The 57,671-nt window shown below is 42.4% G+C and carries 44 protein-coding genes and 1 riboswitch (2 of these 45 only partly in view); of the genes, 12 read left to right on the top strand and 32 right to left on the bottom strand.

The annotated features are described in order from the left end of the window. The 3 genes from pcnB to mazG form a co-directional block, all read right to left on the bottom strand. Positions 1 to 1,031, bottom strand: partial view of a polynucleotide adenylyltransferase PcnB gene (gene pcnB / locus FQ084_RS09460; RefSeq protein ID WP_149490389.1) — the 5' portion only. 1,267 nt of this gene lie to the left of the window's left edge; 1,031 of the gene's 2,298 nt are visible here — the first part of the coding sequence; the start codon lies at positions 1,029 to 1,031; its stop codon lies off the left edge, out of view. A gap of 176 nt (positions 1,032 to 1,207) precedes the next feature. Continuing rightward, the gene (locus tag FQ084_RS09455; protein WP_262880721.1) at positions 1,208 to 1,510 is read right to left on the bottom strand and encodes a ComEA family DNA-binding protein; all 303 of its coding nucleotides are present in this window, start codon (positions 1,508 to 1,510) and stop codon (positions 1,208 to 1,210) included. Positions 1,511 to 1,616: 106 nt separating this feature from the next. Beyond that, on the bottom strand, positions 1,617 to 2,495 hold the full coding sequence (mazG, locus tag FQ084_RS09450) for a nucleoside triphosphate pyrophosphohydrolase (RefSeq protein WP_149490387.1): 879 nt from the start codon (positions 2,493 to 2,495) through the stop codon (positions 1,617 to 1,619). Between the two features lie 172 nt (positions 2,496 to 2,667). Between mazG and FQ084_RS09445 the strand changes: the two genes are divergently transcribed. Beyond that, positions 2,668 to 4,149 (top strand): phosphomannomutase CpsG, encoded by a 1,482-nt coding sequence (locus FQ084_RS09445; protein ID WP_149490386.1) that lies wholly within the window; start codon positions 2,668 to 2,670, stop codon positions 4,147 to 4,149. Between the two features lie 150 nt (positions 4,150 to 4,299). Here the strand turns inward: FQ084_RS09445 and FQ084_RS09440 are convergent, their stop codons facing one another. The 4 genes from FQ084_RS09440 to galE all read right to left on the bottom strand — a co-directional run bounded on the left by FQ084_RS09440 (position 4,300) and on the right by galE (position 9,418). Further along, positions 4,300 to 5,679 (bottom strand): UDP-glucose/GDP-mannose dehydrogenase family protein, encoded by a 1,380-nt coding sequence (locus FQ084_RS09440; RefSeq protein WP_149490385.1) that lies wholly within the window; start codon positions 5,677 to 5,679, stop codon positions 4,300 to 4,302. Positions 5,680 to 5,733: 54 nt separating this feature from the next. Further along, entirely contained in the window at positions 5,734 to 7,404 is a 1,671-nt protein-coding gene (gene pgi / locus FQ084_RS09435; protein ID WP_149490384.1) for a glucose-6-phosphate isomerase, read from the bottom strand. A 3-nt stretch (positions 7,405 to 7,407) separates the two neighbouring features. Next, positions 7,408 to 8,292 carry a UTP--glucose-1-phosphate uridylyltransferase gene (locus FQ084_RS09430; RefSeq protein WP_149490383.1) on the bottom strand — a complete coding sequence of 295 codons (885 nt, stop codon included), beginning with the start codon at positions 8,290 to 8,292 and terminating at the stop codon, positions 7,408 to 7,410. Positions 8,293 to 8,356: 64 nt separating this feature from the next. Continuing rightward, on the bottom strand, positions 8,357 to 9,418 hold the full coding sequence (gene galE, locus FQ084_RS09425; protein ID WP_149490382.1) for a UDP-glucose 4-epimerase GalE: 1,062 nt from the start codon (positions 9,416 to 9,418) through the stop codon (positions 8,357 to 8,359). 158 nt (positions 9,419 to 9,576) lie between these two features. Between galE and FQ084_RS09420 the strand changes: the two genes are divergently transcribed. Further along, entirely contained in the window at positions 9,577 to 10,533 is a 957-nt protein-coding gene (locus FQ084_RS09420) for a capsular polysaccharide biosynthesis protein (protein WP_149490381.1), read from the top strand. Positions 10,534 to 10,537: 4 nt separating this feature from the next. On the opposite strand, the gene FQ084_RS09415 is transcribed toward FQ084_RS09420, so the two are convergent. The 12 genes from FQ084_RS09415 to sdhC all read right to left on the bottom strand — a co-directional run bounded on the left by FQ084_RS09415 (position 10,538) and on the right by sdhC (position 29,304). Beyond that, a complete protein-coding gene (locus FQ084_RS09415) occupies positions 10,538 to 11,665 on the bottom strand; it encodes a Stealth CR1 domain-containing protein (RefSeq protein WP_149490380.1) in 1,128 nt (375 codons plus the stop codon). 68 nt (positions 11,666 to 11,733) lie between these two features. Further along, a complete protein-coding gene (locus tag FQ084_RS09410; RefSeq protein ID WP_188032944.1) occupies positions 11,734 to 14,772 on the bottom strand; it encodes a CDP-glycerol glycerophosphotransferase family protein in 3,039 nt (1,012 codons plus the stop codon). 71 nt (positions 14,773 to 14,843) lie between these two features. After that, on the bottom strand, positions 14,844 to 15,722 hold the full coding sequence (locus tag FQ084_RS09405; RefSeq protein WP_223144870.1) for a hypothetical protein: 879 nt from the start codon (positions 15,720 to 15,722) through the stop codon (positions 14,844 to 14,846). A 514-nt stretch (positions 15,723 to 16,236) separates the two neighbouring features. Further along, on the bottom strand, positions 16,237 to 17,112 hold the full coding sequence (gene sucD, locus FQ084_RS09400) for a succinate--CoA ligase subunit alpha (RefSeq protein WP_149490377.1): 876 nt from the start codon (positions 17,110 to 17,112) through the stop codon (positions 16,237 to 16,239). A gap of 179 nt (positions 17,113 to 17,291) precedes the next feature. Continuing rightward, positions 17,292 to 18,458 carry an ADP-forming succinate--CoA ligase subunit beta gene (gene sucC, locus FQ084_RS09395; RefSeq protein ID WP_149490376.1) on the bottom strand — a complete coding sequence of 389 codons (1,167 nt, stop codon included), beginning with the start codon at positions 18,456 to 18,458 and terminating at the stop codon, positions 17,292 to 17,294. Positions 18,459 to 18,650: 192 nt separating this feature from the next. Continuing rightward, entirely contained in the window at positions 18,651 to 20,102 is a 1,452-nt protein-coding gene (gene lpdA / locus FQ084_RS09390; RefSeq protein ID WP_149490375.1) for a dihydrolipoyl dehydrogenase, read from the bottom strand. A gap of 193 nt (positions 20,103 to 20,295) precedes the next feature. Beyond that, positions 20,296 to 21,522, bottom strand: coding sequence for a 2-oxoglutarate dehydrogenase complex dihydrolipoyllysine-residue succinyltransferase (gene odhB / locus FQ084_RS09385; protein ID WP_149490374.1), 1,227 nt, complete (start codon positions 21,520 to 21,522; stop codon positions 20,296 to 20,298). A gap of 155 nt (positions 21,523 to 21,677) precedes the next feature. Continuing rightward, positions 21,678 to 24,563: a 2-oxoglutarate dehydrogenase E1 component gene (locus tag FQ084_RS09380; RefSeq protein WP_149490373.1), complete on the bottom strand. Its 2,886-nt coding sequence runs from the start codon at positions 24,561 to 24,563 to the stop codon at positions 21,678 to 21,680. Positions 24,564 to 25,319: 756 nt separating this feature from the next. Further along, complete coding sequence (locus FQ084_RS09375; protein ID WP_149490372.1) at positions 25,320 to 26,030, bottom strand: succinate dehydrogenase iron-sulfur subunit; 711 nt, start codon at positions 26,028 to 26,030, stop codon at positions 25,320 to 25,322. A gap of 193 nt (positions 26,031 to 26,223) precedes the next feature. Beyond that, positions 26,224 to 28,074, bottom strand: coding sequence for a succinate dehydrogenase flavoprotein subunit (gene sdhA / locus FQ084_RS09370; protein WP_149490371.1), 1,851 nt, complete (start codon positions 28,072 to 28,074; stop codon positions 26,224 to 26,226). Positions 28,075 to 28,510: 436 nt separating this feature from the next. Continuing rightward, a complete protein-coding gene (sdhD, locus tag FQ084_RS09365) occupies positions 28,511 to 28,897 on the bottom strand; it encodes a succinate dehydrogenase, hydrophobic membrane anchor protein (protein WP_262880744.1) in 387 nt (128 codons plus the stop codon). 20 nt (positions 28,898 to 28,917) lie between these two features. Continuing rightward, positions 28,918 to 29,304: a succinate dehydrogenase, cytochrome b556 subunit gene (gene sdhC, locus FQ084_RS09360; RefSeq protein ID WP_079690599.1), complete on the bottom strand. Its 387-nt coding sequence runs from the start codon at positions 29,302 to 29,304 to the stop codon at positions 28,918 to 28,920. A 1,039-nt stretch (positions 29,305 to 30,343) separates the two neighbouring features. On the opposite strand from sdhC, the gene gltA reads away from it, so the two are divergent. Next, positions 30,344 to 31,624 (top strand): citrate synthase, encoded by a 1,281-nt coding sequence (gene gltA, locus FQ084_RS09355; RefSeq protein ID WP_149490370.1) that lies wholly within the window; start codon positions 30,344 to 30,346, stop codon positions 31,622 to 31,624. A gap of 123 nt (positions 31,625 to 31,747) precedes the next feature. Here the strand turns inward: gltA and FQ084_RS09350 are convergent, their stop codons facing one another. Together FQ084_RS09350 and FQ084_RS09345 are read right to left on the bottom strand one after the other, a co-directional pair. Further along, positions 31,748 to 32,728, bottom strand: a complete 981-nt coding sequence (locus FQ084_RS09350; RefSeq protein WP_262880720.1) for a hypothetical protein — start codon at positions 32,726 to 32,728, stop codon at positions 31,748 to 31,750. Between the two features lie 272 nt (positions 32,729 to 33,000). Beyond that, positions 33,001 to 33,537, bottom strand: coding sequence for a type IV secretion protein Rhs (locus FQ084_RS09345; RefSeq protein WP_149490369.1), 537 nt, complete (start codon positions 33,535 to 33,537; stop codon positions 33,001 to 33,003). 269 nt (positions 33,538 to 33,806) lie between these two features. On the opposite strand from FQ084_RS09345, the gene FQ084_RS09340 reads away from it, so the two are divergent. Continuing rightward, positions 33,807 to 35,096, top strand: coding sequence for a replication-associated recombination protein A (locus tag FQ084_RS09340; protein ID WP_149490368.1), 1,290 nt, complete (start codon positions 33,807 to 33,809; stop codon positions 35,094 to 35,096). A gap of 285 nt (positions 35,097 to 35,381) precedes the next feature. Further along, positions 35,382 to 36,494: a bifunctional 3,4-dihydroxy-2-butanone-4-phosphate synthase/GTP cyclohydrolase II gene (ribBA, locus tag FQ084_RS09335; protein ID WP_149490367.1), complete on the top strand. Its 1,113-nt coding sequence runs from the start codon at positions 35,382 to 35,384 to the stop codon at positions 36,492 to 36,494. Between the two features lie 154 nt (positions 36,495 to 36,648). Here ribBA and FQ084_RS09330 read toward each other — a convergent pair whose 3' ends face one another. The 6 genes from FQ084_RS09330 to FQ084_RS09305 all read right to left on the bottom strand — a co-directional run bounded on the left by FQ084_RS09330 (position 36,649) and on the right by FQ084_RS09305 (position 42,722). After that, the gene (locus FQ084_RS09330; RefSeq protein WP_149490366.1) at positions 36,649 to 37,140 is read right to left on the bottom strand and encodes an acyl-CoA thioesterase; all 492 of its coding nucleotides are present in this window, start codon (positions 37,138 to 37,140) and stop codon (positions 36,649 to 36,651) included. Positions 37,141 to 37,195: 55 nt separating this feature from the next. Further along, a complete protein-coding gene (locus FQ084_RS09325; protein WP_149490365.1) occupies positions 37,196 to 38,146 on the bottom strand; it encodes a hypothetical protein in 951 nt (316 codons plus the stop codon). 73 nt (positions 38,147 to 38,219) lie between these two features. Beyond that, positions 38,220 to 39,209 (bottom strand): uroporphyrinogen-III synthase, encoded by a 990-nt coding sequence (locus FQ084_RS09320; protein ID WP_149490364.1) that lies wholly within the window; start codon positions 39,207 to 39,209, stop codon positions 38,220 to 38,222. Between the two features lie 158 nt (positions 39,210 to 39,367). Then, complete coding sequence (gene hemC / locus FQ084_RS09315) at positions 39,368 to 40,420, bottom strand: hydroxymethylbilane synthase (protein ID WP_149490363.1); 1,053 nt, start codon at positions 40,418 to 40,420, stop codon at positions 39,368 to 39,370. Between the two features lie 183 nt (positions 40,421 to 40,603). Then, positions 40,604 to 41,341, bottom strand: coding sequence for a LytR/AlgR family response regulator transcription factor (locus tag FQ084_RS09310; RefSeq protein ID WP_149490362.1), 738 nt, complete (start codon positions 41,339 to 41,341; stop codon positions 40,604 to 40,606). A gap of 334 nt (positions 41,342 to 41,675) precedes the next feature. Then, a complete protein-coding gene (locus FQ084_RS09305; protein WP_262880719.1) occupies positions 41,676 to 42,722 on the bottom strand; it encodes a sensor histidine kinase in 1,047 nt (348 codons plus the stop codon). 218 nt (positions 42,723 to 42,940) lie between these two features. On the opposite strand from FQ084_RS09305, the gene argH reads away from it, so the two are divergent. The 3 genes from argH (at position 42,941) to thiC (ending at position 47,502) form a co-directional block, all read left to right on the top strand. Next, positions 42,941 to 44,314 (top strand): argininosuccinate lyase, encoded by a 1,374-nt coding sequence (gene argH, locus FQ084_RS09300; protein WP_149490699.1) that lies wholly within the window; start codon positions 42,941 to 42,943, stop codon positions 44,312 to 44,314. A gap of 255 nt (positions 44,315 to 44,569) precedes the next feature. Next, entirely contained in the window at positions 44,570 to 44,860 is a 291-nt protein-coding gene (locus FQ084_RS09295; protein ID WP_149490360.1) for an oxidative damage protection protein, read from the top strand. A 172-nt stretch (positions 44,861 to 45,032) separates the two neighbouring features. Next, positions 45,033 to 45,157: riboswitch (TPP riboswitch) on the top strand. Positions 45,158 to 45,423: 266 nt separating this feature from the next. Next, a complete protein-coding gene (gene thiC / locus FQ084_RS09290) occupies positions 45,424 to 47,502 on the top strand; it encodes a phosphomethylpyrimidine synthase ThiC (protein ID WP_149490359.1) in 2,079 nt (692 codons plus the stop codon). 114 nt (positions 47,503 to 47,616) lie between these two features. On the opposite strand, the gene FQ084_RS09285 is transcribed toward thiC, so the two are convergent. Further along, on the bottom strand, positions 47,617 to 48,507 hold the full coding sequence (locus FQ084_RS09285) for a fructose bisphosphate aldolase (RefSeq protein ID WP_149490358.1): 891 nt from the start codon (positions 48,505 to 48,507) through the stop codon (positions 47,617 to 47,619). Between the two features lie 160 nt (positions 48,508 to 48,667). Continuing rightward, a complete protein-coding gene (locus FQ084_RS09280; protein ID WP_149490357.1) occupies positions 48,668 to 49,516 on the bottom strand; it encodes an EamA/RhaT family transporter in 849 nt (282 codons plus the stop codon). Between the two features lie 430 nt (positions 49,517 to 49,946). Between FQ084_RS09280 and FQ084_RS09275 the strand changes: the two genes are divergently transcribed. From FQ084_RS09275 to FQ084_RS09265, 3 genes are read left to right on the top strand one after another with little or no spacing between them, the layout of a single operon-like run. After that, positions 49,947 to 51,884, top strand: a complete 1,938-nt coding sequence (locus FQ084_RS09275) for an ABC transporter ATP-binding protein (RefSeq protein ID WP_149490356.1) — start codon at positions 49,947 to 49,949, stop codon at positions 51,882 to 51,884. A gap of 53 nt (positions 51,885 to 51,937) precedes the next feature. Next, positions 51,938 to 52,828: an alpha/beta fold hydrolase gene (locus FQ084_RS09270; RefSeq protein WP_149490355.1), complete on the top strand. Its 891-nt coding sequence runs from the start codon at positions 51,938 to 51,940 to the stop codon at positions 52,826 to 52,828. 24 nt (positions 52,829 to 52,852) lie between these two features. Next, a complete protein-coding gene (locus FQ084_RS09265) occupies positions 52,853 to 53,470 on the top strand; it encodes an alpha-ketoglutarate-dependent dioxygenase AlkB family protein (protein WP_149490354.1) in 618 nt (205 codons plus the stop codon). Positions 53,471 to 53,481: 11 nt separating this feature from the next. On the opposite strand, the gene FQ084_RS09260 is transcribed toward FQ084_RS09265, so the two are convergent. From FQ084_RS09260 to FQ084_RS09250, 3 genes are all read right to left on the bottom strand, one after another. Then, positions 53,482 to 54,477 carry an NADP-dependent oxidoreductase gene (locus FQ084_RS09260; RefSeq protein WP_149490353.1) on the bottom strand — a complete coding sequence of 332 codons (996 nt, stop codon included), beginning with the start codon at positions 54,475 to 54,477 and terminating at the stop codon, positions 53,482 to 53,484. Between the two features lie 84 nt (positions 54,478 to 54,561). Then, positions 54,562 to 55,320, bottom strand: a complete 759-nt coding sequence (locus FQ084_RS09255; RefSeq protein WP_149490352.1) for an endonuclease/exonuclease/phosphatase family protein — start codon at positions 55,318 to 55,320, stop codon at positions 54,562 to 54,564. Between the two features lie 201 nt (positions 55,321 to 55,521). Next, positions 55,522 to 56,634, bottom strand: a complete 1,113-nt coding sequence (locus FQ084_RS09250; RefSeq protein WP_149490351.1) for a hypothetical protein — start codon at positions 56,632 to 56,634, stop codon at positions 55,522 to 55,524. A 414-nt stretch (positions 56,635 to 57,048) separates the two neighbouring features. On the opposite strand from FQ084_RS09250, the gene FQ084_RS09245 reads away from it, so the two are divergent. Then, positions 57,049 to 57,671, top strand: the 5' portion of a protein-coding gene (locus FQ084_RS09245) for a M3 family metallopeptidase (protein ID WP_149490350.1). 1,561 nt of this gene lie beyond the right edge of the window; only the first 623 of its 2,184 coding nucleotides appear in the window; its start codon is at positions 57,049 to 57,051; its stop codon lies off the right edge, out of view.

The raw sequence follows: 57,671 nt of genomic DNA, 5'->3' as shown, positions 1-57,671 counted from the left end.
CTACGCGGCGCAGCCAATTTTGGCTGTAATATCCAAATATCACGAATAAACTGTTCAGCAAATTTTGGGATAGCAGTTTTAATACGCTGACGGTCAATGACTTTGCTTGCTGCATGCATCTGCGCATCCGCAAAAGGCATATTACGTTTTTTGGCTTTTTCTAATTGATGTAGGTAATTTTCCCACAGCAACGCTGCATAAAAGAAAGCAGGGTTAATACTTTTGCCAGCAGCAATACGTTTGTCGGTATTAATAGCGACTTGTTTAACTAAGGCACTCGGCTCAGCAGGTGGATAAACAATAAGACTATCAATCGCGCCCGACTCAAACAATAACGGCAATAACGGCACCAAATAACCACCGGTAAACATCTTTTGCGTTTCATCATACAGACGATGCGGAGAGATTTGTTCAAGTAATGACCAGTTACCATCATGAAACTGTGCGGCCAATTCGCTATCAAAATCAAAGCCCAATTTGGCTTTAAAACGTAGGGCACGCAGCAATCTGACCGGATCCTCTTCGATACGAGTCGGCGCATTACCTAATAGGCGAATGATTTTATTATCGATATCTTCAAGCGCACCGCAAAAATCATGTACCACGCCTTTGAGTGGCTGATAATAAAGGGCGTTGATAGAAAAGTCGCGACGGGCAAAATCTTGTTTGATATCGCCCCAGACATTGTCGCGCAGAATCATGCCGTCTTGATTGGTATTAGAATCATTAAGCGGTGGTCCACGGAAAGTGGCCACTTCGATCAGCTCACGCCCGGAGTACACATGCGCCAATTGAAAGCGGCGGCCGATAATACGGCAGCGCTTACCAAAGACGTCTTTAATCTCATGGGGCTTGGCATCAGTGACCGCATCAAAGTCTTTTGGACGCAGGCCTAGCAATGTGTCGCGCACGCCGCCACCGACGATATAGGCATCAAACCCAGCTCGGGTTAGGGTTGCAATCACTTCGGTAATGGAATTTGGTAATTCAGATTTATTCAGTTCTAACTGCTTGGCGGCACGCTCGGCCATGCATCTACTCCTCGCCTTTATTCTTAACCACCCTGACGAACACAGCGTCTATCAGGCGGATGTACCTGCTAGTTTAACAAATTTTGACCATGGTGGGTGTGTTATGACATTTACTTACATGCTATTTTGTCAATATTGGGGTTAATTAATACAAAATATCGTGATTAATACCGTGATTAATCCTGTACGCTTAAACGCCTGCGATTCTTCTCAATGGTTTTTGCACCGATGCCTTTTACCTTGGTCAACTCATCAACCGTCTTAAAGCCACCAAACATGTCACGATATAACATAATCGCCTGTGCTTTACTGCTGCCAATGCCATTTAATGATACCAGCTCAGCTTCTGTCGCTCGATTGATGTTAATGCTACTCTGATCACGTGCTTGGGTTTGCGCTGTTTCTTGCGTCAATAGATAGTTATAAGCACTTTGCGGATTATCAAAACAAGGCGCTGCAAAGACAGAATGAGATAGCATAAAAAATATGCCTACTAAAAAAATAGTCAAATGTTTAAACAAGCTATCATATGACCGTTTAATGAATGAGCATTTAGTAAGCGAGTATTTGGTAAGTAAGCATCTATTAATCGCGTTCATGCTGTTTCGCCGCTTCCCATAACGTATCCATCTCATGAATATCACTATCCTCTAAACGCTTGCCAGCAGCAGCTAATTGGTCTTCAATATAGCCAAAGCGTGATTTAAATTTATGCACACAGGTCAGGGTTGCTGTTTCGGCATCGAGGTTTAATTTACGCGCGACATTGACCAGCGCAAACATGCAATCGCCAAGCTCTTTTTCAATGTCTCTGATATTGACTTTGCTTATGTTATATTTAGCAGCATCTTTTGGCTCATCTAAAATCTCGGCCTTTAGCTCGGCAATTTCCTCATCGAGTTTATCAAACGCACCGCTCACGCCTTCCCAATCAAAACCCAATTTTGACGCCTGTTTTTGTACATCCTGCGCCTGCATCAAGGCGCTGCCTGCTTTGGTATTGTCCAAACGGCGCTGTGGTTTGCCACGTGCGGCGCGTTCTTGTTGTTCCTCCGCCTTAATCTCATCCCAGCGTATTTTTACCGCTGCTTCATCTTTTAAAATTTCTGCTTCAAAGACATGCGGATGACGACGAATGAGTTTTTCTTGTAAAGTGGTAATCACATCGCTCATATCAAAGCGCCCTTGCTCAGCATACATTTGGCAATGAAAAACCACTTGTAGCAGCACATCACCAAGCTCACCTTTGATGTCTTCGTCATCATCACTTTGTACCGCTTCCCCTAGCTCGTAAGCTTCTTCAATCGCATAAGGAATGAGACTATGATTGCTTTGTTTTTTATCCCACGGACAATCAGCACGCAGCCGTGCCATTAAGGCCAATAAATCATCTAACTCACCACTAGCAACTGGCGTTCCTTGTACAGGCTCAGGTGTTAAGATCTGATTTTCTAAAATGCTCATAAAAATGCTCTTATATTTTTTGTTAATCATTGAGTCGGATAGTCGCCTAATAGAGCAACAGACATGAGTACGACTCATTTAGCAGTTAGTGTATCATTGAACGCTTATTGACTTATAATCCTGATATGACTAAATCATTTTTCACTGCTCACGCCTAAGGAACTTTATCATTATGTCCACTTCTGCGACTACTGGCTATCAATCAACCACTGAATTTAATCCTATTATTATCAATTCATTTAAGGCTTATGATATCCGCGGTGAGCTTGGAGTCAATCTAGACGAGAATATTGCTTACCGTATCGGGCGTGCCTTTGCACAGATTTTATTCCAGCGTTATAACGTAGCTGACGCCTCTACTGAATTAAAAAACTTAAAGCCAGCTGTCGTTATCGGTAGCGATATTCGTCATTCAAGTGAGCAGTTAAAACAAGCGGCTATCAAAGGTATACTAGATGCCGGCGTCGACGTGATCGATTTAGGGATGACGGGAACTGAAGAGGTGTATTTTGCCACCAGTCACTATAAGGCGCTGGGTGGTATCGAAGTGACTGCTAGTCATAATCCGATTAATTATAATGGCTTAAAGTTGGTCAAGGAACAATCAAAACCGATTAGTGCCGATGATGGTTTGGCTGAGATTCAAGTCTTGGCAGAATCTGGACAATTTGCCACTGACAATACACTAGGTAAATTGCAGCTGTTGACGGATAAAAGCGCCTATATCAATCATGTGATGACCTTCGTCGATATTGATAAATTAAAACCGCTTAAGCTGGTGATTAATTCAGGTAATGGCAGCGCCGGTCCCGTGGTTGATTTATTAATTGAGAAGTTAGCACAAGCTGGCGCGCCGATTGAAATTATTAAACTGCATCATACGCCTGATGGTAGCTTTCCGAATGGCATCCCCAATCCTATGATTGAAGCTAATAGAACCGTAACTCAGCAAGCCGTGTTAGCAAATAAAGCCGACCTTGGTATTGCTTTTGATGGGGACTTTGACCGCTGTTTCTTATTTGATGAGCATGGCGAATTTATTGATGGTAGCTATGTCGTTGGGATGCTCGCGCAAGCGTTTTTAAACAAGTATGCAGGCGAGTCGATTGTTTATGATCCACGGGTCATTTATAACACCGAAGCCGTCATTCATGAGCATAAAGGTAAAGCGGTCATCAGTAAGTCTGGACACTCATTTATCAAGCAAGTGATGCGTGATTCTGGCGCTGTATACGGCGGCGAGATGTCTGCACATCACTATTTCCGTGATTTTTTCTACTGTGACAGCGGTATGATTCCTTGGCTGCTAACCATTGAGTTATTATCCACCACAGGTAAAAAGTTATCAAAATTGGTCAGCGGTTATATTCAAGCCTATCCAAGCTCAGGTGAGCTAAATTTTCATCTCACTACTCTTGATGCGCAGGCGATTATTAAGGCAATTGAAGCAAAGTTTAGCAACGAAAATCCAACTAAATCGATGCTTGATGGTTTGAGTTTGAACTTTGGCGAATGGCGTTTTAACTTACGTGCATCAAATACAGAACCACTGATCAGATTAAATATTGAAAGTCGCGGGGATAAGGATTTACTACAAACTAAAACCCAAGAGATTCAGCAATGGCTTGCCAGCCAAGGTGCTGTACCTGCTTAAATAGCTTTGATTTGTGACTTTGATTTGTGAGTACAATATAAATCTATAAAAAAGGCGCCGGTTAATATAGAAATTAACCGGCGCCTTTTTTATAGATTTAGCCTAACAACTGTTTGTCTACTGCGTTGAATTTACACTTGATAGAAAGCCTTATTTAGCGCGACCAATACCAATATAATCCCCGACTAAAGCATCAATCTGTGTCCGTGACAAAGCATTTTGTGCATCGAATATGAGCATCGCCTGCTGATTCAGTCTGTTAATATCCAGTCGGTTTTCTGGCAACCAACTGATAATAAAGATTGCCTGCGCCTCATTAAGCTGTTGATAAGGATTGTCAATTAATTCAAGCAATGGCTGCTGCTCATAAAGCGCGGCAAGCTCCATTTGCGCTTTATCACTATAAACCAGCGTGCGGATATTATAAGACCATAATAATGCCAATAAAGGATGAATAGCCGACTCGGCCGTGCGTCCTGAGCCTGCTTTATAACTACCGCCCCAAATCATGACGGTTTTATTATCGATAAAACCATCAAAATACTGCCAAAACTTGCGGAATATCAGCTCTTTTTGGTCTTCATTAATATGGATGACCGATTGCAATAACGGCATGGCTAAGCTCTGCGCTTGACTTGACTGCTGCAGCTGAACCAATTCCGTCGGTAGCGTATTACCGCCAAACCCCCAACCTGCTTGTAAGTAGCTACTACCTACACGCTCATCGAGGCCCATGATGTGGCTGACCTGCTGGATATCGACCTGATGACTGTCGGCCAAACGCGACATCTCATTCATAAAGCTGACCCGCGTTGCAAGCATCGCCATGATACTACTACGCGCAAACTCTATCGTGGCAATATCGGCATGATACGTCGCACGCGCATGCTGTATCAATGGTTGTAGCAGATTTAGATGATGGCTACTGTTTGGCGTTTTTTCACCGAGCAACCATAACGATGGATTTAACATCGAGCTATAAGCATCACCGTCTTTTAAGAATACGAACGGTAGATAATAGACCCAAGCGCGCTGTAAACGTTTGGACAAGGCTGCAACCGCTCCTAACTGTTTAATACCGCTCATTATGATTGGTAATGCTTGCTCATGACTATGGTTAAAGGCAGTAATCCAGCTGTCTTCTAGCCATACTGAGCTAATACTATCTAAAAATAGCCAATATAGCGCAGCTGATTTTTTCTCATCATTATCACTCGCCACTTCATAACGCTGTATTAACTCATCAGCACTCTTTGGTAGCGTATAGCTCATAATCTGTTGCTGCTGGTCATACATTTGCCAAAGCGCTTGCAGATGATGCTCAAAGCCATATTGTTGTAATTGCTGCGTCAATACGTCTTTATCGGCATAAAGATGAACCACATGACTGAGACTTGCTAGAACCACGGCACTGGTAATCGCCTCGATACTATGACCGACAAGGACGCAGACGCTAGCATTTATGGCAGCATTACTAAACGGCTTGGGTGCAGGTTCATGCTTATGTTTATCTATGGCATCAGCGCTCATGATTTTACCTTTGATTATTGGTGAATTAATAGCGTTAATAAGTTAACAGCACGATTATGAAGAAAACAGCTTTATATGCTGTAACAGCTGATTGGTAGAGCTGTCGAACTGCTGATTACCCTCTTGCTGCATGGCAGTATGCACGGACTCTGCCATCTGCTTCCCCATCTCGACGCCCCACTGGTCAAACGGATTGATATCCCAAATGCTGGCCATGACATAAACTTTATGCTCATAAAGGGCGATTAACGCCCCCAAACTATGCGGGGTCAGCTCGTCAATCAGTAACGTCGTTGACGGCTGATTGCCGCGGTAATATTTATACTTGTCAGCATCAGAAGCGATTTGACCATCGGCCTCAGCGATAGCCGCATTACCAAAAGCCAGTACCCGACTTTGCGCTAGACAATTGGCTAAAGACAATTCATGCTGCTGCTGTAACGACGCATTGGTTGCTTTATCACTATAACGACGAACACAGGCGATAAAATCACAAGAGACTTGCTGCGTTCCTTGATGCAGCAGCTGATAAAAGGCATGCTGAGCGTTTGAGCCAATTTCACCCCACAAAATCGGACACGTATCATAATCAAGGCGCTCGCCATGCAGCGTTACCGATTTACCATTACTTTCCATTTCAAGCTGGGTTAAGTAGCTGGGCAAATACCCTAAACGCCCATCATACGGCAATACCGTATGAGCATTCACTTGTAAAAAGGTACTGTTCCAGACAGCAAGCAAACCCAATAATACCGGTAAGTTTTCTGCAAAATCCGCTTGCGCGAAATGCTCATCCATACTATGAGCACCTGCTAATAAAGCCTTAAACCCATCTATCCCGATACGAATGGCAATAGCAAGACCAATCGCTGACCATAAAGAAAAACGTCCACCAACCCATTCCCAAAGCTGTAGCTGATGCTCAGGATGAATACCCCACGCGCTCATTTTTTCGCTGTTAGCGGAGATGCCCATAAAGTGACGACGTAATACGCTGTCCTCCGTACCCGCACGCAGTTTTGCAGTTGCAAGGAGCCATGACAGAGCTGTCTTGGCATTGGATAGCGTATCAACGGTACCAAAAGATTTAGACGAGATAATAAATAAGGTGGTTTCAGGATTTAAGTGTTTCAGTAAATTATCAAGTTGCGTGCCGTCCATATTGGAGACGAAATGTACCTCAATGTTGGTATCTGCCCACTCATCTAGCGCCGTGGTCGCCATCAGCGGACCTAAATCAGAACCACCGACGCCGATATTAACCACATCAGTAATCGCCTTGCCGGAAAATCCGCGCCATGTACCCGTACGGACACGCTCCGATAACCTTGCTACCTGCGCCAGACTACGATGAACATCGGCGACGACATCTTGCGTACCAACTTGCAATTTCGCTGTCGCTGGTAAGCGCAGCGCCGTATGCAGCGCCGCACGCGCTTCACTAGTATTTACCATCGCGCCTTGCAATAAAGACTCGATACGGCCTGACAATTCGCAACTTTCAGCTAAGCTCAATAACCTGGCTAATACCGTCTCGTCAATACACTGCTTGCTATAGTCCATATATAGCGCACCAACTTGCGTACTAAAACGGCTCGTACGCTCAGCATCTTGCGCAAACAGTTCATCCAACGACCATGGCTGTGCCGCTAACTGTTGTAACAGCTGCCAGTATTCAGAATTGCGAGCGCTGCTATAGCCTTTATTGTCTTTTGTATCGTTCATTAATTACTCTTCATCGACCAATTGCTGCTGAGCAAAATACATAAACGCCTGCAGATAAGAGCGCATATCACCGGCATCATAACTATTACCGCGCATGGTTGTGACATTAACACCATATTGACTAATCAAGGCATCAATAGCGTCGGTCAGTTGAATTTCGCCACCAACCGACGCTTTTGTATTGGCCAAATAATCAAAAATATGATGGCTAAAAACATAACGACCGACCACAGCCAGTCTGGAAGGCGCCTGAGCGAGGTTTGGCTTTTCTACAAAACCGGACACTTTAAAGCTGACATTCATATCTGTTTTATCAGCTAAATCGCTTGCATCACTCAACGCTTCATTTAATTGGGCGATACCGTATTTATGCACATCTTCATCGGCAACTTTATCGACCAATATCTGTGAATGACCATCGCTGGCAAACCGATCAATCATAAAGGCTAAATTATCCGCTGCCATGTCAGTAGTAAACGGGTCTAGCACCACATCGGGCAACAGCACAGCAAAATCATTCGTACCTATAATTGGGCGCGCTGCAAGCACCGCATGCCCCAAACCTAATGGTTTACCTTGGCGTATCATCGATACCGTCACATCATCTGGTAGCCAGTTTAGGCTATCGGCCAGCTCGTTTTTACCCTTTTGACGCAATTGGTTATCTAACTCAGCATTGATATCGAAATAATTTTCAATGGCGCTTTTTTGCGCATGACCAACCAACACAATATGTTTGATACCAGCAGCTATCGCCTCTTCAACGACATAATGAATAGCAGGACGGTTACCAAGTGGCAATAGTTCTTTTGGCACTGATTTAGATAAGGGCAACATACGGGTGCCAAAGCCTGCGACGGGAATAACGGCGTGGGTGATTTTTTTCATAATTTTTAAACTGTATTAGAAGGTGTGAGATAAAAGCTAGCTTTAAAGATAGTCTTTATGCAATCTAAGCGATGTTATAACCATTCGGATTCATACTTTGCCAACGCCACGTATCTTGACACATCTCAGTGATAGACAGTTTCGCTTCCCAACCTAATAGCTCCTTTGCTTTATCAGCACTGGCATAGCAGCTGGCAATATCACCAGCGCGGCGAGCAGAAAATTGATAAGGAATATCTTGGCCGGAGACTTCAGAAAAAGCAGTGACCAACTCTAAAACTGAAGTCCCTTTGCCTGTTCCTAGGTTAATAGGCAAGAAGCCTACTGAGCTATTTTTATCTAAGCTGTCTTTATCTGAGCTTGCCTGTTGCTGTAGATAATTAAGCGCTGCAACATGACCTTGCGCCAGATCAGTGACATGGATAAAGTCGCGTACGCCTGTACCATCTACAGTAGAATAATCATTACCAAAGATGCTGAGCTTTTCAAGCTTACCAACGGCGACTTGCGAGATATAAGGCATTAAATTATTAGGAATGTCATTCGGATCTTCGCCAATTTGTCCCGATGAATGCGCCCCTACCGGATTAAAATACCTGAGAGGAATGAGGTTCCAGCTATCATCGGATACCGCTAAGTCTTCTAAAATATGCTCGACCGTCAGCTTACTTTGTCCATAAGGATTGGTACAAGAACGCTTCGAGTTCTCATCAATAGGTAGCGTTTCGGGATCACCATAGACAGTAGCAGAAGAGGAAAAAACTAAGTTTTTAACGTTGGCTTCAGCCATGACTTCCAATAAAGTAATGGTTCCGCTGACGTTATTATTATAGTACAGCAGGGGCTTGGCAACGGATTCGCCAACGGCCTTTAACCCCGCAAAATGAATCACACCAAAAAATTGATGCTCTGCAAATACCTGTCTAAGTAACTCAGAATCGCGGATATCGCCTTCGATAAATTCGAGAGGCTGACCAATGAGAGTAGAGACACGATTGACAGCTTCACGGCTACTATTAGATAAGTTATCGTACACGACGATATCATAGCCTGCCTGATGCAAAGCGATACATGTGTGTGAGCCGATATATCCAGCACCACCCGTTACCAATATCTTGTTTTTCATAAGATGGACCATTTCTTTCGGATCTATTGTTTTTAAAGTAGGTATTCGTCTTTACTCTTAAATGTAACTATACTGGGAACTACAAAGCATTGCCAACATAAATACACCTATAATGCACGGCTGCTCTCCCGCTATCAATCTGAGCCATCAACCATATTATGAAATTTAACGCTTACATCAAGCCACTATTATTAGGCTATTATAAACACTATCGTCAGCCAAAGCAGCGCTTGGCATTAGTCGTTGGTATGCTGCCATGGCAGGATCTGATTGGTAATTGGGTATTAGAGTCATCACATATCCAAATACAACGGCACTTCGATCAGCGCTATTTCAATCTATGGTTAAAATCATTTATCAATCGCGTGAATCCTGTCATCTATATCTGGGGTTATAAAGCGCCTGATTATTTTATTGAGTATATACGCGAGCAAAACCTAGATATTTTCTTTTTAGAGGATGGTTTTATTCGTTCCGGCCCTGACGATGATAGCAGCGCTCCGCCACTATCTATCGTCATGGACAGCCAAGCACCCTACTTCGATACCACACGTCCAAATGATTTGACTGACTTAATCGCTAATTTTGACTTTGAACAGAATGGTTATGATGAGATGTTGGCACAGGAGATGCTTGACTATTACGTTGCACATAGAGTGAGCAAATACAACCATCAGCCTTATGTCGATGTCGCACCACTATATGGCGTTAAGGATAAAGAACGCATATTGGTATTAGGACAAGTGCCCCATGATGATTCGTTGAAATATGGTGGAGGTATTGGCATTTCGCTACTTGATGTGGTCAATAAGGCCGTCGAAGAGAATCCTGATGCGCAAATTATTGTCAAACCTCACCCGATGACGCTGAATGACCCCTCTATCGTCAGTGCTCTTACTGAGCTAGATTGCCTTATCCTTACGCAGTCTATTCATTTGGTCGATGCATTAGAGACAGTCGATCACGTATATACGATTACATCGTTGGGAGGGTTTGAAGCATTACTGAGAGGAAAAAAGGTCACGGTATTAGGGCAACCCTTTTATACAGACGTGGAAATTAATAAGGCCGAATTTTTTTATGCTGTAAGCCACTATCACAATTGTTTATGGTAGCGATTTACTTATAGTAACGCTTTAACATACCCATTAAACGCTCATGATAATCAGGTAGCTTATTCTCGCTATCGCTCTTGAAATCATTTGCACAAAAGGAATGAGGCGAAGCATTTAGTTTCTTTAGTTTCAGCAATTTCTCATAACGTGTCAAAGCATGGCGTGAGCGAATATTGAAGTAATAGCAAATATCAACTTTTTCAATCGCTTTTCCTTCACAGTACAATAGCCATGGCACTAAAAACGAAGCCATATTAAGATCGTTGTTACCTCGAAACCGATTAGGTAAAAAAGCTTTTATTTCTTTTTCAAATAACTGCCATGCTTTCTCATACCCTGATTTTTTTAGTGGAAAATAAGTATGAACAAGCGGATTCTTAATATTGTATGGATAGTGCTTTTGCAATAGCTCAATACTCTGCAACGAAGCTTTTAAGGTTGGGGTTACAACTCCTTTCTTTTGCATAGCATATAAATTTTTAGTCGATACAAATAAAGAGCTTATATTATTCGCTGAAAAAAAATGTTCTTGTGGTAATTCTTTCGCCACAAACACATCATCATTAAAATAAATAAAATTTTCTGATAATTCTGGTATACGGTATAGAAACGCTTCTATAACATGTGAATTAAAGGTGGGTAGATATTTATTATCGATAATTTCAGTGTGATCAATGATAGTAATTCCCTTTATCTGATCTAACCAGTCCGGTATTTGATTGTCAGTGACAATATAAATGTGTCTTACCCAAGGTAGGTATTTCTTCACTGCTTTGACTGAATAAAATAACTCATTATGATTGTCAAAACGTGCGCTATCAGTAGCATATTGACCTAGTTGGGCAGCAATTCCTTCTAATTTATGTTTTTTATATTTTTTCTGCCACGCTTTGTCAGTATTATCTACCCAAGTAAATACCACGTCTATGACTCTATCATCAGGCATAGCGACAGTATTGATATTAGAATATTCTACAAAAGCCGTTTCAATGACTTCATCGACCCCAAGTTCAGTATTGGTAACAGGGTAGCGTTTATTGAAATAATCCCGAAAAAAAACACCGGGATTATTTTTTAGCTTTTTAAGCTTACGTTTATAGTTACTACGCTTACTTATTACTTTGGATATCATATCTGTATATAACCTATGTAAAAAAGAGCTTGGACAAGCTCTTTTTTGTATTCAGTCGACTTTATTATCTATATATTGGCTAACTGTGCGTAGAATTGCCAATCTTCAATAGTACAATTATCACTATACTCTTCTAATAACATTTTTTGTGAATCTCGTGCCAATATAAAGTCATTACTTAGAATAGCTAGCTTAATACGTAGACGTAATAGCTCATCAGTCAGTTCTGTACCCTGAACCTGTTTAAGCTTTTCCAACCCTTCACCCAAACGCTTTTCATGCCATAATATATTAGCTAATTTGACAGGGTCATCTTGATAGCCAGTCTGAATGACTTGTTCTTTAGTTCGATTAATTACTTCTAACTGCGCTTGATTAATATCAGAATGCTGTAGAGCATTATCAATACGTTCTAGTGCAAGATCCCAAGCCTCATGAGTTATGGCTTGCTGTGCATACTCCATAATCGTATCAACGGAAACTTCTGAGGTATCAGGACGATCGAGATCTAAAATAGCTTCATATACTCGCTCACAATTTTCTCCATCTCTAAATGGAAAGGTTTCAATCATACGTGTTCTATAAGGTTCTAAAGGTTCACCGCCATTCTTAAGAACCGCTTCAAGATTACCTAGTATTCCTTCTTGAGTGGTAGCTACAGGACCAAACCCATTCTCTACATAGGAAAAATAACCTTTCTTAAAAAGATGTGATACTGTAAAAAACTCTTCCTGATCAAACTGATAATAAAGTACATACTTATTCAATAAACCCATTTCAAAGGCAACTGAAGAATAGTCAGTTATCATCAACCTTGCTGTTTGAAAAAGTTTTTGCATACTAAAGTCAGAATGGGTTGCGGTCCAAACACTTATATACTCAGGCAGTTCAAAGTTAGGTAAATAAGGCTCAATGTTAGCATGTGGAGCAAAAATGACCTCGTATCCGTAATGGCGAGATAACTCCTCGAGCTCATTACTATTTAATAAATCGCTCCAGTGTTTAGCATACGAAGTATTCATAAACTCTGAATTGATTGTACGGGTATTACCCATGCCAATCGTATCACCCATAATACCTTTGCGCCAAGTGGGCATTATAAGTATTATTTTATTACTGTTTGAATTATCTGCTAAAAGATTATCATGACGTGGTATTCCAGTCAGAACCACCTCTTTTTCAGTAAGCTTATATCTACTATCTTTATCAAGGATTGAAGAATACTCATCAGTCGTAGTTGTAATCAAACACTGCAGATTATTTTTACTACTAAACCAATCTGATAGATCATTCATTATCACGCCATGCTGTAAAAAGACAAACTTCTTACTATATTCGTACTCATCACCGAAATAATTGTTTATATATTTATCCAAATGACTACTAATAATTTTAGAGGAAAGCTTTAACTTTTTCTCAAATTCCTTAGTGCCGAAATCGACAAGATTAAATCCAGCATGTTCAAGACGATTCCAGTCTGGTGAAGACCTTCTTAAGGCAAAACATATTTTCTGATTAGGATGATTGATCATCAGATATCGGTAAAAACTCTCAGCATTATCGTCCGCTTGAGTATCTCTATCCATCAACAACCAACTCCCATCAGTTTTATACTGTATCGATGGCGAAAACTTACCTATAATCTCTTCTACTTCAACACCGTCCTTATATTGCTTTCCTTTAAGTGAAATCCTTGATTTATTGCCATCTATGAATACTTCAAACTTTCCTTTAGAGCTATAAGAAACCCATGACCTAAACTCGTTAACAAAGTTTTGACCTACAAAATCATGTTTTATCACTTTTTGGTAGATAGGTATCACATCTTTACCATCAAATCGGAATGAGACAGCTCTTTGATGACCTGTGAAGTAAGAGATGAGAATTTGCTCTTTTTCTCTATCTATATTTTCAATATATACGATTTGATTAAAAACCCTATCGTTTTTAAAAGTTTCAATCATTCCTACTTTAAATGCAAACCATATTCCTGCTAAGTCAAAATCTAATATGACCTCTGAGTCTATATAATAAAATATATCTTCAATGAGCTTATGAAAAATATTTTCTTCTTCACAACTTAGAAACAATGTTTTCTCAGGATTATCTACCAATAATCTTAAATACCAACTTATATCATATAAAACGGTTCTTTGAATATGATTAGGCACATATCCTAAGTCATTATTGTATATAGATAAAATAGCTAGATAGCCTTTTTTTAATATATCCCTATACTTCCTCTTATCTTCCCAAGATTTATCCACAGTAGAGCTTTTATCATTTCTTTTTCTATAAAGATATATTAGGTCTTTAGAAAACAATACGTTTCCGTCATTTCTCAGTAGATATTCAGCTATAAACTTACCATCCTCAAAAGTAGGCTTTACATCTTCCCCAAACTGTAAAAATTTTTCATTAATAATTGACGTTTTAAAGATAGATGCTGCAGCTGAAAGATTGATATGACTCTTCAAGTCCATAGCAGGCAGTCTAGTCTTAATATTTTTGAAGCGATTCCTTAGTGGATGCCTATTTCTAATCTCATTAAACTCTTCCATAAATAACTGGATATTGGCTACAATCATATTTAAAGAATTGTCATTTTCTAAAATGGAATTTAAAGTATAGAAATAATCTATGTCTACAAAATCGTCTGGATCAATAAAAGTAACCCATTCACTAGTTACTAGATCAATTCCCATATTCCTAGCAGATGCTTGGCCACCATTATCTTTATATAAGTAAGTAATATTATTTGGATATTTTCTTTGCCATTTCTTAATAATAGTAGCAGATCCATCTGTTGATCCATCATCTACTAAAATTAATTTTATATATTTTTTAAAACTTAGCGACTGATTTATTAAGCTATCAAAATAATCTTCTATATAGTCCTCAACATTATATACTGCTGAAACAACAGTGAAATGATTCGAACTGCTATATTTAATAGGTAAGTATTTTCGTGCCTGATTACTTCGCTTCTTGTATGAATCTCCCAAAAAACCCTTTGGATCTCTTTTTAGTTTATTTATACGTCTTTTTAAAACCATCTTTTTGTCATTATCTATAGATAAAACTTTAATAATTTTCTTGTAACTCATAAAAAACTCCATATTGGAAACATCTATTATAAAACTATGAAAAAGTGAGGTTAATGCTTGGGATTAGAAATCTAAATACTAACTTTACTATAAAAAATCTTGCCTTCTTCTGTAAAAATAGATTCTGTATATTTATTATTAGAGTTACTACTATTTATAGTTACATCAACTCGTAAGGGAAGCTCGCATATTTCACCTGTTAACATATTTATTTCTATATATAATTGATAAAATCCAGTATCTATATGCGACATATCTAGACCTTTATACTTGTTTGTACAGAAATAAGCTTTATCGTAATTTACAAATGTACCTTCGTAATATATTTTAGATATCTGTGGCTTGTTATCTTTAGCTAGTAAGATTTCATAATTTTTTGTAGGTGACTTGAGCTTTAAAACATATTTTAAGTCGTGATAGTAAGCACAAGGTACTCCTCGTAGAAAAAACACGCCTTCTACATAAAAGAATCCCTTATTATCGAAAATTATCTTGTTCACTCTCAAAACTGGTTCTTTAGTTATATTCATCACCTTGCATAATCTGTCTTCGTGTATAATGCTATTTTTAAATATTGGTGGTAAGTTATAACATAGACAACCTAAGATACTTAGTATCAATGGTGCATTGTGAGACGTTACATCTTGATGTCTTCTGACCAATACAGATCTGGATTCAATGAAATTAAAATTAAAGTATTTGTGAAAGTGACCCAAGAAAGGGTGGATTTGTCCCAAATATCGATCATCAGCTTTGGATGATATTAAATATATGTTTCTATCGTAATTAGTATCATTTTCAATTTCGTTTAATATCATAGAGTCTAATTTTTTTATATTTTTGCTACTTAGTTCACTTCCTAACATAAATTTTGCAGGGCTTTTTATAGGTCCTTTAGGAATAGTACCCGCAACAGACGACCCTATTAACAACGTTGGTGCTGATAACAATATATTTCTGAAGTTATATTTAAGACCATAGAACAATGCACTTGACCCACCTTTTGAAGCTCCTAACAGCGTACAATTTTCACGATTAACATTTAAAAAACCTAATACTTTATCTAAGAACCTACAAACTGCTTGTTCTAATTTATTATTTTCCGAGTAAACAGGATCAATATAATAAGTTGCTTTACCATTATCATAAAAATCATCTTTAATCCATAATACGTACGCCCTGCTTGATTTTAGCGCATTTAAGAAATCGTATGTGAAACTAGATTTAGCGCCAAATCCACTAAAAACTACAATAAGATGATTTGTATCGTATGTTCTATCCTTTAAAATGTATTTAAAAGTAAATCCTCCCTAATCTATACTCTCTTCTTGTGCACTCAAAGTAAACATATATCACCATATAGACAAAATAAATATTTTTGAAACAAAAAAACACCCCATTGTAGGGGTGTCTTTTTATTTTTTCAATGACGTTTCGGTATTAGACTGTAGATTGATACCTACCTTACCAACCCGTAACTTCTTTTAGCTTATCACCGATTTTTGATGGATCGCGAGTATAAGCAATACCAGCGTCTTCAAAGGCTTTAAATTTCTCTTCAGCAGTACCTTGACCACCAGAGATAATTGCACCAGCATGACCCATACGTTTACCGGCAGGCGCAGTCACACCAGCGATATAACCAACAACTGGTTTAGTCACATGCTCTTTGATATAAGCAGCAGCTTCTTCTTCAGCAGTACCACCAATCTCACCGATTAAGATGATAGCTTCAGTTTGTGGATCTTCTTGGAACAGTTTTAGCGCATCAATTTGGTTCATACCAGGGATAGGATCGCCACCGATACCGATACAGGTTGACTGACCAAAGCCAAGCTTAGTCGTCTGTGCAACCGCTTCATAAGTCAAAGTACCAGAGCGTGAGATGATGCCCACTTTACCTGGCAAATGGATATGACCTGGCATGATACCGATTTTGCACTGACCTGGGGTGATAACGCCTGGGCAGTTTGGACCGACCATACGTACACCGTCAGCTTCTTCGATATAGCGTTTGGCTTTTAGCATATCGATAGTCGGTACGCCTTCAGTGATCACAACGATCAATTTCACGCCGGCATCGACTGCTTCAACGATAGAATCTAGTACAAATGGTGCTGGTACATAGATAACTGACGCGTCAGCTTGGGTCGCTTCCATCGCTTCCGCCATGGTGTTAAATACTGGCAAACCTAGGTGCGTTTGACCGCCTTTACCTGGTGTTACGCCACCAACCACTTTAGTGCCGTATTCGATCGCTTGTTCAGAGTGGAATGTACCGTTCTTACCGGTAAAACCTTGTACCAATACTTTGGTATCTTTATCAATTAATACACTCATTATTTTTCCTTATTCGGTTGTCTTGTCATTGCAATTTTCTTAGTGTTTTTTGATATAGCGCCAAATATTAACGCTATAACATTATTCTTAGAAACTGCCATCACGCTTTGACTACAATGCTAAAGGGTTTTATAAATGCCTATTTATCGCACTTATTTTTAACCGCTTATGTTAAAGACTTAGGCTTTAACTGCATCGACAATTTTTTGCGCCGCGTCTGCTAGGCCTTGAGCGGAGATGATTTTCACATCAGATTGCTCTAGTAGCGCAGCACCTTTCTCAGCGTTGTTACCTTCTAGACGTACAACTACAGGTACTTTTACGTCGACTTCTTTAACCGCAGCGATAATCGCTTCTGCAATCATGTCACAACGTACGATACCGCCAAAGATGTTGATTAGAACACCTTCAACACTGCTGTCTTCTAGAATAATTTTGAACGCTTCAACAACGCGATCTTTGGTTGCACCGCCGCCAACGTCCAAGAAGTTAGCAGGTTTGCCGCCATACAGTTTGATGATGTCCATGGTCGCCATCGCAAGACCAGCACCATTCACCATACAACCAATGTTACCTTCTAGGGCAACATAGTTTAGGTCAAACTCAGCCGCTTTTAGCTCACGCTCATTTTCTTGCGTTTTGTCTTGTAGTGCAGCAATTTTAGGCAAACGATATAGGGCGTTTGAGTCGATACCAATTTTGCCATCAACACAAACGATTTCGCCGTTTTCGCGAACCGCTAATGGGTTAATCTCAAGCAAATCAATGTCGTTTTCAATGAAGGCTTTATAAGCACCGCTCATTAATTTTACAAACTGGTTGATTTGTTTGCCTTCAAGACCTAATTTAAAGGCCACTTCACGTGCTTGGTAAGGCATTAGACCCACTAATGGATCGACACTTACTTTAAAGATTTTTTCTGGTGTCTCGTTTGCTACTTCTTCGATATCAACGCCACCTTCGGTTGATGCCATGAAAGTCACGCGACGCGTAGAACGGTCAACAACTGCGCCAAGATATAGCTCAGTTTGTACTGGGTACATATCTTCTGCAACCAATACAAAGTTGACTGGTTGGCCATCAGCGTCAGTCTGGAACGTAACCAGATTGGTACCGATAAGCGCATCAGCGACTTCCTTAGCTTCTTCACGAGTTTTAACTAACTTAACACCTCCAGCTTTACCGCGACCACCAGCATGAACTTGCGCTTTAATAACCGCAATGTCAGTTGGTGTTTTATCAAAAGCAGCAGCAGCTTCGTCGCCGTTATGGGCGATAATGCCTTCTTGAATGGGCAAACCGTAGCTTTTCAATAGCTCTTTTGCTTGATACTCATGTAAATTCATTGATTGTATCCTTTATTTTTTTACAATTAATAAAAAGTGAAAACAAGTGCTAGAAGCATATATCTGAGCACTGATGATGGCGTGACGACTATCTTAATGACGATAGCAGCCGCGCCATCGAGTTAAACTTGATATTTATTTAAATTGTCTTAATTTTAATTGTACGAACTTAAATCATTTTATCTGTAAAAACTACTTACGCTTTTTACGCTGGATGGCGTGAATCGCGCGACCATCTGCAGAAAGAGCCGCTTCATGAACCGCTTCAGAAATAGTTGGATGCGCAAACGTCATCAACTGCAAATCTTCGATACTAGAAACAAATTCCATCGCAATCATACCTTGATGGACGATATCACCAGCACCCGCAGAGATGGCATGCATACCTAATAGACGGTCTGTTTTAGCATCAGCAACGACTTTGATAGAGCCTTGCGCTTCACTTTGAGCAAGCGCACGACCGTTCGCCGCTAGGTTAAATGAACCAGTTTTCACTTCATAACCAGCAGCTTCTGCTTCTTGCTCGGTCAAACCAACCCATGCGATTTCTGGATGGGTATAAATGACGTTAATGATCGTGTCATAGTTAACTTGTGCTTTTTCGCCATGAATGCGCTCAACTGCCATCATGCCTTCTTCCATTGCTTTATGCGCAAGCATAGGACCACGCACCAAGTCACCGATAGCATAAACGCCATCAAGATTGGTTTTACATTGGTCATCGACATCGATTAGACCGCGTTCAGTTAAGGTGACACCGCTGTCTTCACCCAATAGTTTTTCAGAGTATGCACGGCGGCCAACACAAACAATCAGTTTGTCAAAGCTCTCTTCGCTAGACTCACCTTTAGTTTCACTGGTAACGACCACTTGATCGCCTTTCACTTCAGCATTGGTAACCTTGGTATCGACACGGATATCAAGACCTTGCTTCTTCAGCATTTTGCCCGCTTCTTTAGCAATATCTTTGTCAGCAGCAGCTAAGAAACTTGGTAACGCTTCATAAACCACCACTTCCGCGCCTAAACGACGCCATACTGAACCAAGCTCTAGACCGATAACACCGGCACCGATTACGCCTAAACGCTTAGGGACTGAGGTGAAATCAAGGGCACCCGTAGAATCAACGATGCGATCGCCGTCAGTTTTTGCCACAGGAATATCAATAGGAACCGAACCTGCTGCAAGAATCACGTTTTTAGCCGTGATAATGGTTTCTGCTTCGTCAGCAAGGGCGGTGAATTTAACTTTTTTATCCGCGCCTTTACCATCTTCCAACGTGCCCCAGCCCTGTAGCCAGTCAACGCCATTACCTTTTAACAATGCCGCAACGCCGCCAGTCAATTGCTTAACGATGCCTTCTTTACGAGCAATCATTTGCTCGATATCGATAGCAACGTCGCCGGTGCTGATACCATGTTCAGCAAGGTCATGCTTCGTCGCTTCATAACGATGTGAGCTATCAAGCAAGGCTTTTGATGGGATACAACCGACGTTTAAGCAAGTACCGCCAAGCGCTGGCTCACCTTTATAAACACGTTTCTCGATACAAGCAACGCTCATACCTAGTTGGCCTGCACGAATAGCGGCTTCATAACCACCAGGACCGCCGCCGATGACGACTAGATCATAATTGTCTTTCATAGTACGTTCCTATTTCTAATTTTATTTAGGATTTAAATGATTGGTTAGGTTGTTGGCCTATAAATGATAATTTTATTCTGTCGTTAATACACGATAAGAACAAAGGACTTTCTGTTATTTATCAATAGACCATAATCACCTAGTCCAAAGTTAAAAAGCTTGTATCAGTGGTTACCGATACAAGCTCATAGACTTAAAGGTCTAGTAGCAACATGGCTGGATCTTCGACCAACTCTTTGATAGTCACTAAGAACTGCACTGCCTCTTTACCATCGATCATACGGTGATCATAAGAAAGTGCTAGGTACATCATTGGTAGAATTTCAACTTTACCATCGACTGCCATCGGACGATCATTGATGGCATGCATACCTAAGATAGCGGTTTGCGGTGGATTCAAGATAGGCGTAGACATCAATGAACCAAATACACCACCATTTGAAATCGTGAATGTACCGCCAGTCATATCATCTAGACCCAGTTTACCTTGTTGTGCTTTACCACCAAACTCACGAATCTTAGCTTCAACATCAGCCATGCTCATGCGATCGGTATCACGCAATACAGGAACGACTAGACCACGATCTGAAGACACGGCCACACCGATATCATAGAAACCATGATAAACGATATCATCACCATCTAGTGAGGCGTTAACCGCTGGGAAACGTTTCAATGCTTCGGTCGCCGCTTTAATGAACAATGACATAAAGCCTAGACGTACGCCATGACGTTTCTCAAACTGCTCTTTATACTTAGCACGCATGTCCATCAACGGTTTCATGTTGACTTCGTTGAACGTTGTTAGCATCGCTGTTTCTTGAGAAGCGGCTAACAGACGGTTCGCAACTGTCTTACGTAGACGCGTCATTGGAACACGTTTTTCAGTACGCTCACCTGTTGATTCCGCCACTGGACGACCGCTGTCAGATTTGATAGAACTATCTACTTTTAGCGTTGGGTTCGCCATATCAGTTTTGGTCACACGACCACCACGACCGCTGCCTTCGACATTTTTAGGATCTACGCCGCTTTCTTTCGCCGCTTTACGTACCGCAGGGCTTTGATCTTTATGATCAGACTCGTCCGCTTTGTCAGTCGCTTGTACTTGCTTAGGCTGAACAGGTGCAGCTGGTTGGTCTGGATCAACTGCAGGAGCATCACCTTTATCAGCACTACCACTGGCACCTGCTTCAAACTCTGCGATCAATTCGTCAGACAAAACAGTATCGTCAACTTGCTTGACGATTTTAGTCACAACACCGTTATCAGGTGCCACCACTTCTAGTACCACTTTATCAGTTTCGATTTCAGCCAATAAATCATCACGGCTAACTTCTTGACCTTCAGTGACATGCCATTCCACGATGGTGCCGTCGGCAACCGATTCTGGGAACACGGGGGCTTTAATCTCAGCCATCGATATACTCCTTAGATGTTGATATTACTATTTATTATTAAGTCGTGATAAGCAGTCAGCACCCTTTTAAATGTCTTACTTAAATGGTAATACTGGGTACTGACTGTTATCGCCTGATTCATGTATATTGAATAATCTGTTACGTAGACGAGTCGCTATTTAGACAGCTCATCCACACTAACGCCAAGGCCACCAGCAATCAAATCTTGTTGCTGCTTGACATGCAGTTTTGCCGAACCTGTTGCCGGTGCCGCACTAGCAGGACGCGCTACCGGCTCCATGACTTTCGCCTTAGTTGGGTGCGGTACGACAATACGGAACATGTGCGGCGCTAAGTAATACCAAGCACCTTGGTTAAGTGGCTCTTCTTGCGTCCAAACGATTTCTTTTAGATTGCTGTATTTTTCAATCTCAGCAATTAAACGTTTTTCTGGCAATGGATAAAGCTGTTCGATACGCACGATAGCGACATGATCTAATCCCAGCGCACGGCGCTGCTCTAGCAAGTCATAATAGACTTTACCGCCACATAGCACCATACGAGTCACGTTATCCGCATTTTGCTGATCCATCTCTGGCAATACCGTTTCAAACTTACCGTTTGCCAACTCTTCAAGATTTGACGTCGCCAATTTATGGCGTAGCAAACTCTTCGGTGACATGACGATTAACGGCTTACGAATCGGACGTACCGCTTGGCGACGTAACGCATGATAAATTTGCGCTGGCGTCGTTGGCGTAATCACTTGCATATTGTCTTCAGCACATAGCTGTAAGAAGCGCTCAAGACGGGCAGATGAATGCTCAGGACCTTGACCTTCAAAACCATGAGGTAACAACATCGTTAGACCACAAACACGCTGCCATTTGGTTTCACCGCTTGAGATGAACTGGTCAATGACCACTTGGGCGCCGTTGACAAAATCGCCAAACTGCGCTTCCCATACGACAAGTGCATTTGGCACAGTGGTTGCATAGCCGTACTCGAATGCTAATACTGCTTCCTCTGATAACAATGAGTTATAAGTGGCAAAGCGCGCTTGTGTTTCACTGATATGAGCCAATGGCACATACATGCTGCCATCTTCAATATTATATAGCTCACTATGGCGATGCGAGAAAGTACCACGGCCGACATCTTCACCCGTAATACGTACCAACACTTTATCATTATCGACCAGTGACGCGTATGCTAGTGTCTCGGCGGCGCCCCAGTTTAAAGGCTCTTCACCCGTTTGCATGGCTAATCGTTGTTCGACCACTTTTTGCACTTGGCGTTGTAACTTATAGCCTTCTGGCATCTCCGCCATACGGCGGCCATAACCTTTTAGCACTTCGATATCGACGCTGGTATCCCAGTCATCGACCAAATCGTGACCCAAATAAGGTTTCCAATCGACGAATAACTCTTCGTTAGGCTCGCTCACTAATGAGTTGGCAACATATTCACCGCGGTCTAAAGATTCACGATATTCATCTTCGTAGCGTTTTTCATCTTCTTGGCTAAGTAGACCTTCTTCAATCAGCTTTTGCGCATAGATAGTACGAGTCGTCGGTAGCTTCTTAATCACCGCATACATCAGTGGCTGAGTGGCTGATGGCTCATCGGCTTCGTTATGACCATTACGGCGATAGCAGAACAAGTCAATGATGATGTCTTTATCGAACTCATGACGGTAATCTAAGGCCAATTGAGCAGCAAATACTACGGACTCAGGGTCATCACCGTTTACATGCAGAATAGGTGCATGCACCATTTTTGCGACGTCAGTACAGTATTCAGTTGAACGCGCATCTTCTTGACGGCTCGTCGTGAAACCAACTTGGTTATTGATAACAATATGAACCGTACCACCCGTTGTATAAGCACGAGTCTGTGACATCTGGAAGGTTTCTTGTACCACGCCTTGGCCAGCAAAAGCGGCATCACCATGAATAACGATTGGTAATACTGAGTTACCTGTCTTATTTTCATGGAGCGGCTGATCGTTACGGCGGACTTGACGGGCACGTACTGACCCTTGTAGTACAGGGGCAACAATCTCAAGATGCGATGGGTTAAACGCCAATGCTAAATGCGCCTCGCCACCTGGGGTCATCACGTTAGACGAAAAACCATTATGGTATTTAACGTCACCTGAGCCTTTTTCTGGCTGTACTTTACCATCGAACTCATCGAACAAATCGGCAGGGTTTTTACCCAAGATATTTACCAATAGGTTCAAGCGTCCACGGTGAGCCATACCAATGACCATCTCTTTGGTGCCATAACCGCCAGCACGTTGGATGATTTCATTGATAGCAGGAATAAAGCTCTCGCCGCCTTCCAAACCAAAACGCTTAACGCCCGTATATTTACGAGCCAAATATTTTTCTAAGCCTTCTGCAGCAGTCAGACGCTCAAGAATTGATAAACGTTTTTCTTTATCAAACTCGATGTAACCTAAGTTGGTTTCTAGGTATTTTTCCATCCAGCGTTTTTCTGTGCTGGTGGTCACGTGCATATACTCGATACCAATGTAACGGCAGTAAACGCGCTCCATAATTTCGATAATTTCACGTAACGTCGCTTCATCCTTACCAATATTTAAATCATTGGTTGGGAATACCGTATCAAGATCGGCTTCTGAAAGGTTGTGATAAGCGAGAGTTAAATCTTCCACCTCTGCACGTGGATGCAGATTTAAGGGATCAAGCTTAGCGTGGCGATGACCACGACGACGGTAGGCAGAAATCAGCTGCTGCACACCCATTTGTTTGGGGTTGTTACAGTTACCTGTATTATTAGCCGCTGCGTCAGAGGTGTCAGCCGTTACTTTATTAGCGGTCTGATTGCGTGCTAGCAATAAGAACTGATCTTTAATCGCATTATGCGCAGCATCGTTTGGTGATTTGTATTGTTCAAAATACGCTTGCCAATCGCTATCAACGCTACTAGGATCATCTAGATATTGCTCATAGAGCGCTTCGATATAATTGGCATTATCAGCAGCCAATTCAGTGTGATCTACGCTCGCTGCTTCTTTAGTTATACTATTCATAATAATCGTCTATTTGATAGATAAATGAATGGAATCGTGCTTATTATTGTGACATCTGTTGTTCATTGAAGATTGGCGATATTTACCATCAGTTTTTAATACTAAAAGCTATCTAACGATAAAAAGCCTGATTGCAATACCAATCTTACAATTACCATTATTTGTGAACGGCCGGTTTTCTGAATCGTCTCGTTTCACAACATTAATTTATATATACTGCTTTCAGCTATAACCAAATTGTTAATAATGAGGTTTTTAATCCAGCATTTCTTCTTTCAGTTAGCCTATCAATTGGCTATTTGCACTGAAATGTTTTCCTATGGTAGAAAATTGACGTCTATTGCGCCAAAAATACATTGCCGTATAGAATAACATGCCTACCCTATACGCCATAGTTTGTTTGTTCAATACTAGGTATTTACGTAATGAATATCTAGTATCATTTTTCGCAACTTTACATCTGTAATACTAGACAATATTACTATATTCAATTATATAGGGAGTCGCGTGATATAGCATGTCTTCTTACATACAAGCAACGTATCGTTAATACAGCCTTACTTACCCTGACGCATTTGCCACTGCCCCTCAACAATATCTCTCAAAATATTAATATTGTCATTTTAATAACAAGAACAGTAGCTTATCGATTCAGAAAACAACCCAATGCTAATATTTTTAATAAAAAACACCACCTAATGATAGGTGGTGTTTTTGATATCGCTATTATAAAGCTAATTGACCCTAAAAGGTAGACTAACCTGCTTGATCGATAAGCAAATTGCGTAAATGACCAATCGCTTTGGTTGGATTTAGGCCTTTTGGACATACTGAAACACAGTTCATGATACCGCGGCAACGGAACAAGCTAAACGGATCGTCTAAACGCGCTAAACGAGCACGAGTGTCGGTGTCACGACTGTCAGAAACGAAACGGTTGGCATTCAGTAGCGCTGCTGGACCTAAGAACTTATCAGGGTTCCACCAGAATGATGGGCAGCTGGTTGAACAGCATGCACATAAGATACACTCATACAAACCGTTGAGCTTTTCACGCTGCTCAGGTGACTGCAAGCGCTCTGTTGCTGGCGCTGGCTGGTCATTTATTAAGAACGGGTGAACTTTTTCGTACTGCTCATAGAACTGGTTCATGTCGACGACCAAATCACGAACCACTGGCAGACCTGGTAATGGACGAACCGTTACTTTTTCAGGCAAGGTATTCATGTTTATAAGACAGGCTAGACCGTTCTTACCATTGATATTCATGCCGTCAGAACCGCAAATACCTTCACGGCACGAACGACGGAAGGTGAGGGTCTCATCTTCCTTTTTTAAGCGTAATAACACGTCAAGCAACATACGATCTGAGTCTAACAACTCAACCGTATAGGTTTGCATGCGTGGCGCTGCGTCCAGATCAGGATCGTAGCGATAGATTTCGATGGTGCGAGTACCTCGGCTCATAATGCTAAACTCCACACGTAGATGATGGCGGGCTGACAAATCCTACAATCTAAGGATTGTAAACTATCAGCGCTGATATTTCTGAGTCTCAGCGCTGACAGCGACCTGTCGCTGGCGGTCACCTTTTTAATAAATTAATAAGGGATAAAACGTTTCTTACAGTGCGTAAAAATCAGGCGCACATCGTCTAGAATTAATAGACGCGAACCTTTGGCTCGATATAGTCAACCGTCAATGGTACTTTACGAACAGGCTTATAGATAATACGGTTGCCTTCAGAATACCATAAGGTATGCTTCATCCAATCATTGTCATTACGGCCGTTTGGTGCGTACTCATCATCTTCTGGACGATCATAGTCAGAAACACTGTGCGCGCCGCGACTTTCATGACGCTTAGCCGCTGATATCATCGTTGCTTTTGCCACTTCATACAAGTTAGCGACTTCGAACGCTTCAATACGAGCGGTGTTAAAGACTTGTGATTTATCAGCCAAATGGATTTGGTCGATTTTTTCACCTAGCGCTAGGATTTTCTCAACGCCTTCATCCATCATCGCTTGCGTACGGAATACGCTGGCATGCGTTTGCATGGTTGCACGAATCTCGTCGGCGACGTCTTGAGCATTATAGCCTGAAGTTGATTGTTGCAATTTGTCTAAACGACGCATGGTAAAATCAAGAACGCGAGGATCTAATGGCTTATAGTTATGATCGGCATGATGGAATTCATCAACGATATGCTTTCCAGCAGCGCGACCAAAGACCAATAAATCAAGCAATGAGTTGGTACCTAAACGGTTGGCACCGTGAACACTGACGCACGCACATTCACCAATGGCATAAAGACCTTTAACTACATTGCCTTTGGCATATAGACCGTCTTCATCCGTGCCCGCTTCTAGATCCGGTACAATCACTTGACCATGGATAGTCGTTGGAATACCGCCCATCATATAGTGAATGGTTGGGATAACTGGAATTGGCTCTTTAGTGATATCAACGTTAGCAAAGTTCTTACCAATCTCGAATACTGATGGCAGACGCTTCATGATGGTTTCAACACCCAAATGCGTCATATCCATCACGATATGGTCAGCATTCGGACCACAACCACGGCCTTCTTTGATTTCTTGGTCCATAGAACGAGAAACCAAGTCACGTGGTGCTAAGTCTTTAACCGTTGGTGCATAACGCTCCATGAACGCTTCGCCATCTTTATTACGTAAGATAGCACCTTCACCGCGACAACCTTCGGTCAATAGTACGCCGGCACCATGAACGCCGGTTGGATGGAACTGCCAGAATTCCATATCTTGCAATGGAATACCCGCACGAACCGCCATGCCAATACCGTCACCAGTATTGATGTAAGCGTTAGTAGATGCGGCAAAGATACGACCCGCGCCGCCCGTTGCAAGAACCGTAATCGGCGATTGGAATACAGCAACCGTGCCCGTTTCTTGTTCAATCGCGATTACGCCGTTGATATTACCCGCGTCATCTTTGATCAAATCAAGGGCAATCCACTCGATAAAGAACTCAGTACCTTGCTGTAGGTTTTTCTGATATAGCGTATGCAATAATGCGTGACCTGTACGGTCAGCAGCAGCACATGCACGCTGTACGGCTTTTTCGCCATAGTTTGAGGTATGACCGCCGAATGGGCGCTGATAAATCGTGCCATCTTCGTTACGGTCAAACGGCATACCCATATGCTCAAGCTCATACACCACTTTAGGTGCTTCACGGCACATGTACTCAATGGCGTCTTGGTCACCTAACCAATCTGACCCTTTAACGGTGTCATAAAAGTGAAAGTGCCAGTTATCATTGCTCATGTTACCCAAACTTGCACCGATACCACCTTGAGCAGCAACGGTGTGCGAACGGGTTGGGAATACTTTGGTCAAGACTGCAACCTTCATGCCCGCTTCCGCTAAATGCAAAGAAGCACGCATACCCGAGCCGCCACCACCAACGATGACCGCGTCGTAGTTCAGGGTTTTAATATTACTAATGGTATTATCTTGTCTAGTTGCCATTACGGTTTTCCTAATGCCTGTTAATGCTTAGAAGTAAATAAAAAGGTTGGTCTGCATCTTATTGTGTATTAACGTTAGCGAGTTTTTGCTGCAACGCTACTGACAATAATCAAAATACAATACAAACAGCCTTCAACCACTTAATTTGCATATCTATCGTTATATTGGGCCTGCCCATTTTTTCACTGCTTTTATCTATATAAAAGTCATTTAGCATATAAGTAATAGTGAATTTCGTGTGCGCCCAACGCTATGATTAGCTATGACTATGTTGGCTACTAACGGATGTCTATCACCTAAGCATTTTAAAGTACTTATTTAAATAACGTACTTTAAAATAAGCGAATCATCGCCAATGCTGTCAGGTTTGTCCGTCGTTATTAGATATTGATTTATAAAAATTAAACAAATCAATATCTAAATGTATGATTACTGGTTAAACGGCAACAACACCGAAGCCGTTACCCCAAAAAATCATAATGCCCCAAAATAGGAAGACTAAAATAGCGATAATCATTAATGACTGTAGCACTAAACGTAGGCCAGCTGCGCTTGAGCCCAGTTTGCCAGTGGTAATATAGTCAGTAAACACGGTCCACATACCAACCCAAGCATGACCAGCCAACGCCAAAACGGCCAATAAGCTGAACAGACGCATCGGTAAGCTGGTCATAAATCCTGACCATTCAACGAAACTCACATTGCCATGAGTTAAGAAGAAGCCCAGTAAGACCACACTGTATACAGCTAAAATTACGGCACTAATACGCTGGACAATCCAATCACGTGAACCTGAGCCGGTTAGACCCGTAGCGCTGTTGATTCCTGAATCATTTTTTATCATTAGAACATCACCCATACAAATGACGCGACAATTAAGATTGCTGCAATTACAAAGCTAATCATAGAAGCGGCACGGCCAGATTTTAGCTCCTCATTCATGCCCATATCAGCAAATAAATGCTTGATACCCATCACAAAGTGATAAGCGATGGCGGCGACAAAAATCCACGCCAAAAAGCGAACAAGGACATTGTCAAATACGGTCTCAAAACTCTCAGGTGACGCCAAAGAATTCTGTAACAGCCATAACATGACAGGAATAAGTAGAAATAAAACAATGCCAGAGATACGATGCAAGATTGAAGCTATCGCAATCGGTGAGCGATTAACGCTAATCACTTGGCTTAAGGGCAGATCAATAGGTCGGTTGCTTTTCACAGCGGGCATCCTTTTTGCGGTTATACTCCTGTATCTGCTATCAACGCTTTATACAAACACTATTCTACAAGCGGCGAGCAACACATGAGATGAATAAAGTAAGGAAGGGCTAGCTGACGTCGTTTAATTTGCGCTAAATTTGAAAGGTAGCAAGCTTTTATATAGTTTACGGTCTTTATAAACTCATTAACCTCGCTCATTGAACTGATAATCCCTTTCAATAACAAGCTGCCTACGTGTTTTATAATAGTAAGCACGCAGCAGGGGATAAATCGATTAACTATTCTATTTTTACTGCTTGCCATCAACAAAAAAGATAACGCCAGGGTGTCATCTCTATATTATCATTTTTTATTAAGGTAAACTTCACTGTTGGCTATCTAAAAATAGAACAGTTAACAAGAATATTCAAGCGCTAAGCTGGGTTTTGGTCTATAAAGCGACCGTCCAATCGTAACAAAGCGTGAGTAAAGCTAGGCTTTATCAGCAACTCTATTAAGATGGCCTATCAATTTGCGCAAATCTAGTGCCAGTTAAATCCCTCTAATTATAAAATGACTGGGCGCTAATTACAAATTTATCCCCTAAATAGTGGTTATTAGAGATTAATTAACAAAAAGCTAGCTATTGGTAATATGAATTCATTAGTATTACTCAATCAAAATATTTTGTAGAGCCAAGCCAATTTGTCGGTTACTCATACTCTGTCTGTTCCATAGTATAGCGCCTTAAGAATTAAAATGGCTCATCTTGGTAAAAAGACTTGAACCTTATAAAGTTAATGGGAATCATTAAACTTATATCTATCTCTGAATTCGGAGCTAAATTACTCAAGAGACATATTTTGATACAAAGTTTACAGTCGCTAATTACGACTAAAACACCCTTATTACAGACATTACTGCTAAAAGTCTTTTCAAAACTTAGGTAATAACTGCTAATATAGCCTGCATATTAAATGGGTTAAATTGATTTTGACCATTTAGGGCGCGAAGGTATGCGTCTCTACAATTTTATTCTAACAAGTTAAAACAATGGAGATTAGATTATGGCTGATAATCAAGCCACATTAACCGTAGATGGTAAGGATTACCAACTTCCTATTACTGAAGGGACTTTAGGGCCGTCAGTTATCGATGTTGCTGCTTTTCAAAAAGCTGGATACTGGACCTATGATCCAGGTTTTATGGTAACAGCGCCTGTTGAATCAAAGATTACTTTTATTGATGGTGGTAAAGGCGAGCTATTACATCGTGGCTACCCTATCGACCAGTTAGCAAACAATGCAGAATACTTAGAAGTGGCGTATGCGCTGATTCATGGTGATTTGCCTAATGCTGAGCAAAAAGCGGATTTCTATGAAAAAGTCCGTAAGCATACTGGCGTTCATGACCAGCTACGTAAATTCTTTGAAGGCTTCCGCCGTGACGCCCATCCTATGGCAATTATGGTTGGTGTCGTTGGTGCCTTATCAGCGTTCTATCATGAAAACCTTGATGTGAGTAATGAAGAGCATCGTGAAATCACCGCTATTCGCCTAATCGCTAAAATGCCAACGCTTGCGGCGATGAGTTATAAATACTCACAGGGCGAACCGTTCATGTATCCGCGTAATGACTTCAATTATGCTGAAAACTTCTTATATATGATGTTTGCAACGCCTGCTGATGTTGATTATAAAACCAACGATGTCATCACTCGCGCTATGGACAAAATCTTTACTTTGCATGCTGACCATGAGCAAAACGCTTCAACGTCTACGGTACGGTTAGCTGGCTCTACTGGCGCAAACCCTTACGCTTGTATCGCCGCTGGTATCGCTGCCCTTTGGGGTCCATCACATGGCGGCGCCAACGAAGCCGTACTCACTATGTTAGATGAAATTGGTACAGTTGAAAACGTACCAGCATTCATGGAAAAAGTAAAAAGCCGTGAAGTAAAACTAATGGGCTTTGGTCACCGTGTTTACAAAAACTTTGACCCACGCGCACAAGTAATGAAAGAAACTTGTGACGAAGTCTTAGGCGCATTGGGTATCAATGATCCTAAGCTTGAGCTTGCGATGGCACTTGAGAAAATTGCTTTAGAAGACCCGTTCTTCGTTGAGCGTAACTTGTATCCAAACGTTGATTTCTACTCTGGCATTATCCTTAAAGCCATCGGTATCCCAACGTCAATGTTTACCGTTATCTTCTCACTAGCGCGTACTTCTGGTTGGATTAGCCATTGGTTAGAGATGCACAGCGCACCGTTCAAAATCGGTCGCCCACGTCAGTTATATACTGGTGAGACAAAACGCGAATTCGTTAAAGTCGAAGACCGTAAATAGTCAGTCTTTTATTTTAGCAGTATAAAAATTAGACACATAAAAATCCCGCTACGATAGCGGGATTTTTTATGGTCTATCTTTAATAAGATTTATTGAGCAAGTCAACTCTAATACTTTAAATTTTTACTGGAACTCTTTTAACGTCTGCTCATATTTGGCAATTTGCTCATCATAGCCTTTAATGGTTTCATTGAATTTCGCCATCAGCATTTCAAACTCTTGCTGTTGATTGATTTTCATCTGTTGCATATCAATAACTTGCTGGGCTTCTATTTGCTCCCAAACCTGATGCTGAATAATTAAACGCGCCAGCGCTGGACTTTTTGCGCTGAGTCGACCGGCGATTTCTGCATGTTCAAATAGCTGCGGCACCAATGTCGCTATATCAATTAAGGTATCAACATCTTCCGCACTAAGCGGCGTGGTCACAGGTTGATACAGTGCCTCCATCGCTTGCTGATAACTTTCTATCATCTGTTCATCTGTCAACATCACTGGTTTACGTGGCTCAAGGCTAATACGCTTAAGCACCGTTAAATCACGCTCGCCGACCTTCGTACTGGTATTGATATCCGTCTCTGAAGCAGCATCAATATCAGGGTTGATACCAGAATCAGCATTGCTATTGGCCGTGGCAACTGCTGAATCCGTAGCGGTTGGTTTTACTATCTGTTCAGACCCTGTATTGTTCGGGACTGTGCTAGACGGGCTATTCTCAGTCGTAGAGTCATCAGCGGTACTATTAGACAACAAATCGTTGTCACTGTCTGAGGCATCTGCCGCTTGTAGCGATTCATATTCTGCTTGCAATCGCTGCTGTAACCCTTTCGCTTGAGCGACATACAAATGCTGAAACTGTTCTATACGAGCGGCAGCCGAATCGCTTTTGCGCATAGGCTGACTGTCTTCAGCGCTTGTTTGCTCGCTGGTTTGGTTGGTATCAGGTGCTGGTTTTTCTGATTGCTGCTGACAACCGCTCACTAACAATACACCAGTCAGTGCTGCCGCAAGCAAGCTAGAGGCTTTATACGGGCGAATCATGGCTGCATTTATAGAGCGATGATGAACATCAATGTCAGGTTTTACTGATAAGAGTTTAAACATCCGAATTCATATCCTTATTAAAAGCAGAAAGAGTAAAAGCTAACGTGATGATACCCTGCATGACTGATTGTCTTTTTGGCAACGTTACCGAATGAGTACTGAGTCAATCAAGTGATAAAGTATCAAGCTTTTTATCATCGATTTCTTTATTACTGTACCTACTGCACGTATCTATACTGCCTAGCCGCTCTACTTATTTCGTTTATATACCGCCTGTTTATAACAATAATCAGGTTAAGCCATCATATAAATATTCAAGCATAATAGAAAGATTAAACTTTGAACGACTTGTGACTGTCATGAGTATTTTCTAGCGTTTGAGACCCTAGAAATGGGATACAAATTTCAAAATCGCGACAATCGTGACCATGATGGCGGCTGATAAAATAATCTTGCACCATGCGCGCCTGCTGCTCAATGCCATAGTTAAAAAAAGGCTTACCTGCTTCAAGTACATAATCATAACGGCGATTTATGATAGCGCCGCGTATGACTTTAAGACCTTGCTGCAACTGCCAAACGTGCGTCAATTCATGGATAAGCCAGCTTTGCTTACTCAATGAACATTGGCTAAAATCTGTGACCCAGTCAGCCGGATGAAAATAAATATTGCCATTAGGGCTAACAGCATAATGTTTTAGTACCCACCATGCAGTCTTAAGATGAATATTATCTAAGTTAATAGTGTCACCGAACACTGAACGTGCTAGCGCTATCTCTCCAGCAGTCAGCTGACGTGATTGTTGCTTTGGGCCTTTAGCGGCTATAGAGCTATTAAAGAAGCGCTTGAAAGTCGACTGCGACGCCATTACCGTCTTACCTTTTGTTGAACAAATCATGATTCATAACTACTGCTAAATCCTTAATAGGGATGAAGACCTGAAAATAAAGCGCTTAAGACATAAGTTGTACACTTAGTTGACTTTTATTAACGTAAATTTGCGTTAGCCTAGCTAGAATGTGTCATCAGTTTCATTACCCTGTTAAAAAAACCACACTTTCTAAGAAGATTAATAAAGCCTGTAAACACTGCCGTTATAATGAGTTGAAAACTATTTAGTTAATAATAGAGAGCCCTATGCCACCTAATTTTCATGCCGATACCCCCCTCGCCCAACGTATGCGACCTGCGACGCTGGATGCTATTATTGGTCAAGAGCATCTGTTAGCAGCCGGTGCGCCATTAAGGCGCTTAGTGGAACAAGGGCATCTGCCTTCGATTATTTTGCATGGCGAAGCGGGCATCGGCAAAACAACCATCGCAATGCTATTGGCTGATGCCGTTGGACGACCCTTTCATGCGTTATCAGCATTGAATACGGGCGTTAAGCAATTACGTGAAGTATTAGATAGCAAGGATTCGCTAAGCTTTGAGTCGCCAGTAGTCTTTATCGATGAGATTCACCGCTTTAATAAAGCCCAACAAGATGCCTTACTTGGCGCGGTAGAGTCTGGTGATATTACTTTAATTGGCGCAACGACCGAGAACCCGTCGTTCAGTGTCAATAATGCCCTATTGTCCCGTTGCCAAGTCTATCGCTTAGAGCCACTGACGCCTGAGCAAATCAGTGACGTATTGCAGCGCGCACTTTTGGAAGATAAGGTACTGAAAAATCTGACAGTCGATTTACAGGCACAACAGACTATTAGCCAACTAGCGCATGGTGATGCTAGAAAAGCGCTCAATTTATTAGAGCTTGCTATTCAGACGGCAGATGCTAAGCAATCCCCATTAATTATCAGTGATGACTTAGTCGCCCGTGTCGCCCAGACAGCTTTAGTACGCTACGATAAAGATGGCGAGCAGCATTACGATATTATATCTGCCATGATAAAGTCCGTACGCGGCTCAGACCCAGATGCGGCACTTTATTGGATGGCGCGGATGTTGGTTGGCGGTGAACCTGCCGATTTTATCGCGCGGCGCTTAGTAATTTTGGCCAGCGAAGATATCGGTAACGCTAATCCCAACGCCCTACTTCTTGCTGATGCTGCTTTGCGTAGTGTGCAATCCATTGGGATGCCAGAAGCGCGTATTATCTTAGGGCAAGTGGTGGTGTATCTTGCGACCAGCGCCAAAAGTAATAGCACGTACAAAGCCATTAATGCGGCAATGGCTTTGGCAGAAAAAGACGCTTCACCTGTACCGCTGCATTTGCGTAATGGCGTGACCAAATTAATGCGTAATCAAGGTTATGGTAAAGGCTACGCATATCCTCATGACTACCGCAACCATTATTATCCACAAAGCTATTTGCCCGATAATTTAATCGGTACAAGTTTTTATAAATTTGCTGACAATCAGCGAGAGCAACACAGTAAGCAATTTATGGACTGGCTAAAGAGCCAAGCGGCCAGTAACCAATAAAGACTATCTGTCTGCATCATTGATAATACTTATGATTATTTTTAAACTATTAACTGACATATCGGGAATATGACGCAGCACGCTGGGGTGAAAAGCGTTAAAATGACCTCATAATGATATATACAAGCCAATTTAGTAGGTCATTTTTATAGTATGTTGCTGTTACCAAGGCGTGCTTTGCTCTACCACAACAGTGCTTAGAGCAATCTACTGCTACAATAGGCTGATAAACATTTATATCCCCAATCAAACCTATCTATACATAATAAAATATTGAGACTTCCTATGAGTTTAAATACAATTCCTGAGATTATCGAAGATATTCGTGCAGGTAAAATGGTCATCTTGATGGATGATGAAGATCGCGAAAACGAAGGCGATATCATTATGGCAGCGACCCATATACGCCCTGATGATATTAATTTTATGATTACCCATGCCCGCGGTTTGGTTTGTTTGACCTTGTCAGAAGCACGCTGTAAACAGTTAGCACTGCCACTGATGTCAGACCGCAATGAAGCAAAATTTAGCACCAACTTTACCGTTTCTATTGAAGCCGCTGAAGGCGTCACGACGGGTATTTCTGCCGCTGACCGTGCTCGTACGATTCAAGCAGCGGTTTCCTCTTCAGCAAAACCAGAAGATATCGTGCAACCTGGGCATATTTTCCCGATTATGGCTCAAAATGGCGGCGTGCTTCACCGTGCCGGTCATACCGAAGCCGGTTGTGATTTGGCTCGTCTAGCAGGTTTGGAACCAGCAGCAGTGATCGTTGAAATCATCAATGATGATGGTACGATGGCGCGCCGTGATGATCTTGAGATATTTGCCAAAGAACATGGCATCAAAATCGGCACGATTGCGGACCTAATCAACTATCGCATTGCCAATGAGCAAACGGTCGAAGAGATTGAATCACATCCTTTTGAAACAGAATATGGTACTTTTACTCTGCATCGTTTCCGCGAGTTTGGGGCGGACGAAACTCATTTAGCTTTAGTAAAGGGCGATGTTAGCGAAGGCGTTAGTACCGTTCGGGTACATGGTTTCCATCCATTACGTGACTTATTTGCGGCGAAAAATGACGCAACTGGTCGTAGCGGCTGGAGTGTACGTTCAGCGCTAGAAGAAATACAAGAGTCAGAACGCGGCGTGCTCGTCTGGATTGGCAACCATCAGCCGATTGATTTAGGAGATGCGCTTGATAGAGCCGCTGAAAATCAATCAATCTCAACCATCGCTCAGCAGCCTTATCGCAGTATTGGGGTTGGCGCACAGATTTTACGCCATTTAGGGGTTCGTGATATGCGCTTACTGTCATCACCGATGAAGTTTTATGCCTTGTCAGGTTTTGATTTGAACGTCGTTGACTTTGTGCACGCACCTAAGCAAAAATAAAGACCAACGCAAAAGCAAGCAGCATGATAGACAAGACAAGAAAGGCACGCTAATAACTTAGCGTGCCTTTCTTATTTTTACTGGTTTAGTGATTAGCACTCTTTTATCGGCGTCATTTTACCAGTATTTACAACCTACCAAACGAGCTTATTTTTTAAAGTTTGGGTGTATGGCCAACGCTGGCTTCTAACGCCAACAAGCGCTCACGCTCCTCGGTGGTCCACGGTAATTTATCCTTGCCATTACTATCTAAACGGACGATGACCGCATCCGCCATCGCGACAATCATCTGTTGAGCGCAGCTATAATAGCTATACTCGATCACGATGCTGGTATTACCCAAGCGCTGACAGCGTACGCCTAATAATAACGTATCGGGATACGTCACAGGGCGTAAATATTGGCAGCTAGATTGCGCTAAGACCGTCACCATACTGCCATCAAACATGCCGAGCGCCTGCAAGTAGCCAATCCGTGCTGACTCCGCATAACGATAAAACACCACGTTATTTAAATGATTAAAAGCATCCATCTCACCCCAATGGATTGGCTGATGATGAATAATAGGATAGTGTGCCAACTCGTCAGGGCAGTTGTTATCTGAATTATTAATTGTTAGGTTTGATTTTTGATTAATACTGTCCATCACTGCATTTCTCTTATTTTTTATAGCGATAAATTTTAAAGCAGCCGTCATTCCCTTAACGCTTAGGCTTATCCAAAATTTGCGTGGTTAATAATGGCGTTGGTTTTGGGGCATTGGCAATCAGTCTATCTAACCAGTCTATAACCTCGGTAATGTCATTCGGAGAGGACTTGGTTTGAACCTTACCATTGTTAGAGTTTGTGCTATTTGCTGCTTGAGAAGTTTTATTAGTAGAGGTTTTTGATTGTGATGTTTGTGGCGCTAAAGTTTTTAGCTGCTGACGTGCTTGGCGCAGATAGCTGACCAGCTGTTCTTGTTCACGCATATTGCTGGCTTGACTGGCAAGATTCAAGGTCATAATCACTTCATGAATCATAAGCTGTCTGCGCGTTAAGCTTACATTATTATCAGGAATTTTAGTCGAATCAGTTGCATTAGTAGGACGCTCACGCTCGTAACTGTGCAGAAACTCTTGGATGTTTTGAATGGCGATGTTTTGTAGCTGCCACGGACTGGGCTGTGAGCTTCTTGCCTGCAGGCGTTCGATATCTTTTACCAAGCTTTGTTTAATCACGACGGTTAGCGCTGGGGCAATCTCATTACTGCTTTGGGACAGTTGCCAATGCAGACCGCGTAATAACTCCATCGCCGCACTCTCGTTATTGTCTGCCAACAATCTGTCAGCCGCTTGTATTTGAATACGCAATAAATCCAACTGGTTTTGGGCTTGGCTACTGGCGACAGTACGTGGTGTTGGCAAGGTTTGCTGACTCATCGCAAATATGCGATCGTCCATCTCATTTAAACGACTGACGACTTGCTCATTACTTTGCAAACGCTCATTGACCTTGCGCTCAAAACGCAGCTGACTCATATAAAGCCAAAGTAAAGCGGCGATAAGCAATAAAATCACCAGCCATTGCAGGCGCACCAAAAACATATTTGCTTGCCGGCGCTGCTGAATAGCAGAAGGTTCCTTAGATAATGATTCAGTATTAATGGACATAAGGCAGCACCGTTGGTGATTGATAATTTTTAAGCAAATATAAAATAAGTAGATTAAAAAAATAAAGCATTTTTTACATTGAATCAACTATAGGCGAACGGATTGCCGCAAGGATAGTAGCTGGCGCTAAATCTTCTACACGCCAATAACTCAACTGCTGGCGAGCGACCATATTGGCTAAGCGCTCTCCTAATACCACATACGCAAAATCGGTGAGCTGCAGCGCTGGGTGGGCGGGCTTATCCATACTCGACTTTGCCTCTACAACCTTTGCTGCAACTTCCTTAACAATAGTTTTCCAATGCTCAAAAGCCGTGCCGCTACTGACAATCACGATGGGCTTTGACTTTGCTACTGAGGTTGTCTGCTGCAAAGAATGTTGCGTAAGAAACTGTGCGTGCCATTGCTCATACTGTGCCATAGCGTCGGCAGGCATGATGCGCTCATACCAAGCGATGCTATCGATATGCACGCCGCGTGCCTGTAGCGTATCAACCAATAGCCGCCGCCCACCAAGCCCGCGCCATACCAAGAGTTTATCTCCTGCTTGGAGACTTTCAATCTCATGCATGGCTAACATACCTTCATTATTGGCAATTAACGGCTGCAATACTTGATAGCTTGCTGCATCTAATTTGCAGTCCTTTAATACCGCCGCAGTCGCCTCTCCGACTGCGATCAGATGGCTCGGGGCTTTTACATCTTTAAGCTCTGATTCTTTATGCTCACTAACATTCCTCTCAGATTTCTGAGCTTGGTGTTCATTTTCAAGCACTTGCCAAACAGCCAATCCTGAAGCGGCGGCAGTCGGGCTAACAATGACGAGTGCTTGATAATCACCCGCAAACCATTGACGCATCAGTCCCATATCCTGCTCGGTAGTTGCGCGCGATTCTAGTGTCAACATTGGTATATCAATCACCGACATTCCTGCCGCTTGTAAATGCTGGGTCAACGGTGCCGCACGCTCAACTGGGCGCGTATTAATGACGACTTGCGGCAGCAATGATGGCTTATCAAAGGCTTGATGGGAATCCGTAGATTTTGGTGATGACCAAGACATAAACATACCATAATAAAAGGCTCAAGAAGGAAGCTTAATCATATAGCCATCTGAGCGACGGCGCTATGATTAAGTGGATAACGAGAGTACGTTATGATGCAACTTAAAGGGGACTCATTTTAAGCATGCGTCAATTTCAACATGATTCAACCTAAACATTATTTAGGATTATAAATGGCCGATAAAATATCACCCGCACCAATTTCTAGTAGCATCTCAGCGACTTCAATACCTAGCTGATTGGCTTGCGCTTCTTGCTCAGCTTGGCTGCCCGTTAGAGTCAGACGTTTTTCAGCTTTGAGCAGCTCACTACCATCCTCTTGACCCACACGACCGCGCAGCCATAATGTATCACCCGCATCATTGTTGCCATTTTGATTGCTACCATTGTTGTCAGTGCTTTTATCACTGCTGGCATTGTCTGCGTTAGCCATTTGTAAGACCGCATAAGCGGCAATCGGCACTTGGCAGCCACCTTGCAAATGGCGATTTAGCGCGCGCTCAGCGATGAGGCGGATACGGGCTTTGTCATCATTTAAGGGCGCTAGTAATTTTAAAACCTCATCATCACCCTCACGGCATTCAATCGCCAGTGCGCCTTGTCCAACCGCTGGCAAGCAAATATCAATATCTAGCTCACTGCGAATACGCTCATCGAGCTCAATGCGCTGTAAACCGCTGGTTGCCAAAATAATGGCATCATACTCGCCAGCATCGAGCTTCCCTAAGCGCGTACCGACGTTACCGCGCAGGGTCTTGATTTGTAAATCGGGACGATAGGCTTTAATTTGGCATTGGCGACGTAAGCTTGCGGTACCGACCACCGCGCCTTGTGGCAACTCATCAATACTATGATAAGTGTTAGAAACAAAAGCATCGGTTGGCGAGGCACGCTTACAATAAACACCCAGCGTCAAGCCTTCTGGTAATTCCATCGGTACGTCTTTTAAAGAATGCACCGCAATGTCTGCCTGCTTATCGTATAAAGCTTGTTCAAGCTCTTTAACAAACAAACCCTTTCCGCCAATTTTAGCCAGCGGCGTATCCAAAACCTTATCCCCTTTAGTGACAATTTTTAGCAGATTAATCGTCAGCTCAGGATACAGCGCCAGTAGGCGGGCACGAATATGCTCCGCTTGCCATAATGCCAAGGGGCTTTGGCGCGTGGCGATATTTAAGGTAGTCAAAGCAGTTGGCTGCATGGTGCTCATAAAAGGCCTCAATAATTTCGATACTAGAATGTCAGTGCTCAACAATAATGCAAATTTGGCACCCAAAATGGGCGCTAAAAACGATTTATAAAGAAGAATGATGCAAAAAAATACCCCTATTTAAGCATAAATAAGGGTTTGATGATATGGCATGATTATGTCAACAGCGTAAAGCCCGTATCGCTACATGCTTTGAATCTTTTCACGTAGTGCCGGTAGATGGCGACGACTAACGGCTAGCGTCTCATCAATCCCTTTAAAATGTAGTTGAAACTGTCCTGCATCCAGCGTTTCTAAAAAGTCTAAATATTTGATATTGATAATCGCATTACGATGCACGCGAAAAAGCCTGCCTTCAAACTCTTGCTCAAGCTCTTTTAGGGTGTCGTCAATGAGAACAACCCCTTCTTTATGGCGTACTTTGACGTATTTTTGATCGGCGGTAAAGTAGTAGATATCTTTAAGCTCAATCAACTCAACCCCGCGATGGGTACGCGCCGCAATATGTTCACGCACTGGACGGGCAGTCGGGTTTTCAAGTTTGCGAATCTCATTTAATTGCGCGGCATTAAGGTTAGTGGCTTTTTGCAGCGCTTCAAGTAATTCATCTTTATTGGCCGGTTTTAACAAGTAACCGATGGCATTGGCTTTTAACGCCGCTATCGCATAATGATCGTAAGCCGTCACGAATATAATAGCTGGCGGATGGTTCAGCTTCGCAAGTTCTTGGGCACACTCCACCCCATCCATCTCAGGCATGCGAATATCGAGCAGTATGATATCTGGTTGCTGAGATTTTACGGCAACAATGGCTTCGATACCGGTCTTTGCTTGGGCAACCACCTCATGGCCTGATTCTTGGATAATCCTAACCAAACGTTCACGGGCCAATGGCTCATCATCACAAACAACAATCCGCATGCAAACTCCTTTATAAGTGCATACTTAGAAATCTTTAATAGCATTATGATATATCAGCATTTATAGCTTACCACTTATCAAAATCCATAATTCGCTTTCTAGCAAAGGCAATGCCCCTTAATTCAGTTATAAACCAACCGTCCGACTTCTGCAAGCTGCCAATATATCTTGAGCGTTTAAGCGCCATTTTTAGCATTTGAGCACTGCTAATATGTAAACACTGGTGGTTTTTAAAAACTGGTATGCATCAATAATATAATAGATAGTGCAAGAAATATGCCACGGTTAAGGGCTCAAGATTAAAGACTAAGCAACGCCCTTTAAAAGGGAAAGATTATAAACTCACATCTTGTAGAGGGTAATGAATAATAGTAATAATTTGTTTACTCGCCACTCGGCTTTGGATATCGGCACTTTCGCCAAAATAAGCACGCAGACGTTGCACTTGAATATAAAAATCCATACGTTGGCGCAAATCATGATTAATCATCAAGGTTTTTTTAGGCAGCTGTACGCTAATCGTAATTTCGACGCGATGCTGCAGCCAGGTAACTTTAATATCGATATAAATGGTTTCGGTGGTCATCTCGACCACATTGAGCAGCATTTTTTCAATTACGCTTTGTAAAGTCAAAGCGGTGATAACCATGTCATACATCACATCTTCATCAGGCAACTGCCAGCTTATGACCAATTTATCTGCCAAACGGATCGACTCAATGGCCAAATAATGCTCGCAAAGGGCAATCTCTTCTTCAAAACTAATCTCACGCGCCCCATTAAAACTGGCACGGAATAACGCTGAAACGTGCTGCAATAAATCAGCAGCGCGAACTGGGTCAGATTCGATCAATGACATTAACGTATTGATGGTATTAAAAAAGAAATGCGGTGCCAGACGGGCTTTTAACACATCATTCTGGGCGCGCAGTTTTTGCTCAAACGATTGTTTAAGCGCATTCATTTCACGGTAGCGCCTTAAAAAAATCAGTAAAGCGGCAACTGTAAAGCCTGCGCTAATGACGACATTAAAAACAACCGTTGAGATAAACACGGGAATACTATAAGCAAACCAACCACAATTTATCATAATCAACAGGACTAACATCATGGTCACTGCGGTAGCACTCGTTAAGATGAGCAGCACATACATGCTGGCCCTTGATACGCTTAAACGCTTAAAGATAGGGCGCAGATAATCTATCAGATAAAAAGAAGGCAGTAAGGTTAAACTGGTTTGGATAAATCTCGCTATAAATTTGATGATAAATTGGGATTCATTGGCCACACTATGGCGATCCACTATCGCCACAAACAGCGACCAAAAAAAGATTGCCAGCAGCCATTGCCAAGGCTTCATGATGTCCATGAGCTTGGGCATAAAAAACTCTAAGCGCTCCGCTAGTAAGGCAACCTCATCATTTGCTATACTTGAGTTCTTATTCTCTTGACTTGTCTTGTACCGATATGAACGCCAACTCTTCAAATATTAGTAATCCCGATTCAAATAAAAATCCAGCTGTTTCTGATTCTAGCACAGAAGCTTCTCTAACAAATACTGCTGCAGCGCACAGCCCTGCAAGTAGTCAGGGTCAGCAGATGTGGGGTGGTCGCTTTAGTGAAGCGACGGACAGCTTTGTAGCCGCCTTTACTGCTTCGGTCGGCTTTGACCAACGCTTTGCCCGTCACGATATTCAAGGCTCAATTGCCCACGCCACCATGCTTAAAGAGTGCGGTATCTTAGAAGCTAGTGAAGTTGCAACCATCATTGAAGGTTTGCAGCAAGTACTACGCGAGATTGAAGCAGGCGAGTTTAACTGGTCGATTGCGTTAGAGGACGTACACATGAACGTCGAATCACGCTTGACTGATATTGTCGGCGCGGTAGGCAAAAAGCTGCATACTGGCCGTAGCCGTAATGATCAGGTTGCCACCGATATCCGTCTATGGTTGCGTGAAGAAACCGATAATATCATTGCGCTATTGGTACGTTTGCAGAGCGGCCTGCTCGATTTGGCTGAACAGCATACCAACACGATTATGCCAGGTTTTACCCATTTGCAAACCGCGCAGCCTGTCAGCTTTGGCCATCACGTAATGGCATGGTTTGAGATGTTATACCGCGATACAGAGCGTCTTGTCGATGCCCGTCGCCGTATCAATCAGATGCCGCTTGGTAGTGCCGCCCTTGCTGGCACGACCTTCCCAATCGATCGTACTATCACTGCCAAATTGCTAGGTTTTGAAGGTATTTGCCAAAACTCTTTAGACGCCGTATCAGACCGAGATTTTGCCATTGAGTTCACTTCAGCCGCCTCTATCTTGATGATGCATATGTCACGCATGAGCGAAGAGATTATCCTGTGGATGTCTGCACAATTTAACTTTGTACAGATACCAGATCGCTTCTGTACTGGCTCATCGATTATGCCGCAAAAGAAAAACCCTGATGTACCAGAGCTTGTTCGTGGTAAAGCGGCGCGTGTCTTTGGCCAGTTAATGACGCTGCTTAGCCTGATGAAAAGCCAGCCGCTTGCTTATAATAAAGACAACCAAGAAGACAAAGAGCCGTTATTTGATTGCGTCGATACCTTAACGGGTTCGCTATTAGCATTTGCTGATATGCTACCGAACATCACGCCAAATAAAGAAAATATGCGCGCAGCTACCATGAAAGGTTATGCGACAGCCACAGATTTGGCAGATTACCTCGTTCGCAACGGTGTGGCTTTCCGTGATGCCCATGAAGTGGTCGGCAATGCCGTTGCTTTGGGTATTAAAGAAGGAGTTGATTTAAGCGACTTGTCTTTAGCTCAGCTGCAGCAGTTTAGCGATGCGATTGGTGATGATGTCTTTGAGTATCTAACGCTAGAAGGTTCATTGGCAGCGCGTGATCACTTGGGTGGTACTGCACCAAATCAAGTGAAGCAAGCGGTGGTTAATGGTCGTGCGCGTTTAAAAGTATTTGCGTAAAGCCAGCAGCATCATACAAGGTCTAATCCCAGCATTAGCCCATGCATAAAAATACCCGCATCATCGCGGGTATTTTTATGCAGATAGTTTTATAAATATGGTTTTATAAATATGGTTATGAACATCAATAGCTACATGGGCTGTTACCTTCTCTACACCTGTTATCCTTGGCTAAACCCTCGAAGACCGTTATCATAGGTCGATACCAATATTACATTTAATAATTTAATACCATTAACTAATAAGGATTGCCTTATGACTGAGACTTTTAATCCGCAAGCCAATACGGTTTTTTGCCGCAAATATAAACAAGAATTACCAAAAATGCCGCATCCACCTTTTCCTAATAAGAAAGGTCAAGAGCTGCAAGAAACCGTCTCTGATAAAGCATGGAAAGAGTGGCTTGAACAGCAAACCATGCTGATTAATGAAAACCATCTCAGCATGCTAGACCCTGAAGCTAAAAAGTTCTTAACTGAGCAACGTGAGAAGTTCTTAGATAACGAAGACTATGAGCGCGCGCAGGGCTGGACGCCAGAAAAATAGTTCGAATGATGACTTTCGTTGATCAAAAAAACTGGCATTAATTAAAAAGACTGTTGTTGATTGAAAAGACAGTAATCAAATTGAAAGTACCACGATTTCATCTCAACTAACAAACGGTAAATGACTAGGCATCAACCCTATAGTTTGTTAGTATGAGACTGATTTTACAACACTGACAGACTCGGGGTGCGGTGTATGACAAGCTTACTTTATAAGCTTGTCAATACATTCGCTGAGAGATCACCCGCCGAACCTGATGCGGTTAGTACCGACGCAGGGAAGTCTTAAGCCTATGTTATATATGAACAAAGGGCGCGCAGAAATGCCTTTTTATTATTGCCAATATCTTATGTCTGACAGCGTTTTTACGCTGCTGTATGGCAATTAATGAAAAGCTGCGCCTACCAATCATTTAAAAACGGCATTAGATTGAGTTTCAATGAAACTTGAACTTGATAATAATGCACGCATTTGATGATTGAATTTGTCTGTCTTGCATAGTCTTGCCCCGCAGCTACTGGCGGTGTTGCTTTTATTCAAAAACCAACACGCTAGGACAGCATATGACTACTTCAGATTTACAAACAGCCCAAACCCCTTCGACCCCTGTTACTAAAACTGTCGATAAAAAAGCCGACGCACTAAAAACGCCTGCCCACCGTACGGCAAATGATGCCCGTTTTGAAGAAGACGCCCGTGACTTACACCGTGTACTACCCGCTTCTAGAAAAGTCTATATCGAAGGTTCAAGACCCGATATTCAAGTACCGATGCGCGAGATTAGCTTAGCAGATACCCCTGTTGGCGGTGCTGGCGCTAATGAAGGCGAACATAACCCTCCATTTTATGTCTATGACACCTCAGGCGTCTATACTGATCCCAATGTCGACATCGACCTAACCAAAGGCTTACCTAAATTACGTGAAGGTTGGATAGCTGAGCGCGGTGATACTGAGCAGTTAGATGGTTTATCAAGCTCATATGGGCTTGCCCGCGCTCGTGATATCAGCACTGCTAACTTAAGGTTCGCTCATATTGACAAGCCTCGCCGTGCCAAAAATGTCGATGGCAAAGCTGGTAACGTCACACAAATGTACTATGCGCGGCGTGGCATCATTACTCCTGAGATGGAATATATCGCCATTCGCGAAACGCAAAAGCAGCACGAACTGACCGATATGCGCCAACACGAAGGCGAAAGCTTTGGTGCCAATACACCAAAAATTATCACGCCTGAATTTGTCCGTGATGAAGTAGCTGCTGGACGCGCAATTATCCCAAATAACATCAATCACCCTGAATCCGAGCCGATGATTATCGGACGCAATTTCTTAGTGAAAATCAATGCCAATATTGGGAATTCAGCACTCGGCTCTTCTATCGATGAAGAAGTATCAAAGATGACATGGGCAACGCGTTGGGGTGCGGATACGATTATGGATTTATCAACGGGCAACCATATCCATGAAACCCGTGAATGGTTGATTCGTAACTCGCCAGTGCCAATCGGTACGGTACCGATTTATCAAGCATTAGAAAAAGTCGATGGCGTCGCAGAAGACCTAACTTGGGAGATATTCCGCGACACCCTTATCGAACAAGCCGAACAAGGCGTTGATTACTTTACTATTCACGCCGGCGTGCTATTACGTTATGTACCATTAACCGCTGGACGCTTAACGGGTATCGTTTCGCGTGGTGGCTCTATCATGGCGCAGTGGTGTTTAGCTCATCATAAAGAAAGCTTTTTATATACTCATTTTGAAGACATCTGCGAGATTATGAAGCAATATGACGTGGCGTTTAGTCTAGGTGATGGTCTACGTCCTGGTTGTTTACAAGATGCCAATGACGAGGCACAGTTTGGTGAGCTACGTACGCTTGGTGAGCTGACCAAAGTCGCTTGGCAGCACAATGTACAAGTGATGATTGAAGGCCCTGGACACGTAGCGATGAACCGCATTAAAGAAAACATGGACTTGCAACTGGAGCTATGTGCCGACGCACCTTTTTATACCTTGGGGCCTTTAACCACGGATATCGCCCCCGGTTATGACCATATTACCAGCGCCATTGGCGCGGCGATGATTGGTTGGTTCGGCACCGCTATGCTTTGTTATGTCACGCCAAAAGAGCATCTCGGTCTGCCCAATAAGAAAGATGTCAAAGACGGCATCATTACGTATAAGATCGCTGCCCACGCTGCTGACCTTGCTAAGGGTCATCCGGGTGCGCAGGCGCGTGATAACGCCTTATCCAAAGCCCGTTTTGAGTTCCGCTGGGATGATCAGTTTAATCTGGCACTTGACCCTGATACCGCGCGTGAATATCATGACGAAACCCTACCAAAAGACGCACACAAATTGGCACACTTTTGCTCCATGTGCGGGCCAAAGTTTTGCTCGATGAAAATCACCCAAAACGTGCGTGAATATGCCGCGGGATTGGATAAAGATGCCGCTAATAAACAAGTCACGCCGCAAGCGGGCGATTTAACCCATGCAGGTCATCTGATTAAAGAAGTGGATACTGAGCTTGTCGGTCAAGTGGGTGAGGCCAGTCTCGATGAGATTCATAAAGGTATGGCAGAGATGACTGAAAAATATCATAGGGAAGGACGTCAGTTATATAAAGAGGTCTGACCGCTCAGCATTAACCCTTAATCTTTAGCTCACAAAAAAGCGCTACTCACGAGTAGCGCTTTTTTTATGAACGAATAACTTATGGCAGTAACAGATGACGTTTAATAGCCTGTGTTAAATCTTCGATGCCTCATAAATCTCTTCAATAGAAGCATTGATAGTATTAGCAAACTCTTCGTCAGTTTGTTGCTTGCTTAATCCTTCGGTAAAGGCACGTGAGAAACTGGCAATCATACCGGGGTTTTGTTTCAGCTTTTCGCAGGCATCATGACGACTATAACCACCCGATAGCGCCACCACTTTTAATACTTTAGGATGATCGATAAGCGCTTGATAAAAGCCCGCTTCATCTGGCAAGGTCAGTTTTAGCATCACTTGTTGGTCGTCGTTTAAACGCTCAAGATTGTGCAAAATACTGGTTTTAAGGATGATTTCGCAGTCATGTTTTTTGCTACTGTTGATATCCACTTCAGGTTCAACAATAGGCATCAAACCTTTGGAGATAATCTGCTTTGCCACATCAAACTGCTGCTGCACCACAAGCTCAATACCATCGACACTTGGCTCATAAATCACTGAGCGCATCTTGGTGCCAAACACCGGATAGTTTTTTGCCTTATCTAGTAGCAAGTCTAAATTTGGCATCGGGCGCATCACTTGCACGCCATTCATATGCTCAGCCAAACCCTTATCTACCTTTAAGAACGGTACGATATTTTTATCTTCCCATAGGTAGTTGGCAGTTGGCTTGCCATTGACCTCACGCTCCATGGTATCTTCAAACAAGATAGCGCCAAGGACACGCTCATTATCAAAGGTATTACAAGTCATGATACGCGCGCGCATCTCATGCACCAAGTCAAACATGGCTTCGTCATTGTCATAAGCATCACCATCGACGCCGTAGTTCTCTAACGCCTTTGGCGTACTGCCACCGCTTTGATCAAGGGCAGCGATAAAACCTGAACCATTTTTGATACGCTGTAATTGTTTTTTATATTCCATTGAGTAGATATCCTATCCTAATTAATAAGGGTCAAACATTATTATAATAAGTGAATCAGCCCTCCGATGACGTGAGCTTGACTATAAATAACCTTAACATAGGACATGCCGTGTGCCTATCGTTGATAAGTTAAATTTTTGCTAATTTAAACGCTCGAAGTTAAGCCAAAAACAATACTACCACACAGCAAACTGCCAATAATAAACCGACGATATTGATACGATTAAGCGACTCTTTAAATACTCCCACACCTATTAAAGTTGCCACTGCAATCACACCGACGTTCATACCCGTAAAGACGATGCTTGGCGATTCGGATAAGACTTGATGCGCGCGCACATAAGCATAAATATTGCCCATATTTAACGCTCCAAGTAATAAGCCTGCGCTAAGAGCTTTACCTTGCCAGCGTACGCGCGTGATAAGCAAGTAACCAAGCAGCAGCAAACCTGCCAATCCAAACGTCACAAACAAGGTTAAAGGAAAGGCCGCGCCTTGCTTGGCAACTTGTTTAAACAAGATATCAATAACGCCATAGCCTAGCCAAACGCCAAATAACCACAGCGGCGTCTGCTTTGCTTGGGTATTTATGAGCCCGTGTTGCGGACGATAGACTAAAGCGCCAAGTGCCAAAAACCCTAACGCTAGCCCAAGTATGCGCGTACCTGTCAGTACTTCGCCGAATAGTAAAAAAGCGGCAACAATAGGAATGATAAGTGATAAACGCTGGGCGGCATCGGTTGCGACCATACCGACCGATTCAATTGCGCGCCCAAGAATAATAAATACCGCAGGCAATAACACCCCAAGCGCAATAATGATGCCCCATGCATCCCCGAGTGCGCCAATGCTACTAACATCTGGTTTTAATAAAACCCAAGTCAGTAAAAAGGCCACAGGATACCCTGCCACGATGGTTTGGCGAATATCGATATTTTTTTGGCGCAATATTTTTAAAAGTACGGAGACAGCGACGCTACAGAGCACCGCTATTATGAGATACATCATTAAGGTCATCCTTGTTAAATTACACTATGGCGGGTTTATTATGAGTATTTCACACTGATATCATTATTGCCTTTATCTTATACTCTGTTACTTTTTAGGCATTAAATAGTTTTGTTGTCAACGTTGCTAAATCCAACGAAACCATAGAATGTAACAAAATATTTCTTATGCGGCAATCTATTTATTTTGTAGGTGATTTAATTTTGGTTATTTATTACTGATAAGGTCCTAAAGGATTGGTGAAACTACCCATGCAGTGAGTAAGCTAGAGTTGAGTATAAGCGATACTCTGCAGCTTACAATTAGCATGCAGCCATTAAAGCGAAGTTTGTTAAAATAACAGTCAATCCTAATCACAAAAGTAAAGATTCAAGAAAGTACGTTATCGTACTTATCTTGGCGTACTGCTATTGATGTTTTATCACTGCCTATGAATGCTCTATTTCGTTTTTTCGAAACTCGCCTGCCCGCCTTTCCTGATACCCCTATGCCGCTGCCATCCCCAAGCGATGGCATGCTCAAGTTTTTGTGGGCCTGTACCAAAGGTCTACGTGGTTGGCTATTGCTGTTTATGATTTTGTCTGCCGGTATCGGTATTTACGAGGCCATGCTATTTGCGTGGATTGGAAATATTGTCGATTGGCTTGGCGTTTATACGCCGCAAAATCTGTGGACAGAAAAAGGCGATATGCTGCTATTGATGCTAGCCGTGATGATTGTCAGTCCACTCTGGATTGCCTTTTCATCGTTTATTCATTTTCAAACCTTGCAAGGCGTTTTCCCGATGCAAATGCGCTGGCGTTTTCATCAGCGCATGCTTGGGCAATCAATGCAGTTTTATCAAGACGAATTCTCTGGTCGCGTTTCTGCTAAGGTGATGCAAACGGCATTGGCGGTGCGTGATACCGTGATGACGGTCACCGACATGTTTATGTATGTCGCCGTCTACTTTATTACTACCGGCGTGATTTTATTTAATTTAGACAGCTTATTATTAATCCCATTTATCGCTTGGTTTGTCTTAGTTTGGCTGGCGATGTGGTACTTTATCCCCAAACTGAAACAAACGGCGATTGTACAAGCCGATGCCCGCGCTTTGATGACGGGACGTATAACCGACGCTTATGCCAATATCATGACCGTGAAGCTATTTAGTCATTCGCGCCGTGAGCTTGGTTATGCCAAAAACGCTATGGGACAATTTTTGGGTACTGTCCATGCACAGATGCGCTGGGTCAGTTATTTAGAAGTCTCGACCCATTTAATTAGTGTGATTTTGGTCAGCTCGACAGCCGGTATCAGCCTCTATTTATGGCAGCAAGGCGCAATTGGGGTTGGGGCAATTGCCGCCGCGACGGCGATGGCACTGCGTTTAAACGGTCTCACGCAATGGATTATGTGGCAAACCGCCAGTTTATTTGAAAGTATCGGTACGGTACAAGACGGCATGTGTACGTTATCGGCGCCACAAACCATCGTTGATAAGCCAAACGCGACTACACTTAAAGTCACCGATGGTCGTATCGTCTTTGATCATGTCGATTTTAGTTATGAAGGCGAAGACGATAATACAGGTTTAAATACGCATAAATTAGCCAAACGTCTTGATAACGTTAATGAGGATGGTATTGATTATGCTGCGGGAACCTCATACGCTAAGCTACTAGATAATTTTTACTTGGATATCCAACCGGGTGAGAAAATCGGTCTGGTTGGGCGCTCAGGTGCGGGTAAATCCACCTTGGTCAATTTACTTCTGCGCTTTTTTGACGTCGATAAAGGTAAAATCTATATCGATGGACAAGCGATTGATGAAGTGACCCAAGAGTCTTTACGTCAACAAATCGGCATGGTCACTCAAGATACCTCTTTATTGCATCGTACCGTCCGTGAAAACATCGCTTACGGTCGTCCTGACGCAACCGATGAGGAAATCATCACGGCTGCCAAGCAAGCACAAGCATGGGACTTTATCAACGATTTATATGATGACAAAGGCAATACTGGTCTTGATACCCATGTCGGCGAGCGTGGTGTCAAGCTATCTGGTGGTCAACGTCAGCGCATTGCTATCTCACGCGTTATGCTTAAAAACGCCCCAATTTTATTATTGGATGAGGCGACCAGTGCGCTCGATTCTGAGATTGAGTTTGCCATTACCGAAAGCCTAAATGACATTATGACTGGCAAGACCGTTATCGCGATTGCGCATAGACTATCTACCATTGCCGCCCTTGATAGACTGGTGGTGATGGATAAAGGTCGTATTATTGAGCAAGGCAGTCATGATGAGCTGCTGGCGTTAAATGGCGTTTATGCACGCTTGTGGCAGCGTCAAAGTGGTGGCTTCTTAGGCGAAGACAGTTAATAATAAGCACATGATAAAGATTAAAAAAACCATTACAAGGAAGTGTTAGTCTTATGGAAGCATTTACCAAGCGTATCGATATCGATGGCGAACAAGCGCGCTATTATGACTTGGAGCAGCTCAATCCGTCAAAAAAACCAGGAAATCATAAACGCCAGTCTGCCCATTTTTATGGTGGCAATAGTTTTACCGTTGGTACTTATGCACCGTTATTAAATGCGCTGGCCACTGGCTTTGACTTATCTGCGTTGGCGCTACGTGGCTACTGGTATGACAAACCACAAGCGCCGCGCCTTACCCGCGAACAAGATGCCGATATACTTATTAAGTTTTTAGAGAAAACCCAAGATGCGCCTATCGTTGGTATTGGGCATTCACAAGGCGCAACTGCCACCGCCATGGCAGCGGCCAAACGCCCTGACCTGTTCTCACAGCTATACCTTATCGAGCCTGTGACCTTTACTAAGAAGCAAGCAACCCTTTATAACTTGCTACCTCGTCAATTTTTGCTAAGCCGTGAACCCTTTAAAAGCACTCTTACCAAGCAATCTACTTGGGCAAGTATCGATGATTACTACAAGAGCTTACGCGCGCAACGTGCTTATAAGCGTATCAGCGATGAGCACTTACGAGTATTTGCTGAGCAAAGCTTGTCTGCCAACGATGATTTCAGCTATAGCTTGATGTTCGCCCCCGAGCAAGAGCTTGCCAATTATTTTGGTGCGCCCCATATCGATGCTGCACTAAAAAAACTTAGCTGTCCTTATACCCTTATCACAGGCAAACCAACGCTATTTATCAACGATAAAGTACGCAAACAATGGCAGAAATTCGTTCCTGATGGCAGCGTTATCTCCTTGCCAGATTACGGTCATCTATTACCGATGGAAGCGCCTGAATTGTGTGCGCAAATTATTAATGAACATTATAAAAACAGTAAATAAGCTGAGCGATGTGGGATGTAACTTATGACTGACCTTTTTGCGCCCATGCCGACTGATAACTTATTGCCTTGCGATGGCAAAGTAAATGATTTAGGTATCGTTATCGATTATCCGAGCGCCTTATATTATGCCTTATTAACGACGCTACCTTGGCAATCTGATATCGTCACCTTATTTGGCAAGACGCATGTCACCACTCGTCAAATAGTATGGATGGGCGATAGTGATGCCAGTTATCAATATTCCGGGCACACACGTCAAGCGATTGCATGGATAGACTCCGTGTTTCATGTGAAACATTATGTCGAGCAGCAACTATTAAAAATCGGTATCCATGCTAACTTTAATTCTTGTTTGCTTAATTATTATCCGTCTGGCGATGAGGGTATGGGTTATCATGCGGACGATGAAAAAGAGCTTGGCGATCAGCCTATTATCGCTTCCCTATCACTTGGTGCCACGCGAAAATTTGTTTTTAAGCATAAAAAAACTCAAGATAAAGTCGAGCTTTATCTTGAGTCCGGTCAGCTTATCGTCATGCATGGTGATACGCAAAAATACTGGAAGCATAGCATCACTAAGACCAAAACGGTCAATGAAGGACGTATTAGCTTAACCTTTAGACAAATGGCATTAAATTAAGCAAGTTTGGCTTAGCTTGTTTTGAACACAATCTTACCAAAGGTATTACCTTTTTCTAGCTCGCGGTGTGCAGCCACTACTTCAGATAATGGATAGGTCTGCTGAATTTGCAGAGTCAACTTGCCATCGGCAACAAGCTGTAAAACTCGCGCCATATCTTCACCACTACGCTGCGCCTTATAACCCGCTACCTTTAAGTTCTTCTGACTGCCTGCTTCTTTCAGTTTATCAACCCAAATTGTCGGTAAGACATTGACGCGGCCACCAGATTTTATAACGCTCAGCGCGCGTATACCCGCATCATCACCGACCAAGTCCAGTAGCACATCGGCTTGTAAGTCAGGAAAAGCATCATCTTTGGTATAATCAATCCAACCTTCCAGCTTACTTTTATCTATTAAATCGTCAAGTTTGGCATATTTCTCAGGTGAGCAAATAACGGTTACTTTTACATTATCTTGCGTCACTTTATCCATCAATAGCTGAATGGCTAAATGCCCAACGCCACCGGCTGGCGCATTGATAACGACATGCTCGCCTTTTTTGATATCCGCAAATTCGATAAACTGTAGCGCCGTTTGCCCGATACAAGGTAGCGCGCCTGCTTGCTCTAGTGTCACCCGCTTAGGAATTTTTGCCAGTAGCTTGGCATCGACCGCGACATACTCTGCATAACAGCCACCGTTAAAGGTCAATGCCGCGACTTGCTCACCGATAGCAAACTCATCACTCTTACTTTTAACCACGATACCGGCGACATCACAGCCTAAAATAGCAGGCTCATCTTGATCAAATTTATCTTTTTGAATCGCCTCAGCGCCCCACCCTTTACCTTGACGCGTTTTGTAATCAACGGGATTGATACCGGTATAAGCAATCTTTATCAATACCTGATTGTCTGTTAGCTCTGAAATAGCCACGCCGTCTTGATATATCATGACTTCAGGCTCGCCAAATTCATGTATGAGTACGGCGTGTTGCGTAGTTGGTATTTGTTTATCAGACATAACTAATCATCCTTGTATTATTCTCGTTTTTCTTCTTTGGTTTACTGCCTTTTTAAGTAACATTTCTATCACTGGTTTGTAATTCTAGGGCAATGCCAACTCTGCACTTAGCGGCAGATGATCCGATAACGTTGACCAGGGCTTACCTGTATGTACCCAAGCGTCCTTTACCCTTAGATTGCGCACGTAGATACGGTCCAAGCTTAGCACCGGCAGCTTTGCAGGAAACGTGGGTAGTAATTTACCATGACAATACTTAAATGCTTCGGTCATGCCCAAGTTTGAAGCGAGCTTGTCGCAAGACATTTTCTTCCAGTCATTAAAGTCTCCAGCCAATATCAAGGGTTGGTCGGGCGCAATCTCATTACGTACATAGTTAGAGATGGCTTCATACTGCTTGATACGGTCGCGCTCAAAGAGGTTTAGATGAGCGCATAACACCACGACTGGCATCTCCCATCCTATCGGCTGCACTTCGCAGTGCAGAACACCACGTTGCTCAAGTTTATTGACAGTGATATTGACGTTATGTTTTGGATCTAGGGGAAAACGACTCAGTACGGCATTACCATGATGACCATTTTCATACTCTGAATTTTTACCATAGCTGTTTTGCAGTTGCAGATATTCACCAAACCATTCGTGCTGCGATTGGTCAGGGTACTCGTTATATTGCATATTGCGCTTAAGGTTTTGACCTTGCACCTCTTGGAGACAGAGTATGTCTGAGCCAATGATATCGAGCGCTTGGGCGATACCTTGTATCTTGACTTGGCGATTCATCGGCGACATGCCTTTATGAATGTTATAGCTGGTTAAAACAAAAGAGGTGGTATTAGTCATAAAGTTATCTGTCATAAACTCAGTATTTATAGAGTAAGGGTGAATAGCACTTCATTAAAAATTTATCTCAAAAAACAATGAATAAGATAAGAGTAAGCGTCCATCAATGTAAAAAGAGCATTGATTCTTATCGAACCAATGCTCCCATATTATACCTATGTCGTAACGATGGCTAATTCATTAATGAATATCAGCAATCAATTAATAGCGAGTCACCAGAGCAATTGGCTGATCTTCACTCATAATATCTTGTGGCATAAAGACAGCTTTACCACCATTATGAATGACATGCTCGATAATTTCGCCAATCGCATCATCAGTGACACCTTCTGCCGTAGCATCTTCTGCCATACTCAGTGTCTGCGCTTTTTCATCAATCTTCGCAGGTTGCATATAACCACGACGGACATATAAGGTCTCGCCTACACCTTGAAAAGCACTACGATAGACTTCTTGTAAGTCTGTCTGCAGCATATTTGCACCGCGAGCTTTATCAATCTCACCCAAAGCAGTTTGATGTAATGACGACCGATAGCCCTCTACGGCTTCCTGTACACTATCAACAATATGCTGTGCACTGCCTTCTTCTAAATTAGTGGCATTTGAAACAGTGGCAATGATATTTTCTGGACGATCACAGACATCTTTGTAGTAACCAATATTTTTGGTGTCACCAACGATGACAAGCGGCATTTTATTCTCGCCCCACAGCTCTTGAACACTTTTATCCACTTGGTTAAAGAAGGCTTTCAAATAGCTACTTTCGTTATTTGACGAGCGATCTGAACCGCTATCACCTGTGGTATACAGCCCATTATTTTCGATAGGAAATGGGATGTTTTCCATATTATTTTGCGCAGCATCATCTTTATCAAATTCTTTGATAACTCGATCGTTAGAAGCTTCAATCAAACGGGCGTTATCACGCGTCAATACGACCGTATAATAATGAACCGCACTTGCCATATCACGCACCAAATCACGCGTAGCGAATCTATCTGAGATGATCACACGTTCTTTGGTATCGATTGGCATACGGATAACTTGTACATCATCCATACTGGCAAATATCGCCAACGTATCTAGATTATAATTATGGTTAAAATCACTGGTTTTATTTTTGATATTTTCTAATATAGTGGTTGCTGTACGCTTATCATATTCATTGGTTAAGCGCTCTTCGACGACTTTTAATTGGTTTTTTAGAGCGATAGGATCCTTTTCATTATCAGGATGCTCACGGTGAGTTTTGATAAAAATACTAACTGCTGGGTTGGCCTTCGTCTCACGTAAACTTTTAAGAGTTGCTTTCATAAATACTGCTCCTTGTTTTATTATCATTGGTTTGCACGTTAAAGTAGATTTTTTATATTTATTGGTTATTTTAGAAATTATTTCACTAGTAAATAAGTCTGTTTTTCCACTTCCCTTACTATGATGCTAACAATTTAACCCCACTCTCTATAGGGTCAATTTGCAAGCAAATGATGACGGTTTGTAAGCGAAGCTTAATCAACTTTACTTACAGTCAATAATTGCAGTCAATAATTGCAGTCAATGTATTGCCAGCTATGATCATTTTTAAAGACGCTACTTTAAAACGATATATGCAGCACTGGGTTGTATTCCAAGCGAGTGATACCCATCTTTTAGATAACCTATATAACAACCCTTGTATAACAACATTCTCAATCAATAATAATTCGTTCATTAATATTGGATATTCTTATGAGTTCTATTTCTCCAAATTTACGCCTTGTCGATTTTGACAATGTCTCGCCAGACACTTTAAAAAACCAAGTTATCAGTGCTATTGATGCGGCTAATACATATTTAGATGACATGAGCGCAGATACTGACAGCAATAACCGGTCTGCTGATATTAGTGCTGAGCAAGCACTGACCGATATCATGGCTTTTGATCATATTAATCTGGCTTTAGATCGCAGTTGGGGTATTTTGTCGCACCTCAATAGCGTGATGAGCAATGACGACATCCGTCATGTCCATCATGAACTGCTGCCCAAATTGTCCGCTTATGGCACACGGGTGGGACAGCATCAGCCGTTATTTAACCGCTATCAAGTTATCATTAGTGATACAGAGTTTTTTGCTGCCCTTGAGCCAGCACGGGCGCGTGCTATCGAGCTTGCACTACGTAGCTTTGAGCTGTCAGGGGTCGCATTACCAAAAGCTGAGCAAGAAAAATTTGCCGCTATTCAAAGTGAGCTATCGACCTTATCGGCGACGTTTTCAGACCATATATTGGACGCCACCCAAGTATATGCTCTACCGCTTAAACAAGAGCAATTAGCAGGTCTAACCGAGAGTGGTTTGGCGCTACTGGCAGA

Origin of the sequence: Psychrobacter sp. ANT_WB68, from assembly GCF_008369115.1 — a bacterium.
Lineage (GTDB): Bacteria > Pseudomonadota > Gammaproteobacteria > Pseudomonadales > Moraxellaceae > Psychrobacter.
This window is presented reverse-complemented; position numbering and strand designations above follow the sequence as displayed.

Bases quoted from the DNA above. Each gene is read 5' to 3' on its own strand.
- FQ084_RS09260 (WP_149490353.1), bottom strand. From the start codon at position 54,477: ATGTCTGATAAACAAATACCAACTACGCAACACGCCGTACTCATACAT.
- FQ084_RS09330 (WP_149490366.1), bottom strand. From the start codon at position 37,140: ATGGACAGTATTAATCAAAAATCAAACCTAACAATTAATAATTCAGAT.
- galE (WP_149490382.1), bottom strand. From the start codon at position 9,418: ATGAAAAACAAGATATTGGTAACGGGTGGTGCTGGATATATCGGCTCA.
- FQ084_RS09415 (WP_149490380.1), bottom strand. From the start codon at position 11,665: ATGATATCCAAAGTAATAAGTAAGCGTAGTAACTATAAACGTAAGCTT.
- FQ084_RS09305 (WP_262880719.1), bottom strand. From the start codon at position 42,722: ATGCCCAAGCTCATGGACATCATGAAGCCTTGGCAATGGCTGCTGGCA.
- sdhA (WP_149490371.1), bottom strand. From the start codon at position 28,074: ATGGCAACTAGACAAGATAATACCATTAGTAATATTAAAACCCTGAAC.
- argH (WP_149490699.1), top strand. From the start codon at position 42,941: ATGTGGGGTGGTCGCTTTAGTGAAGCGACGGACAGCTTTGTAGCCGCC.
- sucC (WP_149490376.1), bottom strand. From the start codon at position 18,458: ATGAATTTACATGAGTATCAAGCAAAAGAGCTATTGAAAAGCTACGGT.
- gltA (WP_149490370.1), top strand. From the start codon at position 30,344: ATGGCTGATAATCAAGCCACATTAACCGTAGATGGTAAGGATTACCAA.
- FQ084_RS09280 (WP_149490357.1), bottom strand. From the start codon at position 49,516: ATGATGTATCTCATAATAGCGGTGCTCTGTAGCGTCGCTGTCTCCGTA.
- FQ084_RS09320 (WP_149490364.1), bottom strand. From the start codon at position 39,209: ATGTCTTGGTCATCACCAAAATCTACGGATTCCCATCAAGCCTTTGAT.
- FQ084_RS09270 (WP_149490355.1), top strand. From the start codon at position 51,938: ATGGAAGCATTTACCAAGCGTATCGATATCGATGGCGAACAAGCGCGC.
- FQ084_RS09345 (WP_149490369.1), bottom strand. From the start codon at position 33,537: ATGGCGTCGCAGTCGACTTTCAAGCGCTTCTTTAATAGCTCTATAGCC.
- FQ084_RS09285 (WP_149490358.1), bottom strand. From the start codon at position 48,507: ATGGAATATAAAAAACAATTACAGCGTATCAAAAATGGTTCAGGTTTT.
- FQ084_RS09455 (WP_262880721.1), bottom strand. From the start codon at position 1,510: ATGCTATCTCATTCTGTCTTTGCAGCGCCTTGTTTTGATAATCCGCAA.
- FQ084_RS09265 (WP_149490354.1), top strand. From the start codon at position 52,853: ATGACTGACCTTTTTGCGCCCATGCCGACTGATAACTTATTGCCTTGC.
- thiC (WP_149490359.1), top strand. From the start codon at position 45,424: ATGACTACTTCAGATTTACAAACAGCCCAAACCCCTTCGACCCCTGTT.
- FQ084_RS09295 (WP_149490360.1), top strand. From the start codon at position 44,570: ATGACTGAGACTTTTAATCCGCAAGCCAATACGGTTTTTTGCCGCAAA.
- FQ084_RS09420 (WP_149490381.1), top strand. From the start codon at position 9,577: ATGAAATTTAACGCTTACATCAAGCCACTATTATTAGGCTATTATAAA.
- pgi (WP_149490384.1), bottom strand. From the start codon at position 7,404: ATGAACGATACAAAAGACAATAAAGGCTATAGCAGCGCTCGCAATTCT.
- FQ084_RS09445 (WP_149490386.1), top strand. From the start codon at position 2,668: ATGTCCACTTCTGCGACTACTGGCTATCAATCAACCACTGAATTTAAT.
- mazG (WP_149490387.1), bottom strand. From the start codon at position 2,495: ATGAGCATTTTAGAAAATCAGATCTTAACACCTGAGCCTGTACAAGGA.
- FQ084_RS09325 (WP_149490365.1), bottom strand. From the start codon at position 38,146: ATGTCCATTAATACTGAATCATTATCTAAGGAACCTTCTGCTATTCAG.
- FQ084_RS09375 (WP_149490372.1), bottom strand. From the start codon at position 26,030: ATGAGCCGAGGTACTCGCACCATCGAAATCTATCGCTACGATCCTGAT.
- sdhC (WP_079690599.1), bottom strand. From the start codon at position 29,304: ATGCCCGCTGTGAAAAGCAACCGACCTATTGATCTGCCCTTAAGCCAA.
- FQ084_RS09410 (WP_188032944.1), bottom strand. From the start codon at position 14,772: ATGAGTTACAAGAAAATTATTAAAGTTTTATCTATAGATAATGACAAA.
- FQ084_RS09430 (WP_149490383.1), bottom strand. From the start codon at position 8,292: ATGAAAAAAATCACCCACGCCGTTATTCCCGTCGCAGGCTTTGGCACC.
- FQ084_RS09440 (WP_149490385.1), bottom strand. From the start codon at position 5,679: ATGAGCGCTGATGCCATAGATAAACATAAGCATGAACCTGCACCCAAG.
- hemC (WP_149490363.1), bottom strand. From the start codon at position 40,420: ATGAGCACCATGCAGCCAACTGCTTTGACTACCTTAAATATCGCCACG.
- FQ084_RS09380 (WP_149490373.1), bottom strand. From the start codon at position 24,563: ATGAATAGTATAACTAAAGAAGCAGCGAGCGTAGATCACACTGAATTG.
- FQ084_RS09340 (WP_149490368.1), top strand. From the start codon at position 33,807: ATGCCACCTAATTTTCATGCCGATACCCCCCTCGCCCAACGTATGCGA.
- odhB (WP_149490374.1), bottom strand. From the start codon at position 21,522: ATGGCTGAGATTAAAGCCCCCGTGTTCCCAGAATCGGTTGCCGACGGC.
- FQ084_RS09255 (WP_149490352.1), bottom strand. From the start codon at position 55,320: ATGACTAATACCACCTCTTTTGTTTTAACCAGCTATAACATTCATAAA.
- ribBA (WP_149490367.1), top strand. From the start codon at position 35,382: ATGAGTTTAAATACAATTCCTGAGATTATCGAAGATATTCGTGCAGGT.
- FQ084_RS09310 (WP_149490362.1), bottom strand. From the start codon at position 41,341: ATGCGGATTGTTGTTTGTGATGATGAGCCATTGGCCCGTGAACGTTTG.
- lpdA (WP_149490375.1), bottom strand. From the start codon at position 20,102: ATGAAAGACAATTATGATCTAGTCGTCATCGGCGGCGGTCCTGGTGGT.
- FQ084_RS09250 (WP_149490351.1), bottom strand. From the start codon at position 56,634: ATGAAAGCAACTCTTAAAAGTTTACGTGAGACGAAGGCCAACCCAGCA.
- FQ084_RS09350 (WP_262880720.1), bottom strand. From the start codon at position 32,728: ATGTTTAAACTCTTATCAGTAAAACCTGACATTGATGTTCATCATCGC.
- sucD (WP_149490377.1), bottom strand. From the start codon at position 17,112: ATGAGTGTATTAATTGATAAAGATACCAAAGTATTGGTACAAGGTTTT.
- FQ084_RS09275 (WP_149490356.1), top strand. From the start codon at position 49,947: ATGAATGCTCTATTTCGTTTTTTCGAAACTCGCCTGCCCGCCTTTCCT.